The following is a 51,021-nucleotide window of genomic DNA, read 5'->3' on the forward strand; positions in this document are numbered from 1 at the left end:
TCGAATTCCCTCCAGAGGATGTTTACCAGCGTGTTGTAGGGTGAAAAGTGCAGTCCGCGGCAGAGTTCCTCGCGGGCAATTTCTTCGGCCTCGATGTGGTTGCAGCCCGAACGGATCGCCTCGCTGTACGCTTGGGCGGCGCTGTCGGCCCGCTCGGCGATGAACTCACTTTCGGCGATGAGTTCCGGGTGGCTGTCCTTGAGGTAGGATAGTAACGAAAGTCCGTAATAGGACAATTCCCCCGTGGGGGTATGGTGTTGCTTGTCTGGCATGATAAGAATTTTTAGTGGTCGTTGATAATCGGGGAAGAGAAAGGCGCCCCGGGTTCCCACCCGAAGCGCCGACCACTGAAAAAATCCTTATCAAACAAGCGTATCTCGTTATGACAGGTCTTTTCCAGTGGCAAAGGTAACGATTATTTCCGTTTGTTCCTCTTTCCCTGCCTGGGAGTATCGCGCGGTTCGAAAACGAACGAGGTCTTGAACTGGTCATCGAGCGTGAGGGCCGCGTCGAACGTTCCGCCGCCGTTTTTGACGAATCCCCGGATCGTGCCGGTTTTGCCTTTGGTCAGCAGTTCCGCGAGCTGCTTGTCGGTCAGCTCCTTGCGGCCCACGGTTCTCCATACGGTCAGGCCGCAATCGGGATTCTGACACTTGGCGAGTTTGGGATAGAACACCACGGGCCTGCCGCAACGCGGGCAGGCTGTGTCACTCTCCGCGCCGTCGATTCTTGCTTCCAGCAGTTCTTTGGCGATTTGCGAGGTGAAGACCTCGATACCGCGATGGAACGTCGGGGCGTCCATCTCCCCGGTGGCGATCTTCGAGAGGGCCAGTTCCCAGCCGCCCGTCATGGCGACATCGGCAATCTTCTTGTCCCTGACCACGGCATACACGGCCAGTCCCTTGTCCGTGGGTACAAGCGACTTTTTCTCTCGCCTGACATACTCGCGGGCAAAGAGCGTTTCGATGATGGCGGCACGGGTGGCGGGCGTGCCGATGCCGGCATCTTTCATCGCCTCGCGTTCGGCCTCGTCGGACAGTTCGCGTCCGGCGGTTTCCATCGCCGCCAGCAGGCTCGATTCCGTGTGAAGGGGGCGCGGCCGGGTCTGTTTCTGTTCCGTGCCGCATCCTTTGACGGGCAGCTCGTCGCCTTGCACGATGTCGGGAAGGAGGGTCATGTCCTCCTCTTTCTCTTCGACAGGTTCATTCAGGACGGCCCGCCAGCCCGTCTCGACCATGATACTGCCGCGGGCCGTGAAATCATGTCCCGCGCTTTGCAGGGTAAGGAAAGTGTTTTCTTTCACGCAGGCCCCGGAAAAGGTTTCGAGCATCCGCCCCGCGACCATCTCATAGACGATGCGGTGGTCGGCATCCAGTTCGGAGGGGAGGTTCTCGGTGGGAAGCAGCGCGTGGTGGTCGGCGATCTTTTCGTTGTCCACGCTTCGGCGGGAGAGAGATGCGGTATCCATCCTGCCCGCGTATTCCGCGAAACGGGGATAGCGTGTCATGTTCCCGATGAGTGCCGGAATCTCCTCGGCCACATCTTCCGATATATAGCGTGAGCCGGTACGGGGATAAGTGATGAACTTCTTCTCGTAAAGCGACTGGGCGATGTCGAGCGTTTTTTCTGCCGAAAAACCATACCGGCTGTTGGCCTCTTTTTGGAGTGTCGTCAGGTCGTACAAGAGAGGCGGCTGTTCCCTGGCCTCCTTGCGCTCCACGTTCACGACGCGTACCGTTCGGACGCCGATAACTTCGGCGCGGGCTGCTTCCGCCTTCTCCCTGCCGTCGAATTTCTCCGTGGAGAGGACGGTGAACTCCGTGCCCTCCTTTGCCGTGGAGAGCTTCAGCCGGAAATAGGTGGCGGGCTTGAACGCCTTGTTCTCCAGGTAACGGGAGCAGATGATCGCCAGCGTGGGGGTCTGCACCCGTCCGAGCGACCAGACGCCCCGCCCGGCAGCCACGGCAAGCGCTTGCGAGGCGTTGATACCGACGATCCAGTCGGCTTCGCTGCGGGCTTTGGCCGAGAGGTAAAGGTTGTCGTATTCGTTGCCGGGGCGGAGGTGTTGTAACCCCTCGCGGATGGCCCGGTCGGTCAGGCTGCTGATCCATAACCGCACGAAAGGGGTGCGGCATTCCAGGTAAGAGTAGATGTAGCGGAAGATCAGCTCACCTTCACGCCCCGCGTCGGTCGCGACGATGATGCGCTCGGCCATGCCGAACAATTCCCGGAGAATACCGAGCTGCTTCACGACACCCGGGTCGGCCTTATACTCTTTACCCTCCCGAACCTGCCGGGGCAGGAGGATGAACGATGATGGCAGGATAGGCAGGTTTTCCCGGCGGAAACCCGCGATGCCGTACTGTTGGGGCATTGCCAGCCCGACCAGGTGGCCGAAGGCCCAGGTTACGGCGTAGCCGTTTCCCTCGATAAAACCGTCTTTACGGTTCGTGGCTCCCACGATGGCGGCGATCTCACGCGCCACCGAGGGCTTTTCTGCGATAATTACTTGCATGATGATTCGGATTTTTCAGTGGTTGTTTTCTTGTAGTTCTTCTTCTTTCTCTTTTTCCGGACGGGCGATCAGCCGGCGGTCGTAATAGACATGGTTGCCGTTCCCGTCGTAATACTGCCGTCCGTCGTCCGCCTCCTCCGGGGGGCTGCGTTTACCCGGCCGGAGGTACAAGGCGGCCAGCGCCGCGATCAGGAGCGGCATGGCTCCGGCCTGCATGTAGAACCATTTCATACGTTATACCTTGACACCTTTGGAGTTGCTCTTTTTGCTGCTGCGGTAATTTTTCTTCTGCGTCGGGGTGGCTTCCTGCTGTCCCTGCTTGAGCGGCTCTTTCACACCTTTGACCGCTTCGACGGTCTTGCCCTCGGAATTGACGGCGACCTGGGTACGGCTTTCAACGGCGGGTTTGACCTCCGCTCCCTGCCGTTTCGCACGGTCGGGATTCCAGCGGAAGAAGTCCATCTTGTTACGCTCGAAGTTGGGCTTGACCCAGGCGTTGAACGGCTCACCCTGCCCGTCCTTGACCATGCCCTTGATGTAGAAAGCCTTGACATCCGCCCGCTTGGAGGGATCATTCACCGCTTCCGTCCACTGGTCATAAGCCTCTTTGGGCACGGAGGCTTTGAGGATTGTCCGGTGAATCGTGAGCGTGGGCTGTCGTTCGGAGGCCGTAGTTTCCTGCCGTCCGTTTTTCTCGGCGGCCTTCTGACGGTAAATCTCCTTGTTCTCCTGGGCGTAGCGGTTGCGATCCAAACCGTCGTAGGTAAAGGAATAGTTACGTTCGGCCGCGTCGATTTGGATATAGGCATCCCGCTTATAACCCGCGCGGGTGGTATATCCTTCGAGCAACACCTTGCCGCCGCCGTAGAAATCCATCTGCTTGCCTTCCGAGAGGTCGGCCTCCTTGATGCGGGCACGTTTTTCGAGTAGCGAAACGGGCATGGGTTCCAGCGTGTTCGTCCATTTGTCTATCGACACGTAGCAGGGCGTGAGCTTGCCCGGCTCCAGCTCCAGGTCGATCACTTTCCCGGCGTGGCGGGTGTTCATCAGGTTCGTTTTCGCCTCCTCGTCGAGCAGCACCCCGTGGAAGGGGGCGTCGAGGTCGGGCCGTTCCTGCCAGTAATGCGGCACGACGCGCAGCGAGCCGTCCGCCTGCTCTTCGAGCGACACGCGCCCTTTGGTGGAAACACGCATCCCGTTCTCCAGTTCGGGGTTCATCTCCACCAGCCCGTTGGATTTATGTCCGTAAGACATGGCTTTCAGGTGCGGCTCGATGTCCTCCATGCGGATACCTTTCTTCTCCATATCCGCCAGGTCTATCTTCGTGACGTCCAGCGGCTCGAACTGCCGCTGCTCCTGCGTCTGGAGCCGTTCGGAGGGGTCGATACGGTAATTTTCCAGAATCTCCGGGTCGAAGTCGATGCGGATAAGTTTGTTCAGGGCATTCTCCGTCATGACGAAGATACCCGTGTGGACGGGGTTCTGGGCCTGTTCCATGAACTTTTTGAAGAAGGCTTCGAGGGCTGAATCCTGCGTGTTCACGTTCAGCAGGCTCGCCACGTTCTGATCCGTGGGGTCGGCGGTCTGGATATTGCCGTCCCGATCCACGCCGGTAACGGCTTGCAGTCGTCCGTCGTCGGCATTCTGAACGAGCATGACTTGTTTAGCGTCGTTCTTTACGTTTTCGTCCATAATTACGAGTGTTTTTAGTTAGCACCAATAGCGATGCGGGAACGAAAGTAAGGGGAACCGGCTGAACGTAAAAGAGTTGGAAAGGCAATGGAAGCATCGGGCACAGAAGTGGCCGCTTGTGGCGCAGGGCAGAGGAAATCGGAGAAACGGAGTGCCGGGAAGGACGGATTTGGCAGAGGGTATTTTCGTGGCTCCTCACCTTATTGTCAGGTAGTCGGGATCTATTGTTAAATGTCAATAAAGCGCATGGATAACCCGTGTTTTTTTATAAATTTGCGAAAACGGGTTTCAATATCCGACAAAACGTGAGGCATGGAAATATATACCCCAAAAACCAAGATCAAACTTTCTCCGGTGATAAGAAACGGGAGAGAATTTGTCGAAGTGACTTTCGGTAATGACAATGACATCCGCTTGTCGCTGTCGAAGGAAGAAAACGTACTGCTTGTCGGCGGCAGGGCTTATCTGCCGGCAGAAGATTTCGTGCTTGCCGAGTTCTTCGACCGCTATGTGAAAATGGCGTTTATAGACTATTCTGCCATCAAGGAAACCGCCCCCCGTAAAGAGGAAGACAAACGGCCGCCACTGCCGGAAGGCTATCTGGAAAAACTTCAGCAAGTGCGTTACAGTGACCATACCGTAAGGGTATATACCTCCTATTTCCGCGATTTCCAACAGCATTTCGAGGGGCGTAAGATTGAAACGGTTACCCCCGGCGAGATAAACGACTACCTGCTGTATCTCATCCACGAGAAAAACATATCCTCCTGCCAGCAAAACCAGCGTATCAACGCCATCAAGTTCTATTACGAGAAAGTTCTCGGTCAGGAACGGCGGTGTTACAAGGTGAACCGTGCCAAACGGGAGAAGACGCTGCCCGACGTGTTGAGCAAGGAGGAAATAAAGAAGATACTCGACGCGACGGTGACAGACCTGCGCTTCTTCTGCATGTTCTCCATACTCTATTCCGCAGGATTGCGCATCAGCGAACTGCTGGAACTGAAACCCGGCGACATCAACGAATCCCGCTCCCTGATACGGGTGCGGCAGGGTAAAGGAAAAAAAGACCGCTACACCCTGCTATCAAAACCGTTGATGAAAAAGCTGACGGAATATAACAGACTATACAAACCGAAAGTGTGGCTCTTTGAACACAGACCGGGCGAACCTTTCACCGAGAGTATCGTGTCGAAACGGCTGAAGGCAGCGGCCCGGGAAGCGGGAATCACGAAACGGATTTATCCGCACCTGCTGCGCCATTCGTTCGCCCCCCACCTGTTGGAGCAAGGAACCGACATCAAGATAGTGAAAGAGCTTATGGGACATAACAACATCAAGACAACGGAAAGGTATGTCCACATAGCCGACACTTTCAAAAGCAATATCAAAAGCCCGTTGGACGATCTGTTGATGGAGGAAGACGAGGTCTGATACTTAAAGAAAATAACAGCCAAATCGGCTGATAGTATAACGTTATGTGCCACAAAAAAAGAAAATGAGAATATGAAACAAGAATTTGAAGGTTTTGATTTTACAAACTTTTGGGATGATAATTACTATGCCCGCAAGGAGTATATCAGTGATGCCCCAACTGATGAATTGATAGCTGATGTAGAGAAAGAATTAGGATACAAGTTGCCAGCTTCCTATATATGGCTGATGAAGCAGCATAATGGAGGCATCCCTTTCAATACATGCTTCCCTACTGATTCACCCACAAATTGGGCTGAAGACCATATTGCTATAACTGGCATTTACGGTATAGGTAGGGAAAAGGACTATTCACTATGTGGAGAAATTGGCAGTCAGTTTATGATTGATGAATGGGGATATCCGGAAATAGGTGTGGCTATTTGTGACTGTCCGAGTGCTGGGCATGATATGATTTTCTTGGATTATCGAGAATGTGGTCCATTCGGAGAACCAAAAGTTGTGCATATCGATCAAGAATCAGATTTCAAAATAACTACATTAGCAGAAAATTTTGAGGATTTTATACGAGGGCTTGAAAATGCTGAGAAATATGAGGAATAGTAAGTAAGGCACATAACAAGCGGAAGAATCTCCCTAAATGGTCGATTATCCGCCGAACATTATCGTCATTAAAATAAAAACGAACATGGAGAAAGGAATAAAAAGAATTGAGCAGAATGGTGTTCACGTTGCATATCTTACTTGTCCTCAAATCAAATTGAACAAGTATAAAAATGCAACCATGTTATCGTTGTGGCATATTAAAGGCAACTCAATGGATTTTATTTTGGATATGCCCGAATTGCAAGATATCAGGATGTATTCGTGTAAATTCAATGACTATACAGCATTAAACAAATTGACACATCTAAAGAGATTATGTATTAATGGTATTGCCACAAAAGAAGAGCAAACATTTGATTATATAGCCAATCTTTCTCCTTTAGAAGAACTAATCATTTGTAACATAAAACCGTTTAGCAAATTCCCCAATTTATCGAACTTACATAGTTTATATTGGTTATTTATTTGGGAATGTAAAAATTTAGTTGATATAAAAAACATTGCCGATATTCCCAATTTGCGTGTATTTGATTGGTGTTGTTCTCAATTAAAGCCTACTGAATTGGAATTTGTAATGCAAAAAGACAGTATTCAAAAAGTTGCTGCTCAATTTGGAGGAAAGAGGTTAAATGAAGAATTTAAATCATTATTAATGAAGTACAATTTATGACGATAACAAGCGGATGAATCTCCCTAACGGTCGATTATCTGCCGGACATTAGTCGCTTGAAAAATAAAAAAAAGAAAATGAGTAAGATAATGATATGGGTCGGTCAATTCGATTCCGAAGCTGACTTTGAGAAATATATGGATCAATCGGCTTTCCGTCAATGGTGGAAAGATTATGATGAAGACAATAAGGAACTTCGTTGCCAGTTCTGTAAGGAGCTTGGTGTAATGAGCTATGATGAGGATTTTCTTATTATGAAATTCACATCTGACGGCTTGGCAGGATTACTTAACCTTATTCCTGCTGATACCCAAAAGATAAGTCTGTCGATAGCTGATAAAAATATTACAATGGCAAATGCTGTTATCTGCTATAATTGTCGTGAGGGTATATCTCCTAAGAAGGCAGAGAATACCACAACCATGACTTATCTTGGTACGTTTGAGTTTGAACTGTCGCCTGAAGGAATGCAAGGGTCTAATGCTGGATTAGAATATATGATTTGGATTGGCACAACCGATAAAAGTAGGGAAGAATTTATGGAGTATTTCAATCAAGATGAATACATGAAAGAAATACGAGATTACGAAGAAGGTCGTACAAAGAAACGCCCAAATCCCGACCATCGCTGTCAGTTCTGCAAGGACATAGGAATTAAGTTCTATTACCCAGAATTTTTGAAAGTGGAAATTTTGGATCATCTTGAGAATCCATTTGAAATGGTAAAAAGGATGATAAACAATCAATTTGTGCCTGATTGGGTAATTGAACTCTACGTCAAGGAAGAACATGTATCAGCATCGAATTGTATAGTCTGCTATATTCCTAATGGATTTAAAGATAAAAAGAAAAATCAGAACATCTATATAAAGAAAAAAAGTTACGATGATTCTGATGTTCCCAAAAAACATATTGAGGAATTAGTAGATTACAACGGCATTAAATATCTTGAATGGTTTAAAGCCGAAGGATAATTATAATGGTATAGATTAGGTCGTCTATCTGCCATAACCTTTTATGGTAAAGATGATAAAAATATGAGCAGCTAATAGTTGAGTTGAAAAAAGAACAAATTGTGCGACTAACAAGCGGCTTAACCTCCCCTGAAAAAGGTCGGTTAGCCACCAAACATTATCGACCTGAAAAGAACAAGAAATGAAACCAAGAGATATATTTATTAAAGCCTGCAATGAGATAGCTATTCCTTTTATCGCAATGGGATTTAAGCCGTCTAAAAATGGACAATGTTTGAAAAAGATTTCAAAAGACAAAAATTTGACTTTTGAAATATGGTTTCGTTCAAGTGTATATAATTCATCTTGTAGTGTGGCTATATATCCACTGATTACGATTACCTGTAAAAACTTGAAAAAGTGGGTGCAAGAAGAGAATCTCAATGTCAATGATGATGGCTTAGTATATCATAATCATATTGGATACCTATCGCCAATAAATCAATATCAATCTTGGGATCTTGCCGGACTAAGCTATGCTCCATCAGTAAAAACAATAATTGATTTACTTGAAAAATATGCTTGTCCGATATTTGATTTATTTGAGAATAGACAAATGGCTATTGACTTCATTATGCAACATGGCTGTTGTTTCAATCAATACACGAAAGACTCTCTCCTTGCCCTGCCATATATGTTGAGATATGGTGAAAAGGAACAAGCCGAGAACTACTTCAATCATTACATACATTCAAGTAAATGTCGAAATAGATTTGTAAAAGCCTATTCTCAATTAGAAAAGAATGAAGTAATTGATTGTGGATTAGATAATCGTTTCGTAATACTTGCATATAGTCAAAAACTAAAAATAAAATAGGTCGATAACAAACAGATGAAACTTTTAAGGTGGTTTATCCGCCGAACATTATATGCCATGTATGAAAAGGATAAAATATTAAATTCATTTCCTCCGGATCTCGCAAAAGATGTACGGAGAGTATTGGATATGCTTGTGATGAAAAATGATGATATAAGCAGCCGATACTATATCGTCAATCTTGGAGGTTTGAATATAGCAATTCCAGAACGGGTATATATGAGAGAACAGACACCGTCCAATATGACAGCAGTACAAAGAAATATTCTTGACTGTATTTTCACAAGACATAATAATGGTTTTGTAAGGCAACGCCATCTACAAAACCTAATCTCCTGCACAGAATATTGGACTATACCATTTTGCTTTAAGCTATTAGGAGAATATGTAGATAATATTTTATACGATGTGAAGAAGCATTTGGAGTGTAATATGGATAGCTACCTTCGTTTTATCGGAGAAAATGAAAAATTCTTTGATCGAACTAAAAATCAAATGATTAGTTATTGGAATTGCTATTATAGGTTGAGATACCCCAACAAAGAATCATATATAGGTTTTAATATCTTTAATAATTTGGAAATGGCATATAACAAGCGGCTTAGCCTCCCCTAAAAAGGTCGGTTAGCCACCAAACATTATCAGTAATTAAATAGTGTAACATTATGAATATATATGAAATTGGACAAGACTTTGATAATTACAAGTTCTTTGTATTCAAGGAAGAAGATAAATCAAATAAAGATGTTTGGGATTATAATGGTCAATCACTTGTTAATGAGTGGAAAGGGCTTAGCTTAGAATTGTTTAAAGATAAAAGAAAAAAGAAAGACAAACGAAGTGAGGACTTTGATGCTTCTTGTTATTTTTCTGGTTGTCTGATAGTAAATAAAAGAACATCTTTATTGCTCGCTGAAAAGCTGAAAGGACAAATAGAAGTTTTACCTGTCAATGTAGACGGTAATACTTCAAACTATTATTTTATAAATGTATTGAATACAGTCGATGCCTTAAATATAGAGTCCAAGAGCAATGAAGAAATTTTGAAGATGATGAGAGATAATAATGGTATTTTCAATAAAGGAAATATCGGTTCATATATCATATTTCGGGATAGTCTGTTTAATAACAATTATTATTGCACAGATGAATTTGTAGATTTTGTGAAGCAATATTCAATCACAGGATTAAAATTTACATGTGCAGGTATCGCAAAATAAATCACTGATAACAAGCCAAGTTAGCTGCTAAACGCAGCTCCTTGTCAAGCCATTATCTGCCCATAAAAAGAATGAATATGAAAATAGAATTAGAAAATTGCCAAAAAAGTCTTACTCTCAAAGATTTTGAAGAAATAGAGAGTAAATTGGGTTATGCCTTGCCGGAAAGACTGAAAGAGTTCTATTTACAATATAATGGAGGTTCTACGAAACAGACCGCAAGCATAAATAAATATCAAGAGGTGGAAATTGAAGATTTCTTCCCATTCAAATATAACAAGGATTTTAAGAATGACCCCAGATATACGGCAGAAGGCGAAACATTAGAGTTAAGAAAAGCTGGAGCTATATCTGATAGCATTCTTATTTTTGCTATGGAATCTACCGATGAAGGTCGGATTACCATAGACTTGGTTAATGGAAAGATCTATCTTTACCCTATTGTGGGGATGCAAGATGTAATCTTCAATTTTGGAGAGCCACGACTTGTTGCAAATTCAATAGATGATTTCTTTGACAATCTCGTTGTTTTGGACGGGCACAAAGCAATTCCAGCAATAGAAGAAATCGAAGAGGGACAAACGGAGACAGCAGGTGTAATGCCTGAACTTTCGGACTGTTCGGCTTCGCTAACAAAAGAAGATATAAAGAATTTTGAGGTTGAGTTGAATGTAAAGATTCCGGCAGGCATGAAGAACTTTTACCTCAAGTTCAACGGTGGTATGCCATCACCATATTGTTATCAACCGCAGGACGAGGATTTGGATCGGGTGGAGATAAATGCGTTCTTTCCGATAAAGGAACGCACCAATGCTTTTGAAACAATTGAAGTCATAGCCAAAGATATATGGAGTAGGAATTTAATGCCATGCAATCTGTTGCCTTTTGCTATGGATTCGGGTGGAAACTATTATGCGTTGAACTTGAAGAATAAAAAGATTTACTATTACTTGACTGACGAGTGGGACGAAAACGCTTCAAGAGAATACAACTTTGAAACAAATACTCGTTACATCGCCCAGTCATTCAATTACTTTATAAATCATTTTATCGAAGAAGAGGAATAAAGCGGGCAGATAACAAGCGGATCAATCTCCTTTAATGATGATTATCCACCGAACATTAGCAATTGACGAAAAAAAGAAAGCAATGAGTGAAATTATAGAATACCGTCCAATTAATGAGGACGAACGAATAGAAATAGATCAGCTTGCGGCTAAAGGTTTAGTCCTTATAGGTTTGCAGGAAAGTGCTGAATCCTCTGCCATCCTTGATGGCATAAAGAACTATCTCAATAATTTTGAAAGTTCAGATGACGAGGAAATTACGGATAGGGCTTATGAGTTAGGTTCCCTGTTAGGAAACACCATCCAAAAGCACTATGGATGGAACTGGTTTTGTGTAGAGGAAAATACAGATGATTCTTTTCATTGTGTTGCTTCTAATAAAGAACGAGCCTGCTGCGCCTGTCATGAATATATATACTCCATATTGACAAAACAGCATTCCAATAATGTAAAGTTGCTGTTCAATATGATAAAGAAGGACTATCCTAAAGAATGGCACTTCATGTTGCTTTCTTAAAAGATTGCTAACAAACAGATGAAACATTTAAGGCAGTTTATCTGCTAAACATTATCGTTGTTTACATTAGAATCAAAGAAATGAGAACAATAGAAGATATGAAACTTGAATTATTGAGTGATGACTCAAACAGGTTTATACAAGCTCTAATAGATTATGACATAAATAGTAAAGATAAATATGGGAGTAATCTACTTCATTACTATATAATGAATTACAAGAGTATCGTACATCCCGCAGGTGTAATTATACCCGAATTTGTAAAAAAAGGGTTGGATATAAATGAAAAAAGGAAAGATGGACGCACTGCATTATATCTTTCTGTTCAATATCAGTTGAAAGGTATTTTTGAATTACTCCTGAATCATAATGCAGATATAGATATGCAAAATGCAAATGGTAATACTCCTTTATGGGAAGCTGTTATGCAATACAAGGGAGATGGCTTTTTTATCGAACACCTTTTGAAAAATGGAGCTAATCCCGATATAGAGAACAACAATGGAGTATCTCCTAAATCATTGGCAAGAACTATCGCAAATTATGATGTAAGAAGATTCTTTAACAACGATAACAAACAGCAAACCGACTGAACAAGCGGCACGCTGCCGGACATTATCTGCCCAATAATATGAACTAAAAAAAGTGATATGGAAACTAAAGCGGAAGTCCTAAAATACATGTTTACAAGAATACAAGAGATGCTTCCTGTAAATGTGGTCAAAGCAAAAAAGAATAAAGACTACTTTACTTACATAGTGGAAAACGATTGTAGCATTGAGTTTTACTTTCAAACAACCCAAGGTGGATATGCCGGTAAAAACACTTTTTGTATGGGTGTATCAGCTAAAATAAAGAATCCATATTTATGTAGTCTTGTATTAGAACCATTAAATAAAAAAGACGCTGGTGGTAACATCATAGCTTACTTTGATAGTAATATTGATTGGTATAATCAACATCAAATGGATATGAATTATTTTTTCAGCAATAAAAGAGACAAGACTCCTGATATTGAGAAATTCTTAAACGATTTGAAAAAGGATTTTTTTCCGTATATCATACCTTTTGTCAAACAATATACAAAAATTATAGATTTTTACTCAAATACAGGTCATATTCAACATATATATGCAGATAAACAGTTTAGCTTGGGAGTAATCTGTTCTCTCTTGTGCAACCATGAAGAGTTCATTGAAGAAACTTTGGTTCCATTAGCCAAAGCAAGTGAAGGAGGTTGGATATTTAGAGAATTTTTTAAGTGCACAAACTATGTTACCGATATAGTTGAGCCAATTAAGAAATATGTCGCAGAGGGTAATATCCATTTTGAACAATGAGAAAAATAGAATGGGCAGATAACAAGCGGATTAATTGTCCTCGAAATGGTCGATTATCCACAGAAAATTACTAACGATAACAAATTTGTATGAAAGTTTTTATTGGAGGTGAATTGGAACATAGTATTTCTGATAAGTTTCGTAAAGCAAGAAACTCTGTAATAGAATATATGGATTGTCTATGTGATATTTCATATATTAATGAACTAAGTTTCTATGTATTCTGCTTAAAAGGATTTACTACAAATCCATTAAGTAGATATTCGAAAAAACGTAATCGGATAGAATTGGAAATTCTACTCCCATTTGATAAATTTGAAACAGCAAATGATTCTCAATGTGTTGAGATATTGAAACAAAGTATTCTTGATGCTATTGAGAACTATAAAAATAAAAACATTCCACAACAATATATTGATGTAATTGTAGAAAAAATGAAAGCATCAATTAATGAATGAATTCGTTAGTAACAAACAGCACTACTGCTTAAAGCGGAACGCTGTCGAACATTAATCGCTTGAAATAATTAAATATATGATTTATGTAGATGACTTTATACGCAGAATTGAAAAAATGATAAGTACTGACCAAATAAGTGCTATAATCAAAATCAATTCAAAATTTGAATATAAAAATATACCTTTTGCCAATAATATACCCCAAGGTATAAGTGATTTATATTGCAAATTGAACTCTCTACAAATCATATATCCACGCCAATTTGAGTTGTTGCCAATAGAACAATTCAGGTTGATAAAAGACAAATATTTGTACTTTGCAACTATTAATCATATAGAAAAAATAGGCTTTAATATTTTACAAACAAATGTAGCAGGAGAATGGGATATAGTAAATACCAATAACGATTTTCGTATCACATATACTCTTGGGAGTTTCCTGACAACTAAGATTTGGCGATGGATTAACTGGGGTAAAGAAATATGGCAAGAAGAATGAAAACGATTAACAAGCGGCTCAACCTCCCCTTAAAGGTCGGTTAGCCACCAAACATTATAAACTCTGGATATAAGGATGAATGTATGAATAATCAATATGCAGTTTTAATAAGTAGTGAAATCCCCGAACTTGGAGAATTGGACTTACTGCGCTCAATTTACCGAGAGTTGAATGGTTATATGGAAGATTACAATAACCAAATCAACTTAGATGATTTGGGAGATTGGAAACTTCTCATACAGATAAATCTTCGAAATACTAATGGGGGGATTGGGATTTTCAAACGGGCAAAACGTTTCCCATCTAATAAAGAGTTTGAAATATCTATTTCCATACCAGTACCAAATTTGGAGGAAGCACGCTATGGAATATCCGATATGACGGGGATTTATATTCCTTTAAATATTAAAAACTTCTACATTCTTTCTCCATGCTTTAGTAAATATGATAATTTGTATCATTATATTCTTGAGAGTGCAAAACAAGCCATAGATGCAGCTTTTGCTTATGGCTTTACATGTAACGGCAAAAGAATAAAGAAAAAAGAGTTTATAACAAACAGCACTACCGACTGAATAAGGCGGAACGCTGCAAACCATTAGTCGCTTGAAAAATAAAAAAAGAAAATGAGTAAGATAATGATATGGGTCGGTCAATTCAATTCCGAAGCTGACTTTGAGAAATATATGGATCAATCGGCTTTCCGTCAATGGTGGAAAGATTACGATGAAGACAATAAGGAACTTCGTTGCCAATTCTGTAAGGAGCTTGGTGTAATGAGCTATGATGAGGATTTTCTTATTATGAAATTCACATCTGACGGCTTGGCAGGATTACTTAACCTTATTCCTGCTGATACCCAAAAGATAAGTCTGTCGATGGCTGATAAAAATATTACAATGGCAAATGCTGTTATCTGCTATAATTGTCGTGAGGGTATATCTCCTAAGAAGGCAGAGAATGCCACAACCATGACTTATCTTGGTACGTTTGAGTTTGAACTGTCGCCTGAAGGAGTGCAAGGGTCTAATGCCGGATTAGAATATATGATTTGGATTGGCACGACCGATAAAAGCCGGGAAGAGTTTATGGAGTATTTCAATCAAGATGAATACATGAAAGAAATACGAGATTACGAAGAAGGTCGTACAAAGAAACGTCCCAATCCGGAACATCGCTGTCAGTTTTGTAAAGACGTTAATATAAAGTATTACTATCCAGAATTTCTAACTGTGGAAATTAAGGATGAACCCGAAAATCCTTTTAATCTTGTTAGAATGATGATTGATAACAAACTTGTCCTTGACTGGTATATTGAGTCCGATATTGATGAATACCACATAAAGCCATCAAATTGTATTGTGTGCTATATACCCAATGGTTTCAAGGACAACAAAAGGAATCAGAAAATCTTTATTAAGAAGAAAAATTATGATTCATATGAAACACCTAAAAAATTTGTGGATGAATTAGACAGTTACAACGGTATTCAATATTTGGAAACTTATATTGCAGAATAAAGCTACTAACAAACGGATAAATTTCCCTTAAAGATCGATTATCCACTGGACATTACTAACGCATAAATAAAGAAAGATGAAATATTATACTGTAAAAAATAGAATAATGCCTTGGGGAAGTTATGGAGAAATGCTGTGGCAAGGTATTTACTGTTATGATAAAGATACAAACTCCCACATGATTTTTAGAACCGGAGCGTTTTGCCCTTCTATCTACCGCTCTCAATATAACAGAGAAAGTCCTGTGTTAATTGTCAAGGAGGATGTTTTACAGTATATTATAGAATCAAATCTTACAGGCTTTGTCCTTCAACCGGTAAACAAGGAAAAGATTGTAAAATTGGATTGGGAGAACTGGGATTTACAATCACCGGAGCCTTTGATATATCCGTCTGGAAGTATGGATGCGGAAGAATATATTACACGGCGCAAACATAACGAAACGGTAGCGGAGCAAATAGGGAATTTATTTGCGTTGATACCTCAAAAGGACGGACTGCTTTATTGCGAGCAAGAACGTGGTTCTGCCAAGTTAGTAGAACAAAGCCTTTCAGGATTGGATATTTTCATTGATAGGATTTTTTGCGACTTTTGCTCTGAAATTTATGTCAGTGAAAAGGCTAAAGACGTTTTATCTAAATATTATTCTGATCTGCTTATTTTCCAAGAAGTCCCAATATTTGTTGCAGATGAAAATCTCTTGCTTCAATTAGAACAGACGGCTAAACGTAAAGAATATCAGAAGCAACGAGAAGCGGAAATGACAAAAAACGATTGGCAAAGGTGGTTTCGTTTGAAAGATGATGCGAGAAAGTTAATAGAAGGACTTTCCCTGCTGAAAACAGAATCCGCTAAATCCAAACGAAAATTGAATATCAATGATAAACTAAATTCTGCCAATGAAATATATCCTTTGGAATATGAAAGTTGGATGCAAGAGTATTGGAATAAAAAATAAAGCGTTAGTAACAAACAGCAAACCGACCGAATAAGCGGAACGCTGCAAACCATTATCAAATTCTAAAATAAAGCAGTTATGAGTACAAAATATAACGAAGAAGCAGAAGATCTGATGTTTGAATTATTCGACGAAGATGATTTTACAAAAGTCATATCATTTGTGGATAAGTATGGATGTGATTTTGTGGATAGAGATGGAAGAAATCTATTAATGAATTTCATCGTCGAAGGAAAGAGTACGTTTGCCATTGAACTAATAAAGCAATACAAAATGAATGGTTTGAATTTGGATTTGCAAGATGACTCTGGGTGGACGGCGTTGCATTTCGCTGCTCAAGAGAATATCCCGGAAATTATAGAACTTCTTGCAGGGTCAAAGGCAAACTTAAATATCCAAGAAGAAAATGGTCGTACCCCGCTATTCATTGCCATTTTTGATAGAAATGACAAATCTGCGATTACATTATTGGAAAATGGTGCAGATATAACAGTGAATAATAATTCAGGTGTTTCTCCAATGTCATTTGTAACGAAAAAAGTAAAGAAATGGATAAATGAGAATTTGATAACAAACAGCAAACCGACTGAATAAGCGGAACGCTGCCGAACATTATCAACTTATTAATGAATAAAATGAAAAAAGACAAACATATAAAAGTGCTATTCCACTTGGAACAAGATGAAGATGGCTATCCACCATTTTCTATTGAAGGTTTGTGGTGCAAAAAGGCAAGTAATGATACCTATATTGTCGATAATGTGCCATTCTATACCTATGGAATCAGTTTGGGGGATGAGATATGTGTTACAGAAGAAGATGGCGAATATCATTTTCAATCCATAGTGAATCCCTCTGGAAATAGCACATTGAGGGTATATTTTAACGATAAACGTATGCAGATGGTCAGAGACAAACTACTTGATATGGGATGCAAGGTAGAGATTTCTAATCTCCCTTCATTCGTATCCATAAATGTACCACAAGAAGTTTCCTTAAAAGTGGTCGAAGATGTTCTGACCAATATGCAAAAAGAATGTGATAGTTTGGCTTATGAACATGGTGTTGTCAGACAAAATATAAGTTGATAACAAACAGCAGACCGACTGAATAAGCGGAACGCTGCCGAACATTAGCAACTTTACAAACTAAAAAGAATATGAGTAACCAAATAATTTTTGATGTTGACGGACTTATAGAAGCTCAAATCCGTCAGAGAGATAAAGACTATGCGAAAGTCTGTTGTCAGAACTTATTAAACTACGCATACGGAAAGGGGCTTTTGTGTGATAATCCATGTGATAATGAAGGAAACCTAATCATGCCTTCAATTATTAAGGAAAGTTCTTTAACAGAAATTGGTAAACATATTTTTGTTGAATTGCTATTTAAGTGGTTTGCATACACAGATAATGAAAGTGGAAAAATTGACAGAAAAAATAACATCAAAATGTTAGAGAAGTATTACAATCAACTTTTACAAAAGATTGATAGAAAATAGGTTGCTAACAAACAGATGAAACATTGAAGGCGGTTTATCTGCCGGACATTATAAACTCGTAAAATAAAAATATGATTGAAGCACTGAAAAATATAGGATTCATCGTTACAGAACGATTGGAAAGAAAAGAATTAAGCTCTGATTTACAAAATCGGTACTTCGAACTTCCTGCGGACTATCAGGAGTTTTTACAACGGTTTCAGACAATCACGAATGAAAGTGATAATGTTTGGTTTAATTCCATAGAGGACTTTAACGGAGAAAGCGATAGCGGATTCCGTTGGAATGAATTTGAGCTGATGGGACTTGAGGCGTTGGCAGATGATAAGGAATCCTGTGATATGATACGCCTGTTTTGGGATAGCCATATTCCTATTCTTATGTCAGTAAAAGATGGATACCAATATTTGTGCATAGATTTATCTCCGGAAAATTACGGTAAAATCTATTATGGAGTTGAACCTGAATTTGAAGATTCGGCAGAATTTGTTTGCGATAGCTTTAATCATTTATTAGAAATGTTGTCTTCCAATAAAAAGAATGATATACTGACAAATTTCAAATAGGTTTATAACAAGCAGATAAATCTCTCTGAAAGATTGATTATCCACCGAACATTACAGCTATGGATATAACGAATAGAATTATTGTCGCCTTACTGGAACGAATGAAAAGTAGAAACAAGAACTTTTCATTATCAAAACCTAAGTTTCATCGGTTGTTTCAAATAAATCCCGATGGCTACTTATGGTATGGCGAGAAACTGGAGCGGCATTTACTTAACAAATATGGAGAATCGGCTGATACATTGAAATATCTTGATATATATTATTTCATTGACAATATTGTGCGGTTGTATTACATGCCTAAAAATTCAAATTCGGAGGAAAACGAGTTTGGAAAGCTATACGCTTATGGCTCCATAATAGGGTTACACCGTTGTCATATTCCAGATAAGCGAATATATCTGAACCGATTGTTAAATACTTTACTGTTCTGTTGTCCGACTTCTGAAGAATATATCCGTAGATTCCGCTGGCAAAAAAACGGTATATATTACAAATCGCAGGATGTGGAAGTCCTTATTGCCGATACATTTACAGAAATACGGGAATCGGACAAACAATCAGAATCCATTGAAATAGTTGAGTCAATAGTCAATGAGACATACCGTTATCTGGTAGGCTCAAATACGGGGCTTCCATTTGTCCGTTCGGAAACTTTATTGCACTACAACCTGAACCCATCTGATTATATGTGGCTATATCAGCACGATAAGGAATTGTTTTATACTTGTCTTGATGCAGCAGCATTACAGTCGGAGATTTTCAGTTACAAGTCATTTGTGTACAATTTCAACCTGTATATTCTAAAAGACGCAAATATATTGGACGAATTGTCCAGATATTCCAAATGTTATGAAGCCGTTTTAGAACTGCTTTTCAAATCCGATTCAATTATGCAGAACTCTGTTATTCGGCAAATCAAATTATGTAGAAATGAAGATACCATTAAACAGAATAACAGATTGGATGCTATTAACAAATGGCTCAACTCCCTAAATAAGATTGGTTAGCCACAGAACATTAAACATTAGAAAATGAGAACACCAGTCATAATCCTGTTATTTGTAATCCTGCTTGCCGTAAGCTGCGGAGAGCCTCCCATGCCGCCGTCGGACGAGGAAATGATACGCCACTTCACCACGCACGAGGCGGCGTTCCGTAAGGTGTACGAAATCATGGCAGAGAGTTCAGAAGGTAGTTTTCACTACCCGCCGCTTTCTCCGGAAGAGGTCATTATACTTGATTCAACAGAACAAAGCGATACATCCCATGAAACGAATGATGAACAAGACATCCCGGTATATGGACTGTTGAAGCCGGAGCGAATCCTACTCGACTCCCTATTATCAGAGATTGGATGCGGTTTTATCCTTGTTGATCGCAGGGAATGGGGAACGGCAGATTCGGTATATGTGAGCCTCGTTATGCCGTACTACTCCCACGGCATCGTGGATGCCGGAACGTCCAAGAGTTTCGTTTACGATCCCGGATTGAGAAGCCGTCGTAATATCCGTATCACCGAACATGGCGACCTGAACGAGATCTACCGCAGGACGTACAACGACACCACGCTGTACAAGCCCATCAAGGGAAACTGGTACATCGAGTTAGACCATTCACGATAGCCTGAAAAGACAAATAAATGGTGTAACAAATCAAATTCCAGCATATCCAAAAACAAACTGAAAATTATGATTGAGAAATTAAATAAAAATAAAATAACAGCGGATTGGCTAAATTTATTTTCTGATTTTTCCAAGTATAAAATAATGCACATTATAAAGCGGAATGGCTGCTTTTTGTCTGGCTTACAATTTGAAAGTTTATCAAGCCAACGCTATCGTGTTTGTTTTCATCTATATAACTTAATGGTTGATTTAGATATTCCAACCATTCCCTTAATTTCTGCTACTTATTTACTAAACAAAAAGGGAGCTATAAATAGTTTTTCTATGCAAGAGCATGATAATGATTTAGAATCCATTGTAAATGAATTATATAACCAAGTTCCCATTTTGACAAAACAACAATTGACAAGTAATGATTTAATTGCATATATGAAGGGAACAAAAAATGCTTTTTACGACAAAACAACATTAACCGATATTGTTTTATTAAATTATTATTGTGGCAATGATGAGCAGGCGGAAATTGAAATTGAAAAAGGGAAGAAAATCATATTAGATTGGCCTGAAAGGGTCACAATCGACTATGGAAGTGCTAAAGGTTGGGAAAAACAGGTTAGAGAGTTAATGAATATGGATATATTAAACGATACAATGGAAAGGCAATTACAGAAATTGAAATTGCATTGAGAGTTAGACCACGAAAGATAATGGCCCGGAGTTCGTATCAAAGTATGTATCACTTTTTGTCAAGAAGATACATCATAAAGCAGATAATGGCTATCGCAAGGAAAAATAACAGAACCGCAAGGAGTTCGTTAAACCTGCACTTGGCATAGTGAGACATCACTGCTTTGCCTCGCCATTTGTAAATCCTGCTGACGAGCGACATAACGGCAAATGTGACAATGCTAAAAACGACACATGGCAACAATGCCGACACACCTGGAAAAAGCCGGATAGTAACAGTCATCATAGGGAATATCAAAAGAGCGAAGATATAAATCGAGAGCATCATTTCGCCATCGACCCTGCCTGTTCGTCTTGCCTGCTTCCATTTCTCCCCCATCCACCAAAGGTAGTCCCAGAGATAAAAGCGCCGTTTATGTTCCTGTGGTTTCATCATGGCTTATGTATAAATCCGAGGTGGAACATCAGCGCTACATTTGCCACGATCAGGGCGATAGCGATAAGAACTATTTTGGCGAGCTTCCTGCCGGGATGTTTCATCTTCCCGTAATGTTCACGGAGCGCTTCACGCCGTCCGGCTGTATAGCGTAGCTTGCAGAATAAATCGGGAAGAAAGCATAGAGGAATCACTATGGCCAAACCAATCATCCAGCCGAAAAGGCGCAATATCGGTGGAAACCCAAGCGGTATGAGTAGGACGAAGAGCCAGCACCAAAACAGTAGCATACGTCCGTTGAGATTGGTACGCTCCCTTTCGTGCCATATCTCGGCTACATACCACATATAGTCGATGAAGCAGATCCGGTATTTGCGATTGTCCTTTTCCATACCGTTATCTCCATACAAAGAAATCGACCAATATAAGTATAATCAGAACGCTGACCAACACAATCTGAACCCTGCGGCGTGTTTCAGGCTTGCAATCGTCAAATAACCACAGTTTGCTGTTAAACTGCCAATGACATGCCCATTTCCAACGGAACAGCAACCCTGCAAGCCATAGGGCAAGCAACCCGACACCAAACAGCAACCCGTATTTCGGGTGAGCCTGCAACCACTCGAAAAACGCTTCCGCCTTGCTGTTCATTGCTTCGTATATATCGGTAACTGTCATACTTATAATTAAAAGGATTCCGAACACAAAAATAATGTTTTCCGTTCACATAATCACTACTTTATGCTCCAAAACACCGGCTGTGCGGTTATAAAATCAGGAAACAGCCCCCGTTAAGGTCACGGAGGTTGTTTGCGGGGGTGTTTGTGTTCATTTAGTTCTGTTCCGGCAGGAGCTTGCAAAGCACCGGGTCGTTCTTGATACGTTCCAGTTCCTCGGCGACGATGCGGCCGGCCTCTGCCTTGATACGTTCGTAGTTTTCCTGCACGACCTGTTTCATGTGATCCGTCCCGTTCTCGTCCGTGAAGTCGGTAATTTGTGGTATCTTCTTGTACCGGGCCGTTTCCGCTTTCACTTTTTCGTTGTCCACGACAATCTCGCAGTGGAAAATCTTCTGCTCGATACGTTCGTCGAAATTGTCCGCCACGGCCCCGACGAACATTCCCTGCGTGAGCGTCGAGATCTTCGAGGCCGGGATCAGGCTGTCCAGCTGCGTGGATATGGATGTCGATTTGTCGCTGCGGCTCAACGTCATGCTCTGCCGCTTCTGCAATACCTTACCGAACCGTTCCGAGAGTGTCTTGGCCGTTTCACCTACGACCTGCCCGGAGAAGATGTTGCCCACCGTGTTCATCACGACGGCGGCCTCCTTGTCCCCGTAGTCCCTCTTCAACTGTGAAAAATCCTGGAAGCACAGCAGCACGGCGACCTTGTTGCTTCTGGCCGTGGCGATCAGGTTGTCGAGTCCCTTGAAGTAGATTGTCGGCAGCTCGTCGATGATGATGCCCGATTTGAGCTGGCCTTTCTTATTTATGAGCTTGACAATCCGGGAATTATACAATCCCAAAGCCGCTCCGTAAATGTTTTGCCTGTCGGGATTGTTCCCCACGCAGAGTATCTTGGGATCGTCCGGGTTATTGATGTCGAGCGTGAAATCGTCGCCCGACATGACCCAATATAGCTGGGGCGAAATCATGCGGGAAAGCGGAATTTTGGCCGATGCTATCTGGCCATAGGCTAAGCACCCAGCGCCTTGCCACTTTTTACAGTGGTAGGTTTCCAAGCACTCGCCTCCGAACCGTGCATACAGGTCTCCCCGTACACGGCTCTCCACCTTCTCATTCAGTCTAACTTTCCTGCGTGTATTTTGTGATGGCATACTGAACATACTGCTAATGTTTTGCGGTTACGTGAAATCATTTTAATTTCCCAATCACTTTTGCCTTTTAGGTCTTTCAATTTGCGTACATGGTGCATTTCAAGATTGTCCGTAGCACCGCAATTTTCACATACACGTGCCTGAAGTCTCTTGATTAGTCCATTTCTGCCGCCTGTTATGGCAACCGTGTTTGGCAGTTTGTCATCCAAATACCGATTGGGCAGTTCCTTTCGCTTAAAGCCTTTGTCGTAGAACTCACGTTTGAACTCATATCCCCTTTTATTGGTGTACGGTATGGCAAATACTCCGTTCTTCTTGTACTTCGCAATGATTTTCTTTTTAGAAGTGCTGTACTTTGCGGCGTATGTCTTATACATACTGTATTCCATGATGTTATAAAAAGAGTCAATGACGGGACTATTATTTGCAATCGAATAGAAGTTATAGAACCCCATGATTTCAGAGTTATATTGGCTTATAATTTCCAAATCATCAAGACAGCGCATATATGTACGTCCTTTGGGCTTCCAAACCTCCTTACCTTTTTGAACAGTAATCTTTACCGCATCATATTCAAGGAGCTTCTTCCGCATCACTTCGGTAGTCATATACAGGACTATCTTATGGTCTAAGCTTCTTGTCAAATGTCCGTTTTTATCCCTATGGGTGTCATTGGATTTGCGTACAAATACGTCATAGCCGAGAAATTTAGCATGTTTTCTTGCATTGGTTATCAGCGTTTTTTCATCAGATAGTTCCAATTTCAATTTGTCTGCCATAAATTGCTTTATGTCCTCTTTGATTTTGATACAATCCTCTTTGCTGCCAATAACACCAATGAGAAAATCATCCGCATATCTCACATATTTTAGACGTTTCATGTCCGCATCCATTTCATCACTTGCCGGATATTTCAGACGTTCTTTGACAACTTCTCCAATTTGTTTCAACAGTAGTCGCCGTTCCGTTTCATTCTTTGCTTGTTTCAGCTTTGTTGTCAAGTAGTATTTTTTCTGCCCAAGTTGTTTTGCTATCGGATTTTCTTTGCGCCTTTTTCCCTTATTGAATTTTTGAGTGTATTCTTTGATGTATTTGTCGAACTTGTCAAGATAGATATTTGCCAGTATAGGACTTATTATCCCACCTTGTGGTGTTCCGCTATACGATTTGTGAAATACCCAATCTTCCACATATCCGGCATTCAGAAACTTTCGGATAAGGCGTAGAAAACGCATATCTGAAATACGTTCTGAAAGAATAGCTATCAATACTTCGTGGTCTATATTGTCAAAAAAACCTTTAATGTCTCCCTCGATGAACCATTTTGTATTGTTGAATGTCTTTTGTATGCTCCAAAGTGCAGTCTGCGGACTTCTCTGTGGTCTGAAACCGTGAGAAGAATTTTCAAAACTGCCCTCGTAGATTGCTTCCAAAATCATTCGGATAACTTCTTGCAGAAGTTTGTCAATGAATGACGGAATACCCAGCGGTCGCATTTTCCCGTTTTTCTTGGGAATGTACACCCGCTGAGAGGGATTTGGCTGGTACGTCTCATCTTTGAGTGTACCTATCAACCGTTCAATATGGGATATACAGAAACCGTCAATGGTTTTTCCATCGACACCTTTCGTCATATTGCCCTGTTTCGTATAAATACGTTGGTAGGCAATGTAGTACATCTCCTCATTAAACAGTAACCGATACAAACGTTCAAACTTGTAAGCCAAGTCGGAACTATGTTGTGTTAGACTGTTTAATATCTTTTCTGGATTTCTTTTCATGTCTCTCACATTTTCCAAAATTTGACATTAAACGATATTGGCTGCTTCCCTTCGCCATGTACAAGGCTTTCCCTTGCTCGGACTACTACGGAAGCTCTGTTGCCATATGGGTTGCCCCACTTAGGCAATCCCCGTTTAGACATATAATAACTATTGGCATGATAGATTGTCGGATACGACTTTCGTCCTTTACTATGTATGTAGTTGCTCCGTGATAAGTTCTTTTTGCCCATGCATCCTACAAGGCGAAGCTGGGTATCACGGCTTGACGTTTGTAACTGTCTTCCGTCAAGGCTTAACCATCGAGCCGCTTAGACTATCGTTCAACCAGTATAGGCTTTATCCTCATATCTATCGTTTCACCTCGCCACACGGTCAGAACTTGACAGTTAGTTCACTCGTGGCTTTACCGACATGCTACACTCCCCATCGTCTTTCGTTGAATGGATAAGTCGGCTGGTGATAGGTTATTATTTCAAAGAACACGAACCTAATAGCTTGCCAAAGCTATATTTATTATATGCCCTTACGGGCGCACCTGGAGCTGGTCTTGAGCGCCTCCGAGCCAGGCATCCATAAAGGGGCTGAGGTAGTTTTCGAGTTCCGGGTAGGATGTCAGAATCGGGAAAATATCCTCGTACCGCTTGTTCAGGAACTCGATGGCGTGCGGGAAGGTACAATACCGCCCGTTGTCGTAGATGCGCAGGAACCAGATCACGGCCGCGAAAAGGATAATGGGGCTTTCCACAAAAAAATCGCCCTGCTTCTGCACCCAGCTTCGGTTCAGGTTGAGCATGATGGTATAGGCGCTCTCGTAGGCGTCCGAAATATCGGTCATGAAGTCCGGGTGAATGGGGTTACAGCGGTGCGAGCGGCGCGGGTCGTCGAAATTTATGACGTAGAAAGTCGGGATTTTCTTGTAACCTTTCTGGTGATTCAGCAGGTGGTTGTAAGCGATTTCCGAAAGATCGGGAAACTTGTAGTCATAGATGTATTGGGTATAGCCCTTTTCGATTTGCTGTTTAATGAACTGGTTTACAACACAATAACTCTTTCCGCTGCCCGGGCTTCCCATGCAGATGCAAGCCCTTTGCGGGTTTACGACATTGGCGAACCCGTTGTTCCACTGTTTGTTATAGTAAAATTTCGTCGGCAGATTTATGGAGTACTCGTTCTCGATCAGGCGTGTTTCCTGCTGGAATGATTCGTTCTCGTTGTTGAAAGGGTCATCCATGAGATTGTTCTTCAGCAGGCGGGACATCCACACGCCGCCCATCAAGAGGCAGATATACCCGGCCGATAGGGTCAGTATGTAGAAAGCCGCGTTCGCCATCGCCGTCAGCGGCAAGTCCAGCAGCCACCAGTTGAAGAAGAACAGCACGCCTCCCGTGGCCAGCGATGCCGTGATTTTCCGCCAGGTAATTTTCTCCTCTTTTACTCCTTTTGTCCCGAGGCATGAAAGGGCGAGGAACACGACGGCGAAAAGTTTCGTCCATAGTATATTCCGGAACAGCCCCGCGGTGCGGTCGAAGTTCAGCAGAATCCTATCGACCACGCCGATATTGATTCCCCATTCCCGTATCTGCCCGTAACAGAACCAGTAGATGTTGATAACCACGAACAAGATACTCAATGCCCGCATGAAATCCATTGTTTTTGCAAGACCCCGAAGGTCGTCTTCCTGTTGCATAACCGTAAAATTTAATAAATGAATGATAATTGAGATGTTATACTTTCCTCCGTCGTGAGGTATTCCGCTTCCGTTGCCCGTCCCGTCCGGCAGGCGCTTGTTTCGGGGACAAGTCCCTCGTGTTTTCCCCGGGATTCCGTTTCCCGCCGAAGCGCAGCTCGAAGGCGTTGGCCGAGTATGCCTTTCCCAGCCGTGATCCGTTCACGACCGTCCGTGTTTCGTGGTCAATGAAGGTCACACCCACGATGCGGCCGTTTTCGTTGCGTCGTATGTAGAGATCCACTCGGGCTTCCCGCAGGCGTTCGCGCAGTTCTTCCTCCGTGGGTTCTCCCCGAAGCGCTTTATCGACCCGGCCACGGATTTGCCTCCTCGTGTCGTCCTTCCCGAACCGTTCGGCGCTGCGCTCCATGTGCCGTTCCAGCCCGTCATACCCGACCTCTTTACCGAACAGTGAGGATTTGAGCGGCGCGGCCACTGCCTTGTCCCCGTTCTCGTCCAGCAGCGTGTAGAGCAATCCCCGGTAGGGGGTTCCGTTCCGCTCTCCCCGGACTTCCTCTATACCTATATTATATAAGGACAGCAATGCCCGGAACTCGCCGAGGGTTTGGAAGCGGTATGTCGCCACGGCCGGTTTTATTACCGCTGCCACCTGGCGTTTCAGGTCGCCCCGCGTGTAATCGGCGGGGACGATCCCTTGCCCTTTCTCCCGCCTTCTCCCTTTGGCGGGATGCAGTCCGTACTCCCGTTCCAGTTCCTCGGTAACGGCCACGCTGTGTTCGTTGCGCCTGCTGTCGTTTATCTTGCGCCCGTCCTGGGCCACCTGCACCGACACGATATGGATATGCTCCCGTCCGATGTCGGTATGCTTGAATACGATATAAGGTTGTCCTCCCCAACCCATGCGCTCCATGTAGGCCCCGGCTATCTCCGCGAGTTGCCCGTCGTCGAGGCGGTCTTCGGGAGCCGGGTTGAGCGACACGTGCACGACGGGTTTTTCCGTCCGGTAGTGCGAGGGCATCCAGCGCAGGAGGTCTTCTGCCGTCGCGGCCACGTTGAAGCGCCCATCCGCCGGCTCCCTCACGATGTGGGTCAGCAGTACCTTCCCGTCGCCCCGATCGACTTTCTCCTGGTTGTACGCCAGCGCGCCGTACACGTCTTTTCCGGTGGTGATATTGGCTACCATCGTTGTTTGAACTCTTCGGAGAGCGACACGACCTGCTGCCCGACGGCCGCCAGTTCACGTGTCGCTCTCTCCAGTTTATAGAGCAGCGCGAGTGTTTTCTTCTCGGAAAAATGCGCGTGCAGCTCCTTCACCACCTGGTTGTAATTCGTTCCCACGGCACGGAATTGGGCGTGGAAAGCGGTCAGCTTCGCCACGTATTCGAGCGTTCCCCGGTCGGTCTTTACCACCCGGAACGCCTCGTTGAACACTCTCGCTTTGATAAAAGCGGCTTTGGACAATAGCCCGGACTGCTCGTAAAGGTCGAGGAAACGGGCATGTTCCACGGCTGAAAAGTTTACCGAAAAGCGGTAAACGGCCGGGTCGTTTTTCGCGGGTCGTCCCCCTTTGCCCCCTCGGGGCTTTCTGTTCTTTTCCATCGCATCGAAATTTTAAGGAGAGGCCAGGGCCCCACCGGTTCCTGAAAATTCCGATCCCTTCGCGGCTTGCCGCCTTTCTGAAAAGCACCGACTCCGGAGGTGCTTTCTCCCCCTTGCGGGCAAGCTGTTTTCTGCTGCAAAACGAGAATCGTGCAGCAGAAAACACAGCTTGCTATTTGCCCTTTGCAAATACCTTCTGCCCGCTCGCGGACAGAACATTGAAAGAGCCGCCGTAAAACGGGGCAAGGACGGCTTCATTAGCGTCGGGATCGTTCACGAGGCAAAGATACCTACCTATTCAATCACTTGTGTCATAAGCGATTACGCCACTTGCGTCCACTTTGACGCCACACGCGGCCATAGCGGAAAAAGAGCATACAACCCGTGTTTTTAAGGGTTTACTTTGCACGTGAGAACGGATACGGGCAATGACACATCCCCCTGTCCGCACACGTGCGGACGGATGCAGAAAACACCGTGTGCAGAGGAAAAAGCGGGTCTTTGTCCGGATAAGCAAATGCGGTTGCGCATGAGTATAAAATCGGACACGCGCCCATGCACCGGCATACCGGCGTAACAGCCTGCCAGCGCACCAGCATATATGCGTGCCGGCATACCTGCATAAAATCTCATGCCCTCACTTGCCCGGATACGTGAAGAGATGAACGATTACCCGATTGTATAACTAAAAACGCATGGAACAATGAAAGAGAAAACGAAATTCGTGGCCTTCTCCACCCAGAAAGGCGGAGCGGGCAAAACCACCCTCACGGTGCTGGCAGCCTCTTACCTGCACTATGTAAAGGGTTTCAATGTCGCGGTCATCGACTGCGATTATCCCCAACACTCCATCGTGGAGATGCGGGAACGTGACCTGAAGCTTGCCCTCGAAGACGAACATTACAAGAGGTTAGCTTACGAACAATTCACCCGGCTTCAAAAGAAAGCCTATCCTGTCGTGGAAAGCAACACGAAAGAGGCGTTGGCCGATGCCGACTACCTCCTGCCGCAAGGTGATTTCGATTATGTGTTCTTCGACCTTCCCGGTACGATCAATAACGAGGATCTGATTCATTCCCTGGCCGGAATGGATTATCTCGTCGCCCCGATCAGTGCCGACCGGGTTGTCATGGAAAGCACCCTGAATTACGCGGTTGTGGTAAAGGAGCATATCATGGGCCGCGAGAAGTCCCGGATGAAAGGGCTGTATATGCTATGGAACATGGTGGACGGACGTGAAAAGACAGAATTATATCAGGTTTACGAGGCGGTAATGAAAGAGCTGGATCTTCCTGTCCTGAAGACCTTCTTGCCTGACACCAAGCGTTTTCGTCGTGAGCAGAACGCCAGCCGTCGCTCTGTCTTCCGCTCCACGCTCTTCCCGGCAGACCGTTCTTTGATCCGGGGCAGCAACCTGGATAAACTCGTGGATGAATTGATCGAACTGTTAAAGTAGGATCTCATGAGCGGAAAAGAACATGACGACGGTTTGGACGCTTCCTTCATCATCAGCCAGGCCAAAAGCCGAAACCGGCCATTACATCCTTACACGCCGGAAAAAGAGGAGGAGGCATCGGCTCTATCGGAACCGTCCGGCGAGGCCGCCTCCTCGTCGGCTACGAAAGAGGAGGGACGCCGCCGAAGAGGGAAAGGCCAGGATTACGAGCGTCTTTTTATCCGGAACGCCCCCTCCAATACCCGAAGCGGCAAAACGGTGTATATCCGCAAGGAGTTTCACGAGCGTATAACCCGGATAGTGCAGGTTATCGGTAAGAACGAACTCTCGCTGTATAGCTACCTGGACAATGTGCTGGAGCAGCATTTCGCGACCTATCAGGAGGAAATTTCGGAACTCTACAAGAAACGGAACTCCGATATTTTTTAGTTATGAACCCAATATTTACAACCCATTAAAAACAATCCATCATGTCAGACAAAGCAATTATTTTATCTGTTATCCTGGCGGCCGTCCTTTGCGTCGCCGTGCCCTTCATCTTCCGCGTGTGCCGCTACCGGCGCAGGATGAAAACCCTTATCGTCCCCGACGGCCCTTCGGGGAGGTCGCCGTGGGGACTGTCCCCACCCCCGAGGCCGAGTACCTGGCCCGTTACATCTGCCTGCTGCGGCTGCCTTTCGCCGGTAACAAGCACGTGAAGATACGTCCGTCGTATCACGAGCGTATCCGCGAGATCACCCGTGTCATCGGTCGTGGCGACGTGACGATCACGGCCTACGTGGACAAGGTTCTCAAGGCGCACCTGGACGATAACCGGGAAACCATCGAGCGGCTTTTCGAGGAGCGTGAGGCCGTGGCCTCCCGGCAACCCAAAGCGGAGGAGCGATGAACGGGGCGTTGTGGCTGCTGCCCCTCTTTGCCGTGGGGTATGCCTTGTGGGCGTTTTTCCGCCTGCGGCGGATGGAACGTAACGAACCGGCAGACGGGATCGTTGCCGAAGACACGCCCTGCCGGCAGGAGATCATCGGCAGGAGCCGCTTTGTCCTCGACTTGCGCCACTCCCGGCCACAAGCTGCCGTAGAATCTGAAACTGAAAAAGTTACGGAAAAAGCCGATATATTTGTGCCCACGAATGTACCCGAACACCCCCGGCAGATTCCGCCGGAAGACCTGGATGAAGTGTTCGGTGTCGCTCCCGAGGGGGAGCCTAACGAACCTCTGGAAATCGACTTTCCGCTGTACGATGAATCTTTCCCGGATGCGGACGCGGAGGAGCCGGATTATGACGAGGATGAAGACGACACCGAAGAGCTGCCCCTTTTGGGCCGCTCGCTTGCCCAGGGGGTTAGTTTTGAACAGATGGGCGAAGCCTACCGCCACGTGGTACACGATCCACCTTCAACAGACGAGCAAAGGGAGGAAACGGGACGTGTCCTCCTGGGCCTGAAACAGACCGACATGTTCGAGGTCATCGTTTCGGGCTGCCCCGACGGGAACGACAGGGTAAAATCCCTGATCGACACCTACCTCTCGGCTTTTCACCGGCGTATGTCCGAGAGGTCTGCGGAAAGCCCATCTCCGCAGGGTTCGGTTCCCACGGGTTTCGACGTCCGTGAGTTTGTTTAACCCCATAATGACATCACGATGAAAGAAAAAGACTACGGGTAGCGCGTGAGGCTATCCTCGAACCACTGAAAAAAAACGAATCAAGAAGTTTAACCCGGTGCGGGGCCTATCCATCCCCGCGCCACAATTCAAACATTATCGAGTTATGAGAAAGAACAAGATTCTTCTTCCGGCGGCATTTCTCTTTGCCGCCATCTCCTCCGCTTTCGCGCAGGGCAACGGCATCGCCGGCATTACGGAGGCTACCAACATGGTAACCAGCTACTTCGACCCCGGCACGAAACTCGTGTACGCTGTGGGGGCTGTGGTCGGCCTTATCGGGGGCATCAAGGTCTATAACAAGTTTTCGAGCGGCGACCCCGACACGTCGAAGACCGCCGCGAGCTGGTTCGGCGCGTGTATTTTCCTGATTGTCGCCGCGACGATCCTACGCTCTTTCTTCTTGTAGTCCAACCTGTCATGCAAATAATTATGGAATATGGAATCAACAAGGGAATCGGCAAGAGCGTGGAGTTCCGGGGCCTGAAGGCGCAGTACCTCTTCATCTTCGCGGGCGGCCTGCTGGCCGTCTTCGTGGTGTTCGTCATCCTCTACATGGCAGGGGTCGATCAGTGGGTATGTATCGCTTTCGGCGTTGCGGCGGCTTCGGTGCTGGTCTGGCTTACCTTCCGCCTGAACACCCGTTACGGGGAACACGGGCTGATGAAGCTGCTCGCCGCGCGCCGGCATCCCCGCTACCTGCTCAACCGCAAGTCCCTGCGCCGGTTGCTGAAAAGAAAGGGGGGCCGCGTATGAGAAACCTCTTGAAAGCCACCACGCTGGAAAGCAAGTTCCCGCTCCTGGCCGTGGAAGGCGGTTGTATCATCAGCAAGGACGCGGACATAACGGTCGTCTATCGGGTCGAACTCCCGGAGCTGTTCACCGTCACGTCCGCCGAGTACGAGGCGATCCACGCCGCCTGGTGCAAGGCCCTGAAGGTCTTGCCCGAATACAGCGTGGTACACAAGCAGGACTGGTTCATCCGCGAGCGTTACCGCCCGGCCACGGGCGAGGGGGACATGAGTTTCCTCTCCCGCAGTTACGAGCGGCATTTCAACGAGCGTCCGTTCCTGACCCACGCCTGCTTCCTCTACCTGACGAAAACGACGAGGGAGCGTATGCACATGCGTTCAGACTTCTCGACCCTCTGCCGGGGCAACATCATTCCCAAAGAGGTAAACCGGGAATCGGCGACAAAATTCCTGGAGGCGGCGGAACAGTTCGAGCGTATTCTGAACGATTCGGGTTTCTTGGCCCTTGTCCGCCTCACGGGGGACGAGATCACGGGTACGGCGGATTGTCCGGGCCTGCTGGAGCGGTACTTTTCCCTCTCGCTCTCGGAGACGACTTCTCTTCAGGACATCGAGCTGGGGGCCGAGGTTCTGCGCGTGGGCAACAAACGGGTGTGCCTGCACACGCTCTCGGACACGGAAGACCTGCCGGGGCGCGTGGGTACGGACACCCGTTACGAGCGTCTTTCCACCGACCGTTCGGACTGCCTGCTCTCGTTCGCGGCCCCCGTGGGGCTTCTGCTTTCCTGCGACCACCTTTACAACCAGTACGTGTTCCTGGAAGACAGCGACGAAAACCTGCGTATGTTCGAGAAACGTGCGCGTAACATGCAGTCCCTTTCCCGCTACTCCCGCGGGAACCAGATAAACAAGGAGTGGATCGACCAGTATCTCAACGAGGCGCACTCGTTCGGTCTTCAATCCGTCCGGGCCCATTTCAACGTGCTGGCCTGGTCGGACGACGTGCAGGAGCTCCGGCATATCCGCAATGATGTGGGCAGCCAGCTCGCTCTGATGGAGTGCCGCCCGCGCCACAACACCGTGGATGCCGCCACGCTCTACTGGGCGGGTATGCCGGGCAATGCGGGGGATTTCCCCGCCGAGGAATCGTTCTACACGTTCATCGAGCCCGCGGTCTGTTTCTTCACGGAGGAAACCAACTATAAATCCTCGTCCAGTCCTTTCGGCATCAAGCTGTGCGACCGCATAAGCGGCAGGCCCCTGCACCTGGACATCTCGGACGAACCGATGAAAAAAGGGATCATTACCAACCGGAATAAATTCGTGTTAGGCGGCTCGGGGTCAGGCAAGTCATTCTTTATGAATCATTTAGTCCGCCAATACTGGGAGCAGGGCACGCATGTCGTGCTGGTGGATACCGGTAACAGCTACCAGGGTCTTTGCGAGCTGATCCGGCGTAAGACCAAAGGTGAGGACGGCGTGTATTTTACCTATACCGAGGAACATCCCATCAGTTTCAACCCGTTCTACACCGACGACTACTATTTCGACGTGGAGAAGAAGGACAGCATCAAGACGCTGCTGCTGACACTCTGGAAAACCGAGGACGACAAGATCACGAAGACCGAGAGCGGCGAGCTGGGCAGTGCCGTGAACGCCTATATCGAGCGTATCCGCGCCGACCGGAATATCGTGCCGTGTTTTGACAGTTTCTACGAGTACCTGCGGGACGACTACCGCCGCGAGCTGGAGGAGCGGGAGATCCGGGTCAGCCGCGAGGATTTCAACATCGACAACATGCTCATCACCCTGCGGCAGTATTATAAGGGCGGACGCTACGACTTCCTTCTGAACTCCCGGGCCAACATCGACCTGCTCTCGAAGCGCTTCGTGGTCTTCGAGGTGGATTCCATCAAGGAAAACAAGGAGCTTTTTCCCGTGGTCACCATTATCATCATGGAGGCTTTCATAAACAAGATGAGACGGCTCAAGGGGGTACGCAAACAGCTCATCGTCGAGGAGGCCTGGAAGGCGCTCTCTACGGCCAATATGGCTGAATATCTGCGTTATATGTATAAAACCGTCCGCAAATACTACGGTGAGGCCATCGTTGTGACGCAGGAGGTCGAGGACATCATTTCCAGCCCGGTGGTCAAGGAGGCGATCATCAACAACTCGGACTGCAAGATCCTGCTCGACCAGCGCAAGTTCATGAACCGTTTCGACGCGATTCAGTCCTTGTTGGGACTGACCGACAAGGAGAAGGCGCAGATTCTCTCGATCAACCAGTCCAACGACCCTTCCCGTAAATACAAGGAGGTCTGGATCGGTCTGGGCGGCGTTCAGTCGGCGGTCTATGCCACGGAGGTCAGCGTCCCGGAGTACCTGGCCTACACGACCGAGGAAACGGAGAAAGTGGAGGTACAGCGGCTTGCCGGGGAGCTGGGCGGTGATATGGAACTGGCGATCAGGCAGCTCGCCGAGGGCAAACGTTAAAGGGAGGGCAGGCCATGTATCGCAAGTGTATCGGATCAGACCCCACGGCGGCGCGTTTGGACTTCGCGCTGTACGAGGTGGCGGGCGAGTGGGAAAGCCGCTCGGGTTCTCCCCGGGTTCGCATCTACCGCAACCCGGGACGCCGGGGCGGCGGTTTTTACGTGGAGGTGTCCTACAAGGACGGGACACGCTTCTCCCGTCCCGTGAGGAAGTATTGGGGAGGTATCCGTTACTTCGACCTCTACGGGTATGTCGCCCTGGCCTACGATGCGGGGCGCGAGGTGCTCCAGCTCTCCGCCTACGGGGATTATTATCGGGCGTCGGAATGACCGCCCAAGTATTCACGAATTAAATAATGAAAAGGATGAAACGATTGATTTTAACGCTGTTCGTGGGGCTTCTTTGCTTCACGTACCAGGCAAAAGCGCAGTGGACGGTCATCGACCCGTCGAACCTCGTTCAGAACATCAAGAGCGCGGTTCAAAGCTCGACCACGGCGACCAACATGGTCAAGTCGCTGCAAGAGAGTATCAAGATTTATAACCAGAGCAAGGCTTACTACGACGCCCTCAAATCGGTGCATAACATCATCAAGGATGCCCGGAAGGTGAAGCTGACGCTCGAAATGGTCAGCGAGATCACGGAAATCTACACCTCGGGATTCAACCGTATGGTTTCAGACCCGAACTTCACGGTGGACGAGCTGGCGGCGATCTCGGCGGGTTACGCCCGATTGCTGGAGGAGGGCGGTGCGCTGGTGGCGGAACTCAAGACGGTCATAACCGGCGGCAACGGCCTCTCGCTCTCGGACAAGGAGCGGATGGACGTGGTGGATCAGGTTTACACGAAGATGCTGGAGTACCGCAACCTCACGCGCTATTACACGCGCAAGACCATCTCCGTGTCCTTCATCCGCAGCCGCGAAAAGGGCGACGCGCACCGGGTGCTGGCACTTTACGGGAACCCGAACGACAGATATTGGTAACCTGAAAACGGAGGCAGTCATGGATTTCGACAATTTACACCAGGTTCTCCGGAACCTGTATCAGGAGATGATGCCGCTATGCGGCGACATGATCGGGGTGGCGAAAGGTATCGCCGGCCTGGGTGCGCTCTTTTACGTGGCTTACCGGGTATGGAAGGCACTGGCCAGCGCGGAGCCTATCGACGTGTTCCCGCTCCTGCGGCCTTTCGCCATCGGCTTGTGCGTGATGTTCTTTCCCACCGTGGTTCTGGGGACGATCAACGCCGTGATGTCGCCCGTGGTGCAGGGCACGCACGCCATACTGGAGGGGCAGACATTGGATTTGCAGGCATACCAGCAACAGAAGGACGATTTGGAAGCCGAGGCCCGCAGGCGCGAGGGCAAGGCTTGGTTAGTGGACGACGAGGTGTATGAACAACGGCTTGCGGATATGGGTATCACGGACTTGGGCGAGATTATCAGCATGTGGGCCGAACGCACGTGGTACGACATCAAGGCCGGTTTCCGGCAGCTTGTCCGGGACTTCTTCGAGTTGTTGTTCAACGCCGCGGGGCTTACCATCGACACGCTGCGGACATTCTTTTTAGTCGTGCTGTCGATTCTGGGGCCCTTGTCGTTCGCCCTCTCCATTTACGACGGCTTCCACTCGACGCTCGCGAGCTGGATTTCCCGCTATATCAGCGTGTACCTTTGGCTTCCCATCGCCGACCTGTTCTCCGCGGTGCTGGCCAAGATCCAGACGTTGATGCTCCAGGCGGACGTCCTGGCCCTGCAAGACCCCAATTACATTCCCGACAGCGGCAGCGGTGTCTATATTATCTTTTTGATTATAGGTATCATAGGCTATTTCACGATCCCCACCGTTGCCGAGTGGGTGATCCAGTCGGGCGGAGCCGGCGGGGCTATGGGCGGTATCAACAAGGCCGGGGCATTCGCCACGGGTGTCGCTGGCGGTATCGCCGGCAACATGATCGGCCGCACGTTCGGGCGTCGCGGCGGTGGCCCGGCTTCGGGCAGTGCCCCCAACGGGCGCAACCTGGCAACACAAGGTAACAATAATCATTCATAACAATTTGGACAATGGAATTCAAGTCATTAAAAAACATCGAAACAAGTTTCAGGCAGATTCGGCTTTTCGGTATCGTGTTCCTCTGCCTGTGCGCGCTGGTATCCGTGTTCAGCGTGGTCGCGAGCTTCCGTTTCGCCGAAAAGCAGCGCGAGAAGATCTACGTCCTGGACGGGGGCAAGTCGCTGATGCTGGCGCTCTCGCAGGATTTGAGCCAGAACCGCCCCGTGGAGGCGCGCGAACATATCCGGCGTTTTCACGAGTTGTTCTTCACCCTCTCGCCCGACCGTGCGGCCATCGAGAGCAACATCAACCGCGCGCTGTTCCTGGTCGATAAGAGCGCCTTCGCCTATTACCAGGACATGCAGGAGAAAGGTTACTACAACCGTGTGGTGTCGGGGAACATCAGCCAGCGTATCGAGGTGGACTCCGTGGTGTGCGACTTCAACGCCTATCCCTACCGGGCCATGACCTATGCCCGGCAAATGATTGTCCGCGAGAGCAACATCACCGAGCGTTCGCTGGTCACGCGCTGCGAGCTGATCAACTCGGGGCGTTCGGACAATAACCCGCAGGGTTTCATCATGGAGAAATTCGAGATTCTGGAGAACCGCGATTTACGTACATTAAAAAGATAAGGCTATGGCAAAGAAGAGAATAAAGGCTTTCGGGGAGTGGGTCGAAGACCACCTGCGCCGCGCTTGCGGGGCGCTCTCGCCCGATAAGCGGATTATCGTGATCCTCACGCTGCTCTTGTTCTTTTCCGTCTTGTCGCTCTACTTTACCGTGTCTTCCATCTACCGCTTCGGCAAGGGAGCCGGGGAACGGATGCAGATACGGCATATCGAGCGGCTGGAGCTGGAATTAAGACAACGGCAGGAGGCCGACAGTGTAAAACATCTAAAAGATTTCAATTATGACGACGAACGAAAAACAGAATAAACAGCCGGAGGCGGGGAAAAAGGAACTCACGCCCCGGCAGATACAGATGCGGAAGAAGATGGTGGTCTTCCCGCTCTTTTTCCTGGCCTTTGCCGGGTGCATGTGGCTGATCTTCTCCCCCGGCGAAAAAGAACGGGAGGAGCCTTCGGCGGGTTTCAACACGGAGCTGCCGACCCCGGAATCGGAGGGTATCCTCTCGGACAAGCGTGATGCCTACGTGCAGGAGGAGATGCGGCGCAGGGAGCGGGAAAAGATGCGCTCCTTGCAGGATTTCGCGTTCGGGATGGAGGACGAGGAGGAAGAGCCCGTCATGCCCGCTGCCGTGCCGGATAAGTCTTCCGGCCCTGCCGGCGGTTCGTCGGGAGCTTTCCGGACTTCCCGTGCCGCCTATGCCGACATCAACCGCCAGTTAGGCAGTTTCTACGAGGAGACCGCCGGTGAAACGGGGGAAGAGCGCGAGATGCAGGCCCGCATCGAGGAACTGGAACGCCGCCTGGAAGAACAGCAGGCGCAGAAAACGGCCCAGGAGGAGCAGGTGGCGCTGCTGGAGAAGTCCTACGAGATCGCCGCCCGCTACATGAACGGCGGTCAGGCCCCTGAAGCCCCGCGTCAGAAAGCCTCCGTTTCCGGCAAGGCTTCCGTGCAGCCCGTGCGCCAGGTGCGCCGTAACATCGTGTCGCTGCTTGCCGCCCCGCTGCCCGATTCGGTCTTCGCCCGTGAGTTCGTCAAGCCCCGGAACTGGGGTTTCAACACGGTGGGGAGCGACCTTCGCGAGCCCGAGCGCAACAGTATCCGTGCCGCCGTGCAGCAAACCGTGACGCTCACCGATGGCGGGGAGGTTACTTTCCGGCTGCTGGAACCGATGATGGCGGGAGATCTGCTCATCCCCTCGGGTACGCCCGTAACGGGGGCGGCGAGGATCAACGGTGAACGGCTGACGGTCAAGGTCAGCGCTGTCCAGCACGGCGGGGCGGTCGTTCCGGTCGATCTGTCGGTCTATGACACGAACGGCAACGAGGGTATTCCCGTGCCGGGGTCGGAAGAACTCAATGCCGTGAAGGAGATCGCCGCCAATATGGGCGCGGGCATGGGCAGCAGTATCACGATCACGGACGATGCCGGTTCGCAACTGCTCTCCGACCTGGGGCGCAGCGCCATCCAGGGCGTGTCGCAATACGTGAGCAAGAAGATGCGCTCGGTCAAGGTCACGCTCAAGGCCGGTTACAGCGTCCTGCTGCTCCCGCCCCTTCAATAAGGGTACAAACGACGTACTTCCGTACACCACTGAAAAAATCCATTTTTATCAACAATCAAAAATTTATCGAGTATGAAAAAGATTCTTCTGGCACTCGCTTTTATCGGGTGCATGTTCGCTGCCCACGCGCAGGAAAAGCCCTCCACGGGCGATTTGTACGACGGTCTTACCCGTCCGCTGACCTTCAACCGGGTTATCCCGCCCTACGCGCTGGAGGTGACGTTCAGCAAGACCGTTCATGTGATTTTCCCCTCGGCCATCCGTTACGTCGATCTGGGGTCTTCGGATCTTCTGGCGGCGAAAGCCGACGGCACGGAAAACGTGCTGCGTGTAAAGGCGGCCCTGCGTGATTTCTCGCGCGAGAGCAACCTTTCGGTCATTACCGAGGACGGGGCCTATTACAGCTTCAATGTCAAGTATGCCGACGAGCCGGTGAAACTGTCGGTCGAGATGGCGGACTTCCTGCATGACGGGGAGGCGGTAAACCGCCCCAATAACGCGCTGGACATCTATTTGCAGGAGTTGGGATGCGAATCTCCGCTGCTGGTCAAACTGATCATGCAGTCCATTTACAAGAATGACCGCCGCGAGATCAAGCATATCGGTTGCAAGCGTTTCGGGGTACAATACCTCCTCAAAGGTATCTACGTGCATAACGACCTGCTTTATTTCCACCTCCAACTGAAAAACTCCTCCAACGTGCCTTTCAACGTGGACTACCTGACGTTCAAGATTACGGACAAGAAGGTGGCCAAACGCACGGCCATCCAGGAGCAGGTCGTATGGCCCGTGCGTGCGTACAACAACGTGCAGGTCATCGGCGGCAAGCGTACCGAGCGCATGGTCTTCACGCTCCCGAAGTTCACGCTGGCCGACGACAAGCAGCTGGTCGTGGAACTGCACGAGCAGCAAGGCGGGCGACACCAGACTTTCACGGTGGAGAATGCCGACCTGGTGCGCGCACGTGTTATCAACGAGTTAAAGGTAAAGTGATATGAAACGGGCGATATTCATTCTCACGCTGGGGTTATGCCTCCTCCTTTCGGACGGGGCGCACGCCCAGCGTGCCCTGCCCGCCATGCGCGGGCTGGAAATACGGGGAGGCATGGCCGACGGCTTCTATACCCGGGACAGCCGCAGCGAAACGGGCTACTGGTTCGGGCTGGCCATGAGCCGCTACGCGAAGAATGCCGACAAGTGGGTGTTCGGCGCGGAGTTCCTGAACCGTTATTACCCCTACAAGTCGGAACGTATCCCGGTGGCGCAGTTCACGGCCGAGGGAGGTTACTATTACAAGTTCCTCGCCGACCCGTCCAGGACTTTTTTCTTCTACCTCGGCGGCTCGGCGCTGGCCGGTTACGAGAGCGTGAACCGGGGCGAGAGGCGGCTCTATGACGGCTCTACGCTCCGCCACCGCGACCGTTTCCTCTATGGCGGGGCCGTCACGCTGGAGGTCGATGCGTACCTGACCGACAGGATTATCCTCTCGCTGACGGGGCGTGAGCGTATCCTATGGGGCACTACAACGGGACATTTCCACGCGCAGTTCGGCCTGGGCGTGAAATTCATAATCCATTAAACTTGCAAGCGACATGAAAAAGATGAAAAAGATATTGGCCCTGGCGGTCTGGATCGCCGCCCTGGGTCTTTTATGCGCATCCTGCGACAACGGGCTGGATATACAGCAGGCGTACACGTTCTCTCTGGAAACGATGCCCGTTCAGAAGCGAATCTCCGTTGGTGAAACCGCTGAAATCCGCTGCACGCTCGTGCGGGAGGGGAGATATGACGGCGCGCGTTACACGATCCGCTATTTCCAGCCCGACGGGCGCGGTGAGTTGAGGATGGACGACGGTACGGTGTTCCTGCCCAACGACCGCTATCCGCTCGACCGTGAGGTGTTCCGCCTCTATTACACATCGCGCAGCGATGACCAGCAGACCATCGACGTCTATGTCGAGGACAACACGGGTCAGGTCGTGAAGACCTCCTTCACGTTCCAGAGCGAGAACGGGACGGAGGAAACGGAACGATAACGTAATATGTCTAACCAAGAGAAGCGCCCGTCACCCGGGCGCTTTCCATAAATACTGAAAACCATGACAGAGCAAGAGAGAATAGATATAGCCTATCTCGATACGGGGGTGTACGAGAACCCGTGGCGCGAGAACCTTTTCGAGACGCTGCCCGAGGATCGGAAAACGGCGGAAGTCTGCCGTTTCGCCATCAAGAAATCGGCTTTCAACATCGAGTTCGTTCCCGAAGCGATGAAAACGCCGGAACTTTGTCTTGCCGCGGCCGGCCACCGGGGCGAAACACTGAAATTCGTCCCTGACCGTCTGAAGACACCGAAAATGTGCCGTGCCGCCGTCGATAGCAACAGCTACGCGCTGTATTACGTTCCGGAGGGGTTGAAGACCCCCGAACTGTGCATGACGGCCGTGAAGCGCAACGGTCTGGTGCTGGAGGCCGTCCCCGGGGAATTGAGGACGCCGCAAATATGCCGTGCGGCGTTGAAAGCGGTGGACAGTGCCGATTACAAGATACTCCCTTACATTCCGTATCCCGATATATGCCTGGAAGGGCTGAAAAAATTCGGGATGTCGTTCGTGGACAAGTTCGAGATTTTCGCCTCCATTGCCCCGGAGGTCATGACCGGGGAACTGGCCCTTCACGGCGTGGGGATGGACGCGTCCTGCCTTTCGCTCGTGCCGGTGGAACTGCGCACGGAGGCAGTCTGCCTGCGTGCCGTCAGCGGGGACGGCATCCTGCTCCATGAAGTGCCGGAGGAATTACGCACGGAACGGGTCTGCGAGGCCGCCGTGTCCTCGAACTACCTGGCACTGGAGTACGTTCCGAAACATCTGAAAACCGACCGTCTGTGCGGGATGGCGCTGGAGCGCGATCCCCTGGCCATCCGCTTTTTCAACCCCGAACAGCTCACGCCGGAGGTCTGCAACCGGGCGTTGGCCCGTACCGACGACCTGCGTGTCCTCCGCTATATCCCCTTCGAGGAGATACACCTGAAAGTGTTGGGGTTCTATTGCACGAATTACGATAAGACCTTCGATTTTTTGGAGAACATGAACCCCTGGTTCCTCACGCCGAGGGTGGCCCGGGAAATTTTCGCCCTGGAGCCGGAGCTGTTCTACAACCTTCCCGACCACGCCAAGAACGAGGAGATGTGCCGCCGGGCCGTCTGGCACGACGGGAGCTACCTGCAATATGTCCCCGAGAAGTGGAAAACGCCGGAGTTGTGCATGGAGGCCATACGGCGCAGTCCCTATGCCATCGCCCACCTGCCCGAGAGCATGAAAAGCCCGGATCTATACATGAGCCTGGTGCGGGAGAACCCGCAAAACCTGAAAGGCGTCCCCCGCGAAGCCCGGACGCCGGAGATGAGCCGGGAGGCTTTCGAGCGTACCTACGGGAAGGACAAAACCGATTTCTCGGTTATCAGCGCGTTGAGCGACCCCGCCCTGGTCTTGCAGGTGTTCCGCGAGCAGGACGACCCGCAGCAGATACACCGGTTGATGAGTGTCCTGCACCTGAACCGCCGGCTTGTAACGGAGGAGGTGGCGTTGGAGGCCGTTCGCAAGGATGCGGGGGTGCTGTACGACATTCCCCAGAGGGCCATCACGCCGCTCGTGGCCGATACGGCCGTGCGGGGCGACCCGAGGATGATCCAGTGGGTTCCGAGGGAGCTTCGCACGGCGGATCTGTGCCTCTATGCCGAGGCCGCCCATCCCGAGTTGCGGGTTTACGTTCCCGACGAAATAGCAAAGGGACGTAATATCTACTCGTTCCACCGTCAGGTGGACGCGAAATTGCGGCAGCCGCTCGAATACGAACAATACAAGACCCTCTACTCGGGCGGCGCGGTGCGTGTGAACAACGTGTGGACGTCGGTTGCGGGTGAGATTGACTGCTGCGAGGTGCGTTACGACCGTAAGACGGAGAAACTCAAACTGCGGATCGTCGAACCGCCCAGGGAGAAGAAGGCGCAGCCGAAGGTCGCGCCCCGCAAACCCGCCCGGGGGCCGAAATTGTAGGACGGCGGGTAGTTCTTTGGCAGGAAGGTTGTTAAAAATCGCACGTGTTGTCGCCGATACCCGAATGAAATCGTTATATTTGCAATCGAATCCTCCGGCGGCGTGCCGCCGGGCGATTTACATACGGAAGGAACACATTATGGTGGGGCATTGAAAACAGCCAAATTTTAATCCGCTCGCAAAATAATGGGTAGTTCTCTTCTTCATCGTCGTGTCTATATGCGTCAAGCGTATGCGATAGCGGCGTGGGGAGAAATTATCTATCGAGTGGATGGGTGCTTGGCTGTACCTCAATGCCGGTATTTAACGTATTCTCACGCCTTTTTCGTATGGTATTTGTCTGAACCTAAAGAAAAGCGATATGGAAACGAAATCGACAAATGAGGTAAAGGGTGATTACGACCGGGTATCGGCGAGTGAATGCCTGGGGTCGCTAATCGAGTTGCACGGGATTGTCATGGAAGACGATCTGTTCGTCATTCCCGATGCGGATGGCACGGCAGTATTATACAATGACGGGAAGATACGTTTTGACGAGATCGCCGACATCGAGGTCGGCTCGGTGTTCGTGGGCATCCTGCTCCGCAACGGCTATCTGTTCTACCTTTCCCGTACCGAACCGCTCAAGACGTGCATATACACGCATGGCGGGTGGGGTTCAATCTCTGAAATTTCTCCCCGTGGCATTGCCGGACATATCGGGCGTGAACTGCACGGGAAGCTGGGCGACCATACGGCGGTCGATTGACGGGAAACAAAAAAATCGGACGGTTGTCGTCCGATTTTTTTCGCGTCGTATTTTCACGGCCGTTGCCTGCCGTGTTCCCGTTTCCGCCTTTGCAGGGCGAGCAGTTGCCGCAACATGTAGGCATGGTTTTCCCCCACGGTATGCCCCGAGGGCATCAGGTAGGGACTTGCGAGGCACTCCCGGCATTGGCGTACCGCCTCTTTTAAGTCGGTAACGGTTATTTCCGCTCCCGTGATGTCTTTAATCTTTGTTTCCATTCTTTTCTTGTTTTTTGGGTTCGTACCAACTGTCCCGGTAATTTTCTCCCACGAGCGAGAAAATTCCGCTCATGCCGCTTTCAGCGGCGAAATTTTTGGCTTCCCATATACCGGAAAACTCTCCCAGCAGCCGGTAGCCGATGAATAATTTGTACTTGCGCATGATTTTATCGTTTTTCCAGGTTGATAATCGGTGTGTTCTTTTGCAGCCATTCCTTTATGCTGTCCATGTTGTATTCGGATGTGATAACCGCCGTTCGGTCGTCGATTTCGGTGAAGCGCGTAGTTTCATACCCGTCGATCCACTGCTTCAGCGTGGCAACGCCCCACACCTGCGGGTCGTCGAACATGGTGTCGAGCCGCCCGATACCCTCGCCGAAGGTTACGAGCAGCGTTTCATAGGAGATTTCCTTGTTTACTTCATTCGTTTTCATATTCTCGCTTTTTACGGGCGGCTTTTGCCGCCCCGAAATTTTTTAATCAGACAAGTTCCACTTTAACCCTGCTCATGTTCGCCCAGAACACGCCGTTGCAGTAGTAGGCGTAGCCGTTATGCCAGTTGCTCCTGCGGCGTATCACGTCCTGCTCGGGTGGTCGTATCTCGATACTCGTGGTGTAGATGTTGTGTCCCACGGTAATGACGAGGTTGCACCTTCTCCATATCTCGGAATGGGTTTTGAACCCGTTTTTCCCCTCGACGAGTGCAAGGGCCGTCTTGACTGCTTCCCGAACTTCCCAATCCCACTCCCCGAAGGGTTTGAGCGGGCGTGCCATGTAGCTTTTATAGATGATTTTCATTGTTATGTTTTTTTGTAGGGCGGCTTTCGCCGCCCCGATTTTATAATTCGACAATCCTTTCCACTCTGCCGTACAACATGGAGCGTATGCTCGTCTTGTCCACGCCCTTATATTCCGTGTAATGCCCGTACTGCTTTACCACGAATGTTTTCAGTACATCGACAAAGTTGAAACGATACCCTAAAAGCAGAATGGAGTCCTTGAAATAGGTGTTATGGTTTACCTCACGGGTAATCCAGTCTTTCTCCTCACGGGTGAGCGTTCCCCCATCATTGAGCCGTTTGCGTAATATGTACGCTTTTGAGCCTGCAAGGCTTTCGAGTGCGGGAACGTCCCACGACACGAATTTATATGCTATTTGGTTCATTCTATTTTGTTTTTGCGGGCGGCTTTCGCCGCCCCGATTTTTATGCTGTCATTCGTTTCCGTATAAGGGACATGTTCCCCTTCATCAGTTTCAGTATTTGCCCGTGGTATGGGGTATTCTTGTTACACACGCCACGGCTCTGCACGACCTCCATGCGTTTTAGGGACACCTCTATCGTTTCGATACGTTTGCCGTCGATTGTGGCCGAGAGTATGAGCGAGTCGGCTTTCAGATAGTATTCGTTGGTAAACACGCAATGGTGCATGGCCTCGCCCTCCTGCCGTATGGCTTCAACGCTGTCCAATACCTTGATGCAGATTTCCCCGTCGGAAAACTCCACTCCGAAAAACCGTCCTTTGGCTTTGACAAACGAGGCTTCCTGTTCCAACGCCTTGCGCCGTTCCTCCTGCCGCCGTTCCATTTGCATGTGCCGCCGTTTTTTAGCCATGTAGAGGTCATGCGCTGCGGGCAGGTCTGCGGGACACACGAAATGGGCGTTATGCAGGTCTTTCCCGAAAAATCGCAGCAGGTCGATGTAGTCGCACCATTCCGTCGGTTTCCCGATAGCGTACCCGTTACGGATGGCGATACGGATGGCCGGCCAATAGTCGGCGATATTGCGGGAGGAACGGGCGAAAAATCGCACGAGTGCCGTTTGTCCCGCTTTAAGCAGCGTTTCGGCCTTGTTCTCCGAGAGCAGCAGGTGGATAAGGTCGAAAGGGGTTACATCGGGGAGTTGTTTGCCGTAACCGCTTCGGCGCAGTTCGGGGATAAGCCGTTGCCGGGGATAGATGCGTGTGGGCGTGATGTTGTATTTCCCGTCGTTCTCCGCCCGCAGTTCCAATGCGCTCGACCAACTCCACCCGTGAACGAAGAAGCCCATCGGGCGCAGCCGTGCGAAGGTTGCGGAGCGTCCGTCGGGGGCAATCCACCGCTGTACGGCTTCGATATGGGTGTAAACGGGTGTCTGTCCCACTTTCGCCCAACACTCGATATAGACGAAGCGCAGGACTTGAAAACCCTTGCAGCGGGTTACGATGCACAAATACTCGTAATCGTTGAACTTGCGGCGCAGGGTGGTTTCCACTTTCAGCGTGGTGTGGCAGTGCGGACACTCGCACCCTAACAGATTGTCCGTGAGTTCTCCGTTTTCGCTCTGCCACGTGTGGCCGCACTCGGTGCAGGTGATAAGTCCTTTCGGCGTGCGGCGTCCGATATGCTCGATGCAGTTCTTGTACCCCCATTCGATTTGTGCGGGGGTAAGCGGCGGCAGGTGTTTGCTTGCCGCCACAACGCTCTGTTGGAATTTTGTTCTCGGTTTCATAACTAAAATAGACTGGGCATTAGTTTGTTATCTTCGATTTTCTTGGGTTTGGACTTGGCTTTCGCCAACTTGGCGTAGGCTTCGCTCTCGGCCTTCCGTATGGCGTTCCGCCGTGCCTCGGCTTTTTCCTCCTCGGTCAGTTCAACGGTGTGATTGACCACTACCTTGCAACTGACGGGTTTGCCGATGTCGATGTCCTCCTCGTCGTAATAGTGGAGTGCCATAGAGTATATTTCCTCGTCGGCAAACCCGTTGCAACCGCTCTGCCGTACTTGGTTGATGATGAAAGTGCAGCAATCGTCAATGTTCTTTTTCGGGTTGGCGTATCGGGGTGCGAAAAGTTCGTCCTCCCGTGCCCGTGCGTCGAGATAGTTCTGTATCGTCAGTTTGAAATAATCTGTTCCTTGTGCCATGATTTTTTGGTATTGTGGGGCGGCGAGCCGCCCCGTGTTCAACATTTATTCGTCCTTTCCGAGAAGCCGCCGCACCTCGTCCTCTTTGGTCTTTTGGAAAATCCATCCCGCTCTCTTCTGCCCGTCATGCGTCAGCCGTGCGTTGAAGCGTCCCCCGAGTGCGTGAAGGGCGTCCTTGACGGGCTTGGTGTCCCCGAATACGGCTATCGCCTTCTCGGAATAGTCCACGATGATAAACCCGCCTTGCACGCTCGTTTCAGTGCGTTCCGCCCGTTTTTCGTCTTTCGGCTCGGGCAGACATATATTCTCCTCGTTTCCTGCGATATATGCCAGCCTGTCGATGTACCCTTCACGTGTGTAGTGGGTCAGTTTGCAGACACTCCACCCGTATTTCGGACTTTTGCCGAGCGTGAAAACGGGATAGCGGTGTTCGTTCTTGGGGTCGTATTCGGAGAGGTGCGCCGTTTGCGGGAAATTGGCCGCCGCCTTTCTCAACTCCCCGAAGCCGTTGCGGGAGGTGGCCGAAAAGCCGAGAATGACGGTACGCACGCTTCGGGTGGTCGAACACTCGTAAGAGGGGTCAGTGTATTCCGTTTCGTTGAGTTCGGCGATGATTACGCCCTGCACCCCTTCGGGCATGATGCGGCGTAACCTCTGCGCTCCTATTTCCGCTATGCGGTCATGCTCGGCTTTCTCTTTGGCGGCGGCGATGGCCTGCGCCGTGGCTTGCTCTTCCGCCTGCCCCACGAGCAAAGCCACCTCGAAAGCGTCCATGAACTCGGGGTTCACGTCGTCGTAGTACCTGCCGATACCGAATGTTTGCGAGAGGGGTCGCAGAATGTCCGTTTGGCTGATTTCCTTTGTTTCGGTATCGACCATGTGGTACACGTAGCCACGGGCGGTGTGTTCCACCTTGTAAACGACGTAACGCTTTCTGCTCGCACCCGCACCGATACCGATGATTACCTGGTTTTCCTTGACTACCTGCACCCGTGTGTCCGTGGTAGTCGCTCCGAATAATGAAATGTACTTTGTCATACCTGTAATAATTTAGAAGATGTGAGTGAATAGGAAATAGAAAAAGCCGGTTAGAGCCACGAGAGAAACAAGGCAGGAGAAAATGCCCCGCAGGATGTCATAACAGAACGTGAAGCCCAAAACGACCCAAATAAAGTCGATACCCCACACGTGGAAGCCCAAAGCCACCGCCCCGACCTTTACCGCCAACCCGACCTTTGCCTTTATGCCAAGTGGAAGGTTGGAGGATTTCTGTTTCCATTTATTTTTCTCTTCGTTTCTCATAACCTTTGACTTTTTTTTTATGCCGTAGCGGAGCCGGTATGGATGGAATCTGTTTCGGTAGCATCAAAAGGTGTCGGGGATAGCTGCTGCAAGATTTTGTCGGAAAATACGCTCGCCCGCAGGGAAAGAGGAAGATTTTGCGGCAAACCGCCCCGCGGCCCGATCTTGCAGCAGCGTGAGCCCCGTAACTACCTTTGCTACTGACAACAGATTTCCATACCGCGCTCCGCGGCATGAAAAAAAGAGAGGAAAAGGTTATGGGAGAGAAACGGGGAGAAAACGATATGCCGTGAACGCTCGCGAAAGTCGGTTCACGGCTCACCCTGCATGGAATGATAAATCGCCCGCGAACATTTCCTTTCACGGGCGATTGGCGTATCGGAGCGTGCCGATCCCGTATCGGCGGAGGATCGTTTCCGCCGGACGTGGCGCCACTCGCTGCCACTTTGAAGACGGATACGTCCATATGCCACTGGCTGATAACAAGATACTGTTCATTTGTGTACTTTTGGGCATCCGGGAAACAAAAAATGAAACAGAACATGGAAATAATAAGTATGGACGTGAAGGCTTTCGACGCGCTGGCAGGGCACGTGGAAGCCATTGAAAGAAAAGCCGAGGCGTTATGCCGCAGGCAGGAGGACGTGAGTTTGAAAAAATGGCTGGACAACCAGGATGTCTGTGACGTGCTGGGGATATCGAAACGTACCCTGCAAACCTACCGGGAGAAAGGGTTGCTGCCTTTCAGCCGCATCCGTCACAAAATCTTCTACAAACCGGAAGATGTCGGGAAACTGCTGCAATCGTCGCACTATCCTAATACCGCCGCGTTATGAGCCATTATTTCATCGACAAGCACGATCCGCGTGTGGCGGATCTCTTCCGGCGTTTGGAAAAGGCCGGCAAGGCACTGGATAAACTGGAATCCTCCGGAGGCCGGACACTCAAGGGAGAGCGGTTCGTCACCGACGAGGAATTGTCCCGGCTGCTGAAAATCAGCAGGCGTACATTGCAGGAATACCGCACGGCGCGGATCATTCCCTATTATTTGATTCAGGGCAAGGTACTATACATGGAATCCGAGATACAGAAATTTCTGGAAGATTCCCGGAAGAAATGTATCGGGGGACAGGAATGGGTATAAAAGAAGAACGGCCATCACGGCCGTTCTTCTTTTTCAGTTCAATATCGTGTTCATGCCGGGGAGCTGCCAGACGACGGCGGTCGTCGTGGCCCTTCGGACAAGCCACCGTCGGAAGGCTTCGGCATTCCCGGATTTTAAGCGGAAAGCCAGCGCGGCGATCATTTCGAGCGAATACAGCTCGACAATACCGCCGTCACGGTTGCGCTCCCGGCGGTAAACCCGCTCCTCACGGAGTATGCCGCTTTTGAGTATGGAGCGGATGTTGCTCCCCACGGCAGGAACGAAGACTCCGAACAGGTCGGCAATCTGGTGGCGCGTGAGCCATACACGGTTCTCCGGCGTGTGGATTTCCACCCGCCCGTTTTCAATGCTGATAGGTTCTCTTGTCGTCATAGTCATACAAATTTATCAATTTTTGTTATACTGTTCAACCGTTTACCGTTATAATATCTGCCGTTTCCGGTTCGTCCTCCTCGTAGAGATTTATTTTCCGGCCTTTGGTCTGTTCTTTCAGACGTTTCATGTCCTCGTCCACCTTGCGGTCGGTCACTTGTAGGCTCGGCAAACAACGCCTTTCCGCTTTACAGCGGTAGGTTTTCGTTTGCCTGCCCCCGAACCGTACTTACACGTCTCCATGTATACGGCTCTCCATCTGTAACATCATCTTACTTGACACATCTCTGGATTTTTGCGTTACACTCCGCACATACAACCAAAGTCTTTCTGTGCATGTAGAGCATTTTGCGTTCCCAGTCATTTTTACCTTTTAACTCTTTGAGTGTGCGGACATGGTGCATTACCACTTCTCCGTGCTTGCCACATAGTTCGCACGTTTTTGTTGTAAGCCTTTCTATCAGACTCAACGATGGCGTTTTGAACATGTACGGCAGATTGTCACTTGGGGCTGTTTCACAATCCGTTTTGCGGGCATATCCCTCATTATAGAATACCCTGTACTTGGTTTCTCCTCCCTTGTTTACAAAAGGCACTGCAAAGAGATTGTCCTTGCGGTATCTTTCAATGACTTTTCTCACTGACATATTCAGCTTTTGAGCAAGAGTTTTGTACATGGAGAACTTCATAATACAGCCGAAAGAGCGTCCCAAAGCCGATGCATTGTTTGCTATTGAGTAATAGTTGTAGAACCCTCGTATTTCGGTATTAAACTGAGATACAATCTCGTGCGCTTCATTGTCAATCATATAAGTCCTGCCTTTTGACACCCATGTTTCCTTGCCGTGTTTGGTGACAACTTTCATGGCTTCGAGGCTGAGCAGCTTGTTCTTGATTACTTCTCTTGAAACGTGTAGTATCACATTCCCGTTGAAGTATCTGCGCACTGTTCCGTTACTGTTTCTCTTTGTGGCATAGTCTTTACGGACATATATTTCGTAACCCAAAAATTTTGCGCTGTCTTGTGCATTTGTAATCAAAGTCTTTTCCTGTGACATCTCCAGCCTTAACTTTTCCTGCATAAACTTAGTGATGTCAGCTTTGATTGTCTCACATTCGTTTTTCGTTCCGATAACTCCGATAAGGAAATCATCGGCATAGCGCACGTATTTCAACCTGCGAAAGTTTACATCCATATCATTGCCACTTGGCATTGTAAGTATCAGCTTCTGCTTTTCGTGCAGTTCTTCTACCATCCTTGTTCTTACGTTTACATCCTCTACTTCATTTATCCTACGTTTTAGGTAGTGTACTCTGCTGTTGAGTTTGCAAATATCCTTGTTGCGGCTTCTTGCTGTCCCTTTATTGAATTTGTTGGCATATTCATCCATGTACTTATCGAACTTGTCTAGGTATATGTTTGCCAAATAGGGCTTATGATACCACCTTGCGGTGTCCCTGAATAAGTCTTGTTGAATTGCCACTCTTCCATGTACCCTGCATTGAAGAATTTCCGTATCAGACGAAGAAATCTGTCGTCTGCTATCTGCCTTTCATA

Annotated in this window: 63 protein-coding genes and 4 pseudogenes (1 of these 67 only partly in view); 43 read left to right on the forward strand and 24 right to left on the reverse strand. The window is 48.4% G+C overall.

Annotation, left to right across the window (positions count from 1 at the left end; translation table 11 throughout):
• The 4 genes from BACPLE_RS03370 to BACPLE_RS03385 all read right to left on the reverse strand — a co-directional run.
• Positions 1 to 272, reverse strand: partial view of a DUF1896 family protein gene (locus BACPLE_RS03370; RefSeq protein WP_004295482.1) — the 5' portion only. The gene continues 178 nt to the left of window position 1, outside the view; only the first 272 of its 450 coding nucleotides appear in the window; it begins with the start codon at positions 270 to 272; the stop codon falls past the left edge of the window.
• Positions 273 to 415: 143 nt separating this feature from the next.
• A complete protein-coding gene (locus BACPLE_RS03375) occupies positions 416 to 2,515 on the reverse strand; it encodes a type IA DNA topoisomerase (RefSeq protein WP_004319201.1) in 2,100 nt (699 codons plus the stop codon).
• A 15-nt stretch (positions 2,516 to 2,530) separates the two neighbouring features.
• The gene (locus tag BACPLE_RS03380) at positions 2,531 to 2,746 is read right to left on the reverse strand and encodes a hypothetical protein (protein WP_004319199.1); all 216 of its coding nucleotides are present in this window, start codon (positions 2,744 to 2,746) and stop codon (positions 2,531 to 2,533) included.
• A 3-nt stretch (positions 2,747 to 2,749) separates the two neighbouring features.
• The gene (locus tag BACPLE_RS03385; protein ID WP_007558960.1) at positions 2,750 to 4,207 is read right to left on the reverse strand and encodes a DUF3945 domain-containing protein; all 1,458 of its coding nucleotides are present in this window, start codon (positions 4,205 to 4,207) and stop codon (positions 2,750 to 2,752) included.
• 312 nt (positions 4,208 to 4,519) lie between these two features.
• Here BACPLE_RS03385 and BACPLE_RS03390 point away from each other — a divergent pair, with 312 nt between their 5' ends.
• The 23 genes from BACPLE_RS03390 (at position 4,520) to BACPLE_RS03500 (ending at position 20,705) form a co-directional block, all read left to right on the forward strand.
• The gene (locus BACPLE_RS03390; protein ID WP_007558964.1) at positions 4,520 to 5,638 is read left to right on the forward strand and encodes a tyrosine-type recombinase/integrase; all 1,119 of its coding nucleotides are present in this window, start codon (positions 4,520 to 4,522) and stop codon (positions 5,636 to 5,638) included.
• A gap of 72 nt (positions 5,639 to 5,710) precedes the next feature.
• Positions 5,711 to 6,241, forward strand: coding sequence for an SMI1/KNR4 family protein (locus tag BACPLE_RS03395; protein WP_004295476.1), 531 nt, complete (start codon positions 5,711 to 5,713; stop codon positions 6,239 to 6,241).
• Positions 6,242 to 6,326: 85 nt separating this feature from the next.
• A complete protein-coding gene (locus BACPLE_RS03400; protein ID WP_044192934.1) occupies positions 6,327 to 6,914 on the forward strand; it encodes a leucine-rich repeat domain-containing protein in 588 nt (195 codons plus the stop codon).
• 77 nt (positions 6,915 to 6,991) lie between these two features.
• On the forward strand, positions 6,992 to 7,888 hold the full coding sequence (locus BACPLE_RS03405) for an immunity 22 family protein (RefSeq protein ID WP_007558970.1): 897 nt from the start codon (positions 6,992 to 6,994) through the stop codon (positions 7,886 to 7,888).
• A 181-nt stretch (positions 7,889 to 8,069) separates the two neighbouring features.
• A complete protein-coding gene (locus tag BACPLE_RS03410) occupies positions 8,070 to 8,744 on the forward strand; it encodes a hypothetical protein (protein ID WP_007558971.1) in 675 nt (224 codons plus the stop codon).
• 15 nt (positions 8,745 to 8,759) lie between these two features.
• The gene (locus BACPLE_RS03415; protein ID WP_007558973.1) at positions 8,760 to 9,359 is read left to right on the forward strand and encodes a hypothetical protein; all 600 of its coding nucleotides are present in this window, start codon (positions 8,760 to 8,762) and stop codon (positions 9,357 to 9,359) included.
• Between the two features lie 50 nt (positions 9,360 to 9,409).
• Complete coding sequence (locus tag BACPLE_RS03420) at positions 9,410 to 9,964, forward strand: imm11 family protein (protein ID WP_007480245.1); 555 nt, start codon at positions 9,410 to 9,412, stop codon at positions 9,962 to 9,964.
• A 71-nt stretch (positions 9,965 to 10,035) separates the two neighbouring features.
• On the forward strand, positions 10,036 to 11,031 hold the full coding sequence (locus BACPLE_RS03425) for an SMI1/KNR4 family protein (RefSeq protein WP_007558975.1): 996 nt from the start codon (positions 10,036 to 10,038) through the stop codon (positions 11,029 to 11,031).
• An 82-nt stretch (positions 11,032 to 11,113) separates the two neighbouring features.
• Complete coding sequence (locus BACPLE_RS03430) at positions 11,114 to 11,548, forward strand: hypothetical protein (protein WP_028728890.1); 435 nt, start codon at positions 11,114 to 11,116, stop codon at positions 11,546 to 11,548.
• An 80-nt stretch (positions 11,549 to 11,628) separates the two neighbouring features.
• Entirely contained in the window at positions 11,629 to 12,141 is a 513-nt protein-coding gene (locus BACPLE_RS03435) for an ankyrin repeat domain-containing protein (protein WP_007558978.1), read from the forward strand.
• Between the two features lie 57 nt (positions 12,142 to 12,198).
• Positions 12,199 to 12,888 carry a hypothetical protein gene (locus BACPLE_RS03440; protein WP_007558980.1) on the forward strand — a complete coding sequence of 230 codons (690 nt, stop codon included), beginning with the start codon at positions 12,199 to 12,201 and terminating at the stop codon, positions 12,886 to 12,888.
• 89 nt (positions 12,889 to 12,977) lie between these two features.
• Entirely contained in the window at positions 12,978 to 13,346 is a 369-nt protein-coding gene (locus tag BACPLE_RS03445; RefSeq protein WP_004295261.1) for an Imm44 family immunity protein, read from the forward strand.
• Between the two features lie 76 nt (positions 13,347 to 13,422).
• Positions 13,423 to 13,845 carry a hypothetical protein gene (locus BACPLE_RS03450; RefSeq protein WP_007558983.1) on the forward strand — a complete coding sequence of 141 codons (423 nt, stop codon included), beginning with the start codon at positions 13,423 to 13,425 and terminating at the stop codon, positions 13,843 to 13,845.
• Positions 13,846 to 13,928: 83 nt separating this feature from the next.
• Complete coding sequence (gene imm9 / locus BACPLE_RS03455; protein ID WP_007558984.1) at positions 13,929 to 14,420, forward strand: Imm9 family immunity protein; 492 nt, start codon at positions 13,929 to 13,931, stop codon at positions 14,418 to 14,420.
• Between the two features lie 51 nt (positions 14,421 to 14,471).
• Complete coding sequence (locus tag BACPLE_RS03460; protein WP_007558985.1) at positions 14,472 to 15,365, forward strand: immunity 22 family protein; 894 nt, start codon at positions 14,472 to 14,474, stop codon at positions 15,363 to 15,365.
• Between the two features lie 76 nt (positions 15,366 to 15,441).
• Complete coding sequence (locus tag BACPLE_RS03465) at positions 15,442 to 16,323, forward strand: hypothetical protein (RefSeq protein ID WP_007558986.1); 882 nt, start codon at positions 15,442 to 15,444, stop codon at positions 16,321 to 16,323.
• Positions 16,324 to 16,401: 78 nt separating this feature from the next.
• Positions 16,402 to 16,917 (forward strand): ankyrin repeat domain-containing protein, encoded by a 516-nt coding sequence (locus BACPLE_RS03470; protein WP_007558987.1) that lies wholly within the window; start codon positions 16,402 to 16,404, stop codon positions 16,915 to 16,917.
• Between the two features lie 41 nt (positions 16,918 to 16,958).
• Positions 16,959 to 17,411 (forward strand): DUF4265 domain-containing protein, encoded by a 453-nt coding sequence (locus BACPLE_RS03475; RefSeq protein ID WP_227994631.1) that lies wholly within the window; start codon positions 16,959 to 16,961, stop codon positions 17,409 to 17,411.
• 71 nt (positions 17,412 to 17,482) lie between these two features.
• Complete coding sequence (locus tag BACPLE_RS03480) at positions 17,483 to 17,824, forward strand: hypothetical protein (protein WP_007558989.1); 342 nt, start codon at positions 17,483 to 17,485, stop codon at positions 17,822 to 17,824.
• A 71-nt stretch (positions 17,825 to 17,895) separates the two neighbouring features.
• Positions 17,896 to 18,390, forward strand: coding sequence for an SMI1/KNR4 family protein (locus BACPLE_RS03485; protein WP_007558990.1), 495 nt, complete (start codon positions 17,896 to 17,898; stop codon positions 18,388 to 18,390).
• Between the two features lie 59 nt (positions 18,391 to 18,449).
• Entirely contained in the window at positions 18,450 to 19,400 is a 951-nt protein-coding gene (locus BACPLE_RS03490) for a hypothetical protein (protein ID WP_007558991.1), read from the forward strand.
• 24 nt (positions 19,401 to 19,424) lie between these two features.
• The gene (locus BACPLE_RS03495; protein ID WP_007558992.1) at positions 19,425 to 20,015 is read left to right on the forward strand and encodes a DUF4948 family protein; all 591 of its coding nucleotides are present in this window, start codon (positions 19,425 to 19,427) and stop codon (positions 20,013 to 20,015) included.
• Between the two features lie 66 nt (positions 20,016 to 20,081).
• On the forward strand, positions 20,082 to 20,705 hold the full coding sequence (locus BACPLE_RS03500) for a hypothetical protein (RefSeq protein WP_007558993.1): 624 nt from the start codon (positions 20,082 to 20,084) through the stop codon (positions 20,703 to 20,705).
• A 49-nt stretch (positions 20,706 to 20,754) separates the two neighbouring features.
• Here BACPLE_RS03500 and BACPLE_RS03505 read toward each other — a convergent pair whose 3' ends face one another.
• From BACPLE_RS03505 to mobA, 8 genes and pseudogenes are all read right to left on the reverse strand, one after another.
• Complete coding sequence (locus tag BACPLE_RS03505) at positions 20,755 to 21,141, reverse strand: hypothetical protein (protein ID WP_007558994.1); 387 nt, start codon at positions 21,139 to 21,141, stop codon at positions 20,755 to 20,757.
• The gene (locus BACPLE_RS03510; protein ID WP_007558995.1) at positions 21,138 to 21,533 is read right to left on the reverse strand and encodes a hypothetical protein; all 396 of its coding nucleotides are present in this window, start codon (positions 21,531 to 21,533) and stop codon (positions 21,138 to 21,140) included. Before BACPLE_RS03510 ends, BACPLE_RS03505 begins: the two co-directional genes overlap by 4 nt.
• 4 nt (positions 21,534 to 21,537) lie before the next feature.
• Positions 21,538 to 21,819 (reverse strand): Imm17 family immunity protein, encoded by a 282-nt coding sequence (locus BACPLE_RS03515; protein ID WP_007558996.1) that lies wholly within the window; start codon positions 21,817 to 21,819, stop codon positions 21,538 to 21,540.
• Positions 21,820 to 21,973: 154 nt separating this feature from the next.
• A pseudogene (locus BACPLE_RS03520) lies at positions 21,974 to 22,834 on the reverse strand (TraM recognition domain-containing protein); the annotation flags it as partial.
• Positions 22,835 to 22,941: 107 nt separating this feature from the next.
• On the reverse strand, positions 22,942 to 24,759 hold the full coding sequence (locus BACPLE_RS03525) for a reverse transcriptase domain-containing protein (RefSeq protein WP_007558998.1): 1,818 nt from the start codon (positions 24,757 to 24,759) through the stop codon (positions 22,942 to 22,944).
• 541 nt (positions 24,760 to 25,300) lie between these two features.
• Positions 25,301 to 26,449: pseudogene (locus BACPLE_RS03530) on the reverse strand (YWFCY domain-containing protein); the annotation flags it as partial.
• Positions 26,450 to 26,486: 37 nt separating this feature from the next.
• A complete protein-coding gene (mobB, locus tag BACPLE_RS03535) occupies positions 26,487 to 27,632 on the reverse strand; it encodes a conjugal transfer protein MobB (RefSeq protein ID WP_007559003.1) in 1,146 nt (381 codons plus the stop codon).
• Positions 27,626 to 28,048, reverse strand: a complete 423-nt coding sequence (mobA, locus tag BACPLE_RS03540) for a conjugal transfer protein MobA (RefSeq protein ID WP_004295462.1) — start codon at positions 28,046 to 28,048, stop codon at positions 27,626 to 27,628. Before mobA ends, mobB begins: the two co-directional genes overlap by 7 nt.
• Positions 28,049 to 28,751: 703 nt before the next feature.
• Between mobA and BACPLE_RS03545 the strand changes: the two genes are divergently transcribed.
• The 18 genes and pseudogenes from BACPLE_RS03545 (at position 28,752) to BACPLE_RS03630 (ending at position 43,465) form a co-directional block, all read left to right on the forward strand.
• Positions 28,752 to 29,504 (forward strand): ParA family protein, encoded by a 753-nt coding sequence (locus BACPLE_RS03545; protein ID WP_007559008.1) that lies wholly within the window; start codon positions 28,752 to 28,754, stop codon positions 29,502 to 29,504.
• A gap of 6 nt (positions 29,505 to 29,510) precedes the next feature.
• Positions 29,511 to 29,933, forward strand: coding sequence for a DUF3408 domain-containing protein (locus BACPLE_RS03550; RefSeq protein WP_004295459.1), 423 nt, complete (start codon positions 29,511 to 29,513; stop codon positions 29,931 to 29,933).
• Positions 29,934 to 29,974: 41 nt separating this feature from the next.
• A pseudogene (locus BACPLE_RS03555) lies at positions 29,975 to 30,393 on the forward strand (DUF3408 domain-containing protein).
• Positions 30,390 to 31,130 carry a hypothetical protein gene (locus BACPLE_RS03560; protein ID WP_007559012.1) on the forward strand — a complete coding sequence of 247 codons (741 nt, stop codon included), beginning with the start codon at positions 30,390 to 30,392 and terminating at the stop codon, positions 31,128 to 31,130. Before BACPLE_RS03555 ends, BACPLE_RS03560 begins: the two are co-directional and overlap by 4 nt.
• A 145-nt stretch (positions 31,131 to 31,275) precedes the next feature.
• Complete coding sequence (locus BACPLE_RS03565; RefSeq protein ID WP_004319158.1) at positions 31,276 to 31,578, forward strand: DUF4134 domain-containing protein; 303 nt, start codon at positions 31,276 to 31,278, stop codon at positions 31,576 to 31,578.
• A gap of 20 nt (positions 31,579 to 31,598) precedes the next feature.
• Complete coding sequence (locus BACPLE_RS03570) at positions 31,599 to 31,925, forward strand: DUF4133 domain-containing protein (RefSeq protein WP_029429442.1); 327 nt, start codon at positions 31,599 to 31,601, stop codon at positions 31,923 to 31,925.
• On the forward strand, positions 31,922 to 34,417 hold the full coding sequence (locus BACPLE_RS03575; RefSeq protein WP_007559015.1) for a TraG family conjugative transposon ATPase: 2,496 nt from the start codon (positions 31,922 to 31,924) through the stop codon (positions 34,415 to 34,417). Before BACPLE_RS03570 ends, BACPLE_RS03575 begins: the two co-directional genes overlap by 4 nt.
• A 14-nt stretch (positions 34,418 to 34,431) precedes the next feature.
• Positions 34,432 to 34,746, forward strand: a complete 315-nt coding sequence (locus tag BACPLE_RS03580; RefSeq protein ID WP_004303798.1) for a DUF3876 domain-containing protein — start codon at positions 34,432 to 34,434, stop codon at positions 34,744 to 34,746.
• Positions 34,747 to 34,781: 35 nt separating this feature from the next.
• Complete coding sequence (locus BACPLE_RS03585; protein WP_004295452.1) at positions 34,782 to 35,402, forward strand: DUF4141 domain-containing protein; 621 nt, start codon at positions 34,782 to 34,784, stop codon at positions 35,400 to 35,402.
• Positions 35,403 to 35,421: 19 nt separating this feature from the next.
• A complete protein-coding gene (gene traJ, locus BACPLE_RS03590) occupies positions 35,422 to 36,471 on the forward strand; it encodes a conjugative transposon protein TraJ (protein WP_007559019.1) in 1,050 nt (349 codons plus the stop codon).
• 11 nt (positions 36,472 to 36,482) lie between these two features.
• Complete coding sequence (gene traK / locus BACPLE_RS03595) at positions 36,483 to 37,106, forward strand: conjugative transposon protein TraK (RefSeq protein ID WP_004295450.1); 624 nt, start codon at positions 36,483 to 36,485, stop codon at positions 37,104 to 37,106.
• A gap of 4 nt (positions 37,107 to 37,110) precedes the next feature.
• Complete coding sequence (locus BACPLE_RS03600) at positions 37,111 to 37,410, forward strand: TraL conjugative transposon family protein (protein ID WP_004295449.1); 300 nt, start codon at positions 37,111 to 37,113, stop codon at positions 37,408 to 37,410.
• On the forward strand, positions 37,385 to 38,665 hold the full coding sequence (traM, locus tag BACPLE_RS03605) for a conjugative transposon protein TraM (protein WP_007559021.1): 1,281 nt from the start codon (positions 37,385 to 37,387) through the stop codon (positions 38,663 to 38,665). The genes BACPLE_RS03600 and traM overlap by 26 nt, the downstream gene beginning before the upstream one ends.
• 72 nt (positions 38,666 to 38,737) lie before the next feature.
• Positions 38,738 to 39,658 (forward strand): conjugative transposon protein TraN, encoded by a 921-nt coding sequence (gene traN / locus BACPLE_RS03610; protein WP_004303795.1) that lies wholly within the window; start codon positions 38,738 to 38,740, stop codon positions 39,656 to 39,658.
• Position 39,659: 1 nt separating this feature from the next.
• Positions 39,660 to 40,244, forward strand: a complete 585-nt coding sequence (locus BACPLE_RS03615; protein WP_004319140.1) for a conjugal transfer protein TraO — start codon at positions 39,660 to 39,662, stop codon at positions 40,242 to 40,244.
• A 13-nt stretch (positions 40,245 to 40,257) separates the two neighbouring features.
• On the forward strand, positions 40,258 to 40,701 hold the full coding sequence (locus tag BACPLE_RS03620) for a DUF3872 domain-containing protein (protein WP_004295445.1): 444 nt from the start codon (positions 40,258 to 40,260) through the stop codon (positions 40,699 to 40,701).
• A 63-nt stretch (positions 40,702 to 40,764) separates the two neighbouring features.
• Positions 40,765 to 42,717 (forward strand): DUF4116 domain-containing protein, encoded by a 1,953-nt coding sequence (locus tag BACPLE_RS03625; RefSeq protein WP_007559024.1) that lies wholly within the window; start codon positions 40,765 to 40,767, stop codon positions 42,715 to 42,717.
• 361 nt (positions 42,718 to 43,078) lie between these two features.
• The gene (locus BACPLE_RS03630) at positions 43,079 to 43,465 is read left to right on the forward strand and encodes a hypothetical protein (protein WP_004295441.1); all 387 of its coding nucleotides are present in this window, start codon (positions 43,079 to 43,081) and stop codon (positions 43,463 to 43,465) included.
• 53 nt (positions 43,466 to 43,518) lie between these two features.
• On the opposite strand, the gene BACPLE_RS18745 is transcribed toward BACPLE_RS03630, so the two are convergent.
• Genes BACPLE_RS18745 through BACPLE_RS03670 form a run of 9 tightly spaced genes read right to left on the reverse strand, consistent with a single transcriptional unit; the run spans position 43,519 to position 47,926 of the window.
• Positions 43,519 to 43,722: a hypothetical protein gene (locus BACPLE_RS18745; RefSeq protein ID WP_004295440.1), complete on the reverse strand. Its 204-nt coding sequence runs from the start codon at positions 43,720 to 43,722 to the stop codon at positions 43,519 to 43,521.
• Positions 43,706 to 43,885, reverse strand: coding sequence for a hypothetical protein (locus BACPLE_RS03635; RefSeq protein WP_004319137.1), 180 nt, complete (start codon positions 43,883 to 43,885; stop codon positions 43,706 to 43,708). Before BACPLE_RS03635 ends, BACPLE_RS18745 begins: the two co-directional genes overlap by 17 nt.
• A 4-nt stretch (positions 43,886 to 43,889) precedes the next feature.
• The gene (locus BACPLE_RS03640) at positions 43,890 to 44,156 is read right to left on the reverse strand and encodes a DUF6956 domain-containing protein (RefSeq protein WP_007559026.1); all 267 of its coding nucleotides are present in this window, start codon (positions 44,154 to 44,156) and stop codon (positions 43,890 to 43,892) included.
• 46 nt (positions 44,157 to 44,202) lie between these two features.
• Positions 44,203 to 44,520, reverse strand: a complete 318-nt coding sequence (locus BACPLE_RS03645) for a hypothetical protein (RefSeq protein ID WP_008620152.1) — start codon at positions 44,518 to 44,520, stop codon at positions 44,203 to 44,205.
• Positions 44,521 to 44,560: 40 nt separating this feature from the next.
• The gene (locus tag BACPLE_RS03650; RefSeq protein WP_007559031.1) at positions 44,561 to 44,887 is read right to left on the reverse strand and encodes a hypothetical protein; all 327 of its coding nucleotides are present in this window, start codon (positions 44,885 to 44,887) and stop codon (positions 44,561 to 44,563) included.
• A 40-nt stretch (positions 44,888 to 44,927) separates the two neighbouring features.
• Entirely contained in the window at positions 44,928 to 46,211 is a 1,284-nt protein-coding gene (locus BACPLE_RS03655) for a PcfJ domain-containing protein (RefSeq protein WP_040311991.1), read from the reverse strand.
• Positions 46,212 to 46,213: 2 nt separating this feature from the next.
• Entirely contained in the window at positions 46,214 to 46,624 is a 411-nt protein-coding gene (locus tag BACPLE_RS03660; protein WP_009132163.1) for a PcfK-like family protein, read from the reverse strand.
• Between the two features lie 45 nt (positions 46,625 to 46,669).
• Entirely contained in the window at positions 46,670 to 47,662 is a 993-nt protein-coding gene (locus BACPLE_RS03665; RefSeq protein WP_007559037.1) for a hypothetical protein, read from the reverse strand.
• A 12-nt stretch (positions 47,663 to 47,674) separates the two neighbouring features.
• Positions 47,675 to 47,926 (reverse strand): hypothetical protein, encoded by a 252-nt coding sequence (locus tag BACPLE_RS03670; protein ID WP_004303766.1) that lies wholly within the window; start codon positions 47,924 to 47,926, stop codon positions 47,675 to 47,677.
• 542 nt (positions 47,927 to 48,468) lie between these two features.
• Here BACPLE_RS03670 and BACPLE_RS03675 point away from each other — a divergent pair.
• Together BACPLE_RS03675 and BACPLE_RS03680 are read left to right on the forward strand one after the other, a co-directional pair.
• Positions 48,469 to 48,762, forward strand: coding sequence for a helix-turn-helix domain-containing protein (locus BACPLE_RS03675; RefSeq protein WP_004319131.1), 294 nt, complete (start codon positions 48,469 to 48,471; stop codon positions 48,760 to 48,762).
• Positions 48,759 to 49,070: a helix-turn-helix domain-containing protein gene (locus BACPLE_RS03680; protein ID WP_004295430.1), complete on the forward strand. Its 312-nt coding sequence runs from the start codon at positions 48,759 to 48,761 to the stop codon at positions 49,068 to 49,070. The genes BACPLE_RS03675 and BACPLE_RS03680 overlap by 4 nt, the downstream gene beginning before the upstream one ends.
• A gap of 33 nt (positions 49,071 to 49,103) precedes the next feature.
• On the opposite strand, the gene BACPLE_RS03685 is transcribed toward BACPLE_RS03680, so the two are convergent.
• The 3 genes and pseudogenes from BACPLE_RS03685 to BACPLE_RS03690 all read right to left on the reverse strand — a co-directional run.
• On the reverse strand, positions 49,104 to 49,469 hold the full coding sequence (locus tag BACPLE_RS03685) for a hypothetical protein (RefSeq protein ID WP_007559043.1): 366 nt from the start codon (positions 49,467 to 49,469) through the stop codon (positions 49,104 to 49,106).
• A 28-nt stretch (positions 49,470 to 49,497) separates the two neighbouring features.
• Positions 49,498 to 49,635, reverse strand: coding sequence for a hypothetical protein (locus BACPLE_RS19255; RefSeq protein ID WP_156737283.1), 138 nt, complete (start codon positions 49,633 to 49,635; stop codon positions 49,498 to 49,500).
• Between the two features lie 100 nt (positions 49,636 to 49,735).
• A pseudogene (locus BACPLE_RS03690) lies at positions 49,736 to 51,021 on the reverse strand (HNH endonuclease); the annotation flags it as partial.

Source organism: Phocaeicola plebeius DSM 17135, from assembly GCF_000187895.1.
In the GTDB taxonomy this organism is placed as follows: domain Bacteria; phylum Bacteroidota; class Bacteroidia; order Bacteroidales; family Bacteroidaceae; genus Phocaeicola; species Phocaeicola plebeius.

Bases quoted from the DNA above. Each gene is read 5' to 3' on its own strand.
- BACPLE_RS03485 (WP_007558990.1), top strand. From the start codon at position 17,896: ATGATTGAAGCACTGAAAAATATAGGATTCATCGTTACAGAACGATTG.
- BACPLE_RS03395 (WP_004295476.1), top strand. From the start codon at position 5,711: ATGAAACAAGAATTTGAAGGTTTTGATTTTACAAACTTTTGGGATGAT.
- BACPLE_RS03585 (WP_004295452.1), top strand. From the start codon at position 34,782: ATGAAACGATTGATTTTAACGCTGTTCGTGGGGCTTCTTTGCTTCACG.
- BACPLE_RS03650 (WP_007559031.1), bottom strand. From the start codon at position 44,887: ATGAACCAAATAGCATATAAATTCGTGTCGTGGGACGTTCCCGCACTC.
- mobB (WP_007559003.1), bottom strand. From the start codon at position 27,632: ATGGTAGCCAATATCACCACCGGAAAAGACGTGTACGGCGCGCTGGCG.
- BACPLE_RS03660 (WP_009132163.1), bottom strand. From the start codon at position 46,624: ATGGCACAAGGAACAGATTATTTCAAACTGACGATACAGAACTATCTC.
- mobA (WP_004295462.1), bottom strand. From the start codon at position 28,048: ATGGAAAAGAACAGAAAGCCCCGAGGGGGCAAAGGGGGACGACCCGCG.
- BACPLE_RS03600 (WP_004295449.1), top strand. From the start codon at position 37,111: ATGGCAAAGAAGAGAATAAAGGCTTTCGGGGAGTGGGTCGAAGACCAC.
- BACPLE_RS03545 (WP_007559008.1), top strand. From the start codon at position 28,752: ATGAAAGAGAAAACGAAATTCGTGGCCTTCTCCACCCAGAAAGGCGGA.
- BACPLE_RS03630 (WP_004295441.1), top strand. From the start codon at position 43,079: ATGGAAACGAAATCGACAAATGAGGTAAAGGGTGATTACGACCGGGTA.
- BACPLE_RS03615 (WP_004319140.1), top strand. From the start codon at position 39,660: ATGAAACGGGCGATATTCATTCTCACGCTGGGGTTATGCCTCCTCCTT.
- BACPLE_RS03670 (WP_004303766.1), bottom strand. From the start codon at position 47,926: ATGAGAAACGAAGAGAAAAATAAATGGAAACAGAAATCCTCCAACCTT.
- BACPLE_RS03495 (WP_007558992.1), top strand. From the start codon at position 19,425: ATGAGAACACCAGTCATAATCCTGTTATTTGTAATCCTGCTTGCCGTA.
- traJ (WP_007559019.1), top strand. From the start codon at position 35,422: ATGGATTTCGACAATTTACACCAGGTTCTCCGGAACCTGTATCAGGAG.
- traM (WP_007559021.1), top strand. From the start codon at position 37,385: ATGACGACGAACGAAAAACAGAATAAACAGCCGGAGGCGGGGAAAAAG.
- BACPLE_RS03445 (WP_004295261.1), top strand. From the start codon at position 12,978: ATGAAAGTTTTTATTGGAGGTGAATTGGAACATAGTATTTCTGATAAG.
- BACPLE_RS03675 (WP_004319131.1), top strand. From the start codon at position 48,469: ATGGAAATAATAAGTATGGACGTGAAGGCTTTCGACGCGCTGGCAGGG.
- BACPLE_RS03450 (WP_007558983.1), top strand. From the start codon at position 13,423: ATGATTTATGTAGATGACTTTATACGCAGAATTGAAAAAATGATAAGT.
- BACPLE_RS03415 (WP_007558973.1), top strand. From the start codon at position 8,760: ATGAAACTTTTAAGGTGGTTTATCCGCCGAACATTATATGCCATGTAT.
- BACPLE_RS03380 (WP_004319199.1), bottom strand. From the start codon at position 2,746: ATGAAATGGTTCTACATGCAGGCCGGAGCCATGCCGCTCCTGATCGCG.
- imm9 (WP_007558984.1), top strand. From the start codon at position 13,929: ATGAATAATCAATATGCAGTTTTAATAAGTAGTGAAATCCCCGAACTT.
- BACPLE_RS03665 (WP_007559037.1), bottom strand. From the start codon at position 47,662: ATGACAAAGTACATTTCATTATTCGGAGCGACTACCACGGACACACGG.
- BACPLE_RS03645 (WP_008620152.1), bottom strand. From the start codon at position 44,520: ATGAAAATCATCTATAAAAGCTACATGGCACGCCCGCTCAAACCCTTC.
- BACPLE_RS03375 (WP_004319201.1), bottom strand. From the start codon at position 2,515: ATGCAAGTAATTATCGCAGAAAAGCCCTCGGTGGCGCGTGAGATCGCC.
- BACPLE_RS03385 (WP_007558960.1), bottom strand. From the start codon at position 4,207: ATGGACGAAAACGTAAAGAACGACGCTAAACAAGTCATGCTCGTTCAG.
- BACPLE_RS03575 (WP_007559015.1), top strand. From the start codon at position 31,922: ATGAGAAACCTCTTGAAAGCCACCACGCTGGAAAGCAAGTTCCCGCTC.
- traN (WP_004303795.1), top strand. From the start codon at position 38,738: ATGAAAAAGATTCTTCTGGCACTCGCTTTTATCGGGTGCATGTTCGCT.
- BACPLE_RS03625 (WP_007559024.1), top strand. From the start codon at position 40,765: ATGACAGAGCAAGAGAGAATAGATATAGCCTATCTCGATACGGGGGTG.
- BACPLE_RS03565 (WP_004319158.1), top strand. From the start codon at position 31,276: ATGAGAAAGAACAAGATTCTTCTTCCGGCGGCATTTCTCTTTGCCGCC.
- BACPLE_RS03475 (WP_227994631.1), top strand. From the start codon at position 16,959: ATGAAAAAAGACAAACATATAAAAGTGCTATTCCACTTGGAACAAGAT.
- BACPLE_RS03470 (WP_007558987.1), top strand. From the start codon at position 16,402: ATGAGTACAAAATATAACGAAGAAGCAGAAGATCTGATGTTTGAATTA.
- BACPLE_RS03620 (WP_004295445.1), top strand. From the start codon at position 40,258: ATGAAAAAGATGAAAAAGATATTGGCCCTGGCGGTCTGGATCGCCGCC.
- BACPLE_RS03435 (WP_007558978.1), top strand. From the start codon at position 11,629: ATGAGAACAATAGAAGATATGAAACTTGAATTATTGAGTGATGACTCA.
- BACPLE_RS03405 (WP_007558970.1), top strand. From the start codon at position 6,992: ATGAGTAAGATAATGATATGGGTCGGTCAATTCGATTCCGAAGCTGAC.
- BACPLE_RS03465 (WP_007558986.1), top strand. From the start codon at position 15,442: ATGAAATATTATACTGTAAAAAATAGAATAATGCCTTGGGGAAGTTAT.
- BACPLE_RS03640 (WP_007559026.1), bottom strand. From the start codon at position 44,156: ATGAAAACGAATGAAGTAAACAAGGAAATCTCCTATGAAACGCTGCTC.
- traK (WP_004295450.1), top strand. From the start codon at position 36,483: ATGGAATTCAAGTCATTAAAAAACATCGAAACAAGTTTCAGGCAGATT.
- BACPLE_RS03430 (WP_028728890.1), top strand. From the start codon at position 11,114: ATGAGTGAAATTATAGAATACCGTCCAATTAATGAGGACGAACGAATA.
- BACPLE_RS03510 (WP_007558995.1), bottom strand. From the start codon at position 21,533: ATGGAAAAGGACAATCGCAAATACCGGATCTGCTTCATCGACTATATG.
- BACPLE_RS03425 (WP_007558975.1), top strand. From the start codon at position 10,036: ATGAATATGAAAATAGAATTAGAAAATTGCCAAAAAAGTCTTACTCTC.
- BACPLE_RS03685 (WP_007559043.1), bottom strand. From the start codon at position 49,469: ATGACTATGACGACAAGAGAACCTATCAGCATTGAAAACGGGCGGGTG.
- BACPLE_RS03680 (WP_004295430.1), top strand. From the start codon at position 48,759: ATGAGCCATTATTTCATCGACAAGCACGATCCGCGTGTGGCGGATCTC.
- BACPLE_RS03500 (WP_007558993.1), top strand. From the start codon at position 20,082: ATGATTGAGAAATTAAATAAAAATAAAATAACAGCGGATTGGCTAAAT.
- BACPLE_RS03420 (WP_007480245.1), top strand. From the start codon at position 9,410: ATGAATATATATGAAATTGGACAAGACTTTGATAATTACAAGTTCTTT.
- BACPLE_RS03460 (WP_007558985.1), top strand. From the start codon at position 14,472: ATGAGTAAGATAATGATATGGGTCGGTCAATTCAATTCCGAAGCTGAC.
- BACPLE_RS03560 (WP_007559012.1), top strand. From the start codon at position 30,390: ATGAACGGGGCGTTGTGGCTGCTGCCCCTCTTTGCCGTGGGGTATGCC.
- BACPLE_RS03515 (WP_007558996.1), bottom strand. From the start codon at position 21,819: ATGACAGTTACCGATATATACGAAGCAATGAACAGCAAGGCGGAAGCG.
- BACPLE_RS03390 (WP_007558964.1), top strand. From the start codon at position 4,520: ATGGAAATATATACCCCAAAAACCAAGATCAAACTTTCTCCGGTGATA.
- BACPLE_RS03505 (WP_007558994.1), bottom strand. From the start codon at position 21,141: ATGATGAAACCACAGGAACATAAACGGCGCTTTTATCTCTGGGACTAC.
- BACPLE_RS03580 (WP_004303798.1), top strand. From the start codon at position 34,432: ATGTATCGCAAGTGTATCGGATCAGACCCCACGGCGGCGCGTTTGGAC.
- BACPLE_RS03550 (WP_004295459.1), top strand. From the start codon at position 29,511: ATGAGCGGAAAAGAACATGACGACGGTTTGGACGCTTCCTTCATCATC.
- BACPLE_RS03525 (WP_007558998.1), bottom strand. From the start codon at position 24,759: ATGAAAAGAAATCCAGAAAAGATATTAAACAGTCTAACACAACATAGT.
- BACPLE_RS03655 (WP_040311991.1), bottom strand. From the start codon at position 46,211: ATGAAACCGAGAACAAAATTCCAACAGAGCGTTGTGGCGGCAAGCAAA.
- BACPLE_RS03400 (WP_044192934.1), top strand. From the start codon at position 6,327: ATGGAGAAAGGAATAAAAAGAATTGAGCAGAATGGTGTTCACGTTGCA.
- BACPLE_RS03635 (WP_004319137.1), bottom strand. From the start codon at position 43,885: ATGCGCAAGTACAAATTATTCATCGGCTACCGGCTGCTGGGAGAGTTT.
- BACPLE_RS03480 (WP_007558989.1), top strand. From the start codon at position 17,483: ATGAGTAACCAAATAATTTTTGATGTTGACGGACTTATAGAAGCTCAA.
- BACPLE_RS03410 (WP_007558971.1), top strand. From the start codon at position 8,070: ATGAAACCAAGAGATATATTTATTAAAGCCTGCAATGAGATAGCTATT.
- BACPLE_RS18745 (WP_004295440.1), bottom strand. From the start codon at position 43,722: ATGGAAACAAAGATTAAAGACATCACGGGAGCGGAAATAACCGTTACC.
- BACPLE_RS03440 (WP_007558980.1), top strand. From the start codon at position 12,199: ATGGAAACTAAAGCGGAAGTCCTAAAATACATGTTTACAAGAATACAA.
- BACPLE_RS03490 (WP_007558991.1), top strand. From the start codon at position 18,450: ATGGATATAACGAATAGAATTATTGTCGCCTTACTGGAACGAATGAAA.